Here is a 57,671-nt window from a genome sequence, read left to right as displayed (position 1 = left end):
GTGGCACTCCAGCCAGAAGAGGGAGTCCGTAGTGAACAGACGATGGACGTGGGTCAGCGAGGCGGGCCCACCGAACAGAGCAGTCTCGGGCTCATAGCACGGCTCGGTCACAGTGCCCACGAGGTTGTCCCGCTGCCAGCGCTCACAGGCGGCACGCACCTGGCCGCGCAGTTCGTCCCGCTCGCCCGGCGCGGGCTCGAAGCGAATCCGGAGACCTGGCGGCTTGTGCACGAAAGCGAACTGGGTGGCCTGGCCACCGTGCAACACAGTGGTCGCGAGGTCGCCCAACGCGGCGTACAGCGAAGGAGCGGGGCGGCACCCGGCCAAGGACAGTCCATACTGGACCCATCCTGATCCGGTGAGCAGCGCCTGCCGCCCGGCTCGCAGGAACACCCTTTGCTCGTCCGTCAGCGTCCCACCGGCCGAGTCCGCGCAGTCAAGGAGAAATCGCCGCACGGGCACGAGGCCGGCACCCACGGGCAGGGGCGCGGCGAGCGCGACATCTTCGATGTCCGCGCGCTCTGCGTGTGTCCCCATCACAACTCCCGCCGTGTGCCTCGGTCCTCGTGGTGCCGACGGCAACGATTCCGGACGGAATGCCTGGCGCACAGAGTGTTTCACGCAGCGATGAGGGCGGCCGGCCGTGCCGTGGGTTCCCTTGTGCTCACCCGGGGAACGTTCGGCTCAGCGCACCGGCTTGTCTATTCAGGACACCAGCGGAATGCCGATCGGACAGTTCGACGGAATGTCACGACGGGACGACGGTGGCGGCGAGCTCGCCGAGAGCCTTGCGGTTGGGCAGGCCGGTTTTGGTGAGGAGGCTGGAGATGTGCCGCTCGACCGTGCGCGGCGACAGGTGCAACTGGTCGGCGATCTCGCGGTTGCCGAGCCTGTGCACGAGCAGTCGCAGAACCTCGTACTCGCGAACCGTCACGCCGTCTGCCCGTAAGACGGCAGGTATCTCGCCGGCACCGTTGCGACGCTGGGCGACCCGCGCGCCCGCGCTCCGCAGCAGCGCCCGGCACGCACCGGCCACTGCCGGAATATCCGCGCTGTGGAAGTACTCTTCGGCCGTACGAAGCCATTCCACGGGTGTGCCCCAGCCGTCGGCCAGCGCGGCCTCACCGACGAGCCGCAGGCCGAGGTGCTTTCCCATGGCGTACGGCGCTCCTACGGACATGGCCTCGTCGACGGCCGCGGCCGCCTCCGCGTGCTGCCCCGATCGACCGGCCAGCACCGCTCGCCCGAACGTCGCGAACTGCCGGTCCCACCGGAAGCGACTGCCCGGATCAGCGGTGATCTCCTCGTACGCCTCCCAGTCCATGTCTCCGGACAGGATCCGCAGCAACAGTTGCACGCCGTACCGCCCGGCATAGGCGTAGATCGTCGGGTTCGCCGCCTCGTATCGCATCGCCATGGCCAACTCGGCCATCGCGCGGGAGCGGTCTTCCTCCAGCAGAGCGCAGGTAGCCTTCGCGAGACCGTGTATCCGCGGCGCGTGCTGGATCAGATCACCCTCCCGCTCACGGAAATCGGCGAGTGCGTGCGTCATCTCCTGGCTTTGGCCGCGATGCCCGGCGAGCACGACCCGCAGCAGGCGAACGTACCGCGCGGGTTCTCTCAGTCCCAGCCGGGTCGTGGCGGTGAGCACGTCGTCGATCAGCGCCTCGGCGGCGTCGAAGTCGCCACGCAGGATGATCTGGAGTGCCGTGCTGGAGTCCGCGTGGTACCGGGCGGTCACGGCGCCGATCCGGGATGCCTGCCGCCTGGCCTCGGTCAACCGGTCGAGACTGCCGTCGTGCATCGCGTCGTCGTTGCCCAGCCGGGCGAGGGCGTGGATCTCCCAGATCGGCAGGTCGTACTGGACCGCGACGGCCCTGCTGCGTTCCAGGCAGCTGGACGCCTGGACCGGGTCACGCGGCCGGACGAGGGCACCCAGCAGCTGCCAGGCCTGGCAGGCGACAACGGGCAGGTCCGCCGTCTGCGCCACGGTCGCCGCACGACGCGCCAGCGATTCGGCCTTCCGCAGTTGTTCCGGCCCGGGTTGATCCACCGCGAGGTAGGCGTCGACGACATCTATCGGTGCGGAGTCGGCCGGACTGGCGTCCGGGCCGAGCAAAGCCCGGGCAGCGTCGACCTGGGCCACGCCGTCGGCGTATCTCCCGGCGACGTGGGCAGCCCACGCGAGCCGGGTGCGCAGCCGGGCCCGCCGCTGCCGGTCGAGGCCACTGCCGGCCTGGTCGAGCGAGGTGACCGAATTGAACGCCCGGTCGATCTGCCCCGCTTCGGCGAGCGCGTAGAGCAGGGTCTCCAGCACGTCGGCGCGGGTGGCGCCGTCCTCGTGCGCGAGCAACTCCCAGGCCCGGTCGAGCAAGGCGACAGCCGAATCGGCGGCGCCCTGGTTGAGCGCACGCCGGCCGGATTCGAGGAACAGCCGCCCGGCTGCCACGATGTCACCGGCGTCCAGGCGCAGGGCGGCGCACGCCTGGCACCATTCACCGGGAAGTCCCGGGTAGACCGCCTCCACCGCGTCCGCGACCTGGGCCGACAGCCGTGCCCGGTCGGCCGGGGTGAGCAGGCTCAGCACGGCTTCCACGATCAGCTGGTGCTGGAAGCCGTACCAGCCAGGCGCCTGGTCGTCGGAGACGATCAACTGCGCCGCGCGGTCGGTATGCAGGTGACTGAGCAGGTCCCGGTACGACAGGCCGGTGACCTCCCGCATCAACGCGAGCGGGAACCGCGGGCCCAGCACGGCGGCCGCCGAAACCAGCTCACGCGTCCGAGGATCCAACTGCTCGACGCGCCGGGCGACGCTCCGCACGAATGTCGGCGGCGCGGTGGCCGGCGTGGTGTCGCACAACTGCCAGCGTCCGTCCTGGGCCACCAGCAGGCCACCGTCCACCATCCCGCCGAGTACTTCCTCGACCAGAAAGGGGTTTCCGGCGCTGCCGGCCCACAACAGGTCGGTGGCGTCCGGTGACACGTCCTGCTGTCCGACGCCGAGGCACGAGGCGGCCAGCCTGCACACCTCGGGTTTGCCGAGCCGGTCCAGCTCCATCAGCACAGCGGCGCCGCGCCGGGCCGCCGACTGGGCAAGGGTCAGTGCCGGACCCGGATCGGCCCTGACGGTGCCGAGCAGGACGGTCGGCTGCCTGCCGATGTTGTCGGTCAGGTAGTCGACCACGGCGAGGGTTTCCGGATCGGCGTCGTGCATGTCCTCGAGCGTCACCAGACAGCCGTTGCGCCGGCCGGCCAGGCCGATCAGCCGCAGCACCGCCTCGGCCAGGATGACCAGCGAACCGTCGTCGTGGTCGGTGACCGGCGGTCCCCAGTCCGGGATCAGGCGGCCGAGGACCGGCCGGTACGGGCCGAGCGCGTCCACGTCGACCGGACTGTCCAGCCGGGTCAACGACAGCAACGCCTCGGTCAACGACCGGAACGGCGCGGGCGGGCCGATCGCGCTCCCCCGGCCACGCAACAGTCTCATGTCGGCGGCGAAGCCGAGATCGGCGGCCGTCGCGGCGAGCCGCGACTTTCCGATGCCACCCTCACCGACGAGGAAGACCGCGGCCCCACGCCCACCGCGTGCCGAGTCCAGCAGCTTCCTCATGGTGCGCAGTTCGCCATCCCGCCCGACTATGACAGACGACCGTTGCCCCACTTTTCCGACATTAGCTTAGTTTCCGACAACCGGTCCATTGGCCGGTTGCCGGAAACGGTGTCAGCGCTTGATTTCTCAGTGGTGACTGACGCTGCATATCGGCGTTGTGGCCACCGCGGCGGCCGGGTCCTCGAAGACCCCGGCCCCTCCGGAAGCGGCGACACCCGCCGAGATGACCAGTCCCGCGAGAACCGCCGCCCGTAATCCGAACGGCGTTGTCATCGGCAGGAGCTTCAGGCGGTCCATCGGACCGACCGCCTGTGGCTGGTCCTCAGGGTCACCGGACTCGGCCAGTTCCTCGGGGGTGGTCGACATTCGTCTCTCCCTGTTCTCTGGTGGTGTGATTGCGTTGTTCACTTCTTCGCGGGCGTGGGTTCCAGCAACAGCACCGACGGAACCCGGTCGGGAAAGCCGAGCCTCAGCAGCCCGTACCCGATTCCGGCCAGCCCGGTGAGCAGTCCAGGGGTGATCACACCGTTGGGTGTCCCGCAGAACACGCCGTAGCGGTTCACCGCGTCGAGCACCAGCCCGGCCCGGCCGCGCAGGGCAGGCACCGCCGCGGGCTGGCGCTCGGCCATCACCGTCAGCGCCTCGGTGATGCCCAGTTCGCCGTGGCACAGGCTGAGGTCGCGCAGCACTCGACGCTCGGCGAAGTGCCGCACGGCACGCTCCAGTTCGATTTCGTCCATCAAGGGCGATCGCGCGGCCAGGAGTCCGGCCCGGCCGGAACACCAGCCGTCGTGGTCGTGGTGCGCGGACGCGGCCAGGATCTCCCGGCCGGCCCGGGCGTGGGCCGCGTCGGTGTCACCGAATCTCGTCAGCGCCAAGCCGATCCCGGCACTGCCGTCGGTGAAGCCGCGAGCACCGGCCACATCCCGCCCCACATCCCGCAGCAGCCGGTCCGCACAGATCTCCGCCAGTCGCGCCGCCGACGGCATGCCCAGTTCGGCGTGCACCGCGATCATCGCCGCCAGACACCCCGCGACACCGTGCGCCCATCCGGTGGCGCCACCGGCCGCCACCTCGGCAAGGTCCACGGCGGACTCCGCCAGGTGCCCCAGCTCGCTGCTCGACAACGAAGTCGCCATCCGCGCGAGCGCGTACGCGATGCCTCCGAACCCGTGGTACCCGCCGGGACCGACCGCCGCCACGAGTGCGGGCTGAGTGGCCAGAACGTCGAACAGCGGCGCCATCCCCGTGACGGCCCGGGCCGCCACATCGCCGTAGTGGGCGACATGGGTCAGGTCGGCCAGTTGCGCCAGGAACAACGCGACGCCGGTGTACCCGTTGGCCAGCCCCGCCCCCATGGGCAGCAGCAACCACTGCCGGTCGTCGACGGGTTCCAGGCCGAGCCAGTTGACGCGGTCGCCCACGGCCGCGCTCCTCGCGACGATCTGGTCGGCGATGCCGCAGGCCACGGCGAGCAGCCTTTCCGGCTGCGCCGCGGTGAGCTTGATCGGGCCAGGCACCGGCACGGTGCTGACGTGCCCCTCGATCGGCCGCCTGGTGGCCAGCGTGGCCGAAATGATCCACTCCTGGTCGTGCCGGTCCGCCGCGCTGTAGCCGTTGATCTTGGCGCGAACCTGGTCCAGCACCGTCTCGCCGAGCACGTCCGGCTCGGGCACGCCGTCCGACGTCCACAGGTCCCGCCGATCCGGCCGCGCGGTGAACAGCGGCACGTCACCCGCCCACAGATCCACCAGTTCATGCCGGGACAGCCTGCGGCGCAGCGGAAACCCGGCCGACTCCGTCCACAGCAGGTCGAACACGCGGTCACGGGCGAGTGCGTCGGTGAGCAGGTCCGGCCGGGTGGACTCCTCCAGCAGGGCCACGTAGCCGTGGGTGGGACGCACGAGGACGCGAACGTCCATGCCCGCGGTCTCCGCGACGAGGTCGGTGAGTTCCGCGCCGTGGGCCATGATCGCGTCGTAGCCGAGCCGGAATCCGTGGATGAGCGCCTGTTCGTAGTCGCACGGTTCGAGGTCCCGGTCGCCGAACCGGGGACGGTTCGACGCACCGGTGAACCGCACCGGCTCGCGGACCGGGCGCATGCGGTCGGTCGCCGGGAACTGCCAGCCCACTTTGCTGCCCGGCGAGTCTGTTCCCCGGTCCCCGCCCAGGCCTGACATGTCGACCGCGCCGTGCTCACCCACCACGATCATCGGCAGCAACGCGGTGCGGTACACCGAGGTGGCCAGGACCTGCGCCGCGGGATCCGCCGCCTGGCCCGCAGGCCCCGGCAGGACGGGCTGCAACAGCGTTTCGACGTCCACCAGCATCGGCTGGTCACCGCACGCGATCAGGTTCTGGTAGTGGATGTCCGACGCGGACGTCGCGTGCAGGAGCGCGAGCAGGGCGCCTTGGCGGCGGTAGAAGAAGTCGGCTTCGGCGAGATCCGCCAGCGGGCGTGCGGTCACGAACTCGACCCAGCCGTAGCCCGGTTTGGCCACGACCGCCGCAGTCCGCAGGCCGAGCTGGGCCACCATCCGGTTCAGCGAGGCGACAGCGGCGTTGAACCAGACGTGTGCCCGTAGGTCACGGGGTTTGTAGACGACCCGCTCACCGCCGGCGAACGACAGGAACGCCACCGAACGGCCGCGCTGATGGATGTCCCCCCGGCCGGTCTCGATCATCGCGAGCGGACCGGGATCGCTGCCGTGCAGCAGCAGCTCGACGATCTCGGGGCGATCGCCCGAGAACCGGCCGAGCAACTCGATCCGGGCATCGGCGGCGAACCGGCTCGTCTGGCCGAGCAACCTGCTGAGCACGGGGTACTTGCCGAGCAACGCCGCGAGACCGGCCGGATCGGCCGTCCGCCGGACGAAGTCGGCGAAGCGCGCACGGCTGTCTCCGCCGATCAGCCGTCCGCGGGATTCGTGCATCTCCGCCACCAGCGTCCGGGCCGCGAGCTCGGCCAGTCCGCGGCCCAGTTCGACGGCGAACTGCTCGGCGACGGAGTCGAGATCCGCCAGTCCCGGACTCACCCCGGCGGTCACCCGATCGGTGGCCACGGCGACGAATGGGCGGAGTATGGCGGCGAACGCCTCCTGCCAGTCGCGGTACACCGGGGTCACCGGCGGCAGCGGCTCGGCTCTGCGCAGTGCCTGCTCGGCGAAGTCCGCCCAGTCCGGCCGGGTGATCCTGGCGGCGACACTGTCCGGAGACTCGGTGGCCAGGGCCAGAGCACTCGCCTCGTCGAGCCCCAGATCGGCCAGCCGCGCGCCGAACCAGGTGTGCTCGCTGCCGTCCGCCTGGTGCACCGTGCCGGCCGCAAGCGGTTCCGCCACGGCACGTTCGTGCAGCGCCACGCCTCGAACCCACCAGGTCGCATCCAACCTGTCGGCAGCCGTCCGGTTCGTGGTCACGCCCCACAACATGCCAGCCGCGGGACCCGGCAGTCATGAGTGGAATCCACTCACATTCGTGCCTGCTCCACCCACGGCCGCCGGTGCCCGTCGCCACCGCGGCCACTCGCCGGAGCCGTGAGCAGCGGTGAACCACCGGGTGATGCGGGAATCGGGAATTTGAGTGGAGCACACGCATGCGCCGCGGCTGATGCCGGACTTCGATGAGGACAGCCGATCAAGGAGGTCTGGAGATGGGTGAGCCGGTCTCTGTCAACGTCATGGCGCTGGACCCGGTCCTGGAGGCCGGGACGACCAGCGCCCTGAACAGCTGCCCGGACGTCGCCGTGGCCATGCCACGCGACGCCGCCGCCGTCACTGTCGTGATCGTCGACGATGTCGGCGGTGAAGTCCTCGACCTCGTCCGGGCCACCCGGGCCGCCGCCCACCGGCCGGAGGTGGTCCTCGTGGCCACCGACGTGGCTCCGGCGGAGGCGCTGCACGCGATCGCAGCCGGGGCGCGTGGACTGCTTCGCCGTCGTGAAGCGGGCGCGGCCCGTCTCACGCGTGCCGTGCTCGCCGCCGCGAGCGGCGACTGCACCGTGTCACCGGACATGCTCGACGGTTTGCTGGAGCACGGCACGAGCGCTCGTTCCTCGGCGCGGACGACCAATCTGAGCGAACGGGAACGCGCGGTCCTGACCATGGTCGCCGATGGCCACGAGACCGACGAAATCGCCAAAGCGCTGTGTTATTCGGCGCGAACGGTGACGAGCGTCGTGCACGACATCACCCACCGCTACCGGCTTCGCAACCGGGCCCACGCGGTGGCATACGCATTACGCGCCGGACTGTTGTGAGAGGTGGAGATCATGCTGCCAGTGCACCTCACCGCGTCTGACGTGACCATGCGAGAACGGATGGCCACGGCCCTCCGTCGGGCAGGGATCCCGTTGACACCTGAACCCGGTCCGGACACGGTGCTCGTCGCGACGGGCAGGACAGTCGACGACGCACTCGACGCGTGCCGTCCCGGACATCTGCTGCTCATCATCGCCGACACGTTCACGCCTGCCGGAGTGTTGCGCGCGATGCGGGCCGGTGCCCGGGTGATGCTCCAGTCCGGCCGGACAACCCCGGCGCAGCTCACCGCCGCGGTGCACGCAGCCCGCCACGGCGACGGCAGGCTGCCGCACGACGTGCTGGTCCGCCTGGTGGGCACCGCCCAGCCGCAGATCAGTCTTTCGCCGCTCACCGCCCGGCAGACCGCGGTGCTCGCGCTCACCGCCGACGGCCACAGCAACGCCGCGATCGCGCGGTCGCTGTCGTGTTCCGAACACACGATCAAGAACGTCATCTACGACCTGATGACCCGCCTGCAAGTGCGCAACCGCGCACACGCGGTCGCCCATGCCGTCCGGGCCGGCCTGATCTGAACCGGCAGGCGAACAGTTCGCGGACACGTGCCGGTCCTTCCCTGGCGAGCGGGTACGGCCCGGCGCGACTCTTGGTGCAACCCCAGTGCGTGGAGGTCTACAGTGGACAGCTGTGCGATGGACGGCGCCGGACGCGCCGGCGTGCCGAGGAAGACGTCGTTCGCGCAGCAGCGGCTGTGGTTCCTCGACCAGCTCAGGCCGGGCTCGGCGGACTACCTGCTGCCGCTGGCGCTGCGCCTCCGCGGCGAACTCGACACCGAGGCGCTCGCCAAGGCCCTGAGCGTGATCATCGACCGGCACGAGGTGTTGCGCACCAGGTTCGGCACGGTCGACGGGGAACCCAGGCAGCTGGTCGACGAATCCGCCGGTGTCCGGCTCGAGACGGTCGTGGTGCGGGATCCCGCCGAGTTCATCCGGCAGGAGATCCGGCGGCCGGTCGACCTCGCTGTCGCGCCACCACTGCGGGCGAAGCTCGCGTGCCTCCGCCCTGACGATCACCTGCTGCTGCTGGTGTTCCACCACATCGCGGTCGACGGCCGGTCGTGGGATGTGCTCATGCGCGAGCTGGCGGCCGCCTATCGCGGCGAGCCGCTCCCGCCGCTTCCGGTGCAGTACGCGGACTTCGCCGAGTGGCAGCACGAACGCCTGGCCGGACCGCGGCTGAGCCGGGAGCTCGGCTACTGGCGTGACCGGCTGGCCGGGCTCGCCCCGCTCGACCTGCCCGCCGACCGGCCCAGACCGGCGTTCTGGGACGGCAAGGGCGACGCCGTGCGGTTCACCTTGGCCGCGGACGTCGTCATCGAGGTCGACCGGTTCGCCCGGCAGCACCGGGCGACCAGGTTCATGGTGCTGCTCGCGGTGTTCAAGGCGGTGCTGGCCCGGTACACCGGGCAGACGGATCTCGCGGTCGGCGCGCCGGTCGCGGGGCGTGGCCTGGCCGGCGCGGAGAAACTGATCGGCCTGTTCGTCAACACCGTCGTGCTGCGCACCGACTTGTCCGGCCGGCCGTCGTTCACGACGGTACTGCGCCGGGTCCGGGACGGCGCGCTCGCCGCCTTCTCGCACGCAGAGGCACCGTTCGAGCGCATCGTCACCGAGCTGACCACCGAACGGGACCTGTCCCGCAATCCGCTCTGCCAGGCGTCCTTCTCCTTGCTCAACGCCGCCCACGAACCCGTGGCGCTGCCCGGCCTGGACACCGAACTGGTCCAGACCCCGCTTCCCGGATCGCCGATGGACCTCTTCCTCGATCTCACCCTGCGTCCCGGCGGGGACATCGTCGCTTGCCTTCAGTACGCCACCGCCCTGTTCGACCACGAGACGATGGAGCAGTTCGCGCACGGCTATGCCGAACTCCTGCACTCCGTTCTCGCCGAGCCCGACGTCCCGGTCGCGGACCTCGCGCGGCGGCTGAAGCCGTTGCCCGGCAAGCAACGCCGGCGGTTGCTGGAGGAATGGAACGACACCGGCCGCGCGGTGCCGGATTTGACCGTGTCCCAGTTGTTCGAACGGGAAGCACTGTTCTCACCGGACGCGATCGCCGTCAGGTCTGGGGACGTGGAGCTGACCTACGGGCAACTCGACGGCAGAACCAATCAGCTGGCGCACCACCTGCGTACCCTCGGCGTCGGACCGGGCACGCTCGTCGGCGTCCACCTCGAGCGCGGCGCGGACCTTGTCGTCGCGTTCCTCGCCGTGCTCAAGGCGGGCGGTGCCTACCTGCCCATCGACCCCGGCTATCCGAGCCATCGCATCGGTTTTGTCCTCGAAGACGCCGGTGCGCGACTGGTGATCACGCAGGATTCCCTCGCGGCACGGTTGCCCGCAGCCGACACCGTCCTGCTCGATCGCGACAGCGCGGCGATCGCCAGGCATCCCACGCACGGACTGACCGGCGCGCCCGGGGATCTCGCCTACGTGATCTACACGTCCGGGTCGACCGGCAGGCCCAAGGGCGTGCTGATCGGTCACCGGGCGCTGACCAACTTCCTGATGTCCATGGTGGACAGACCCGGCCTGCGCCGGTGCGCCGCCGTGATCGCGCTGACCACGGTGTCGTTCGACATCTCGGCACTGGAGCTCTACCTGCCGCTGCTCGTCGGCGGGCAGGTGGTGGTGGCGGGCACCGAGGAGGCCAGGGATCCGCTCCGGATGGCCGGCCTGATCGACACTGTCCGGCCGGCGGCGTTGCAGGCCACTCCGGCCTACTTGCGGATGCTGCTCGACTCCGGCTGGTCGGCACCGCCATGGTTGACCGTGCTGTCCGGTGGCGAGAAACTGCCCCGGGAACTCGCCCGGCGGCTCGCGGCCGACGGCGCGACGGTGTGGGACCTCTACGGCCCGACCGAGGCCACGGTCTGGGCGACCACGGCCCGGCTCGACGGTGACGGCCACGTCGTGGCATGGACACCGGTGGCCAACTACGCCGTGCACGTGCTCGACTCACGGCTGGAGCCGGTGCCTGTCGGTGCGGTCGGCGAACTGCACATCGGCGGTACCGGTTTGGCTTGGGGCTACCACAACCGGCCCGGTACGACCGCGGCGGCGTTCGTGCCCGACCCGCATGCCACGCGGCCGGGAGCACGGCTCTACCGCACCGGAGACCTGGCCCGCAGGCACGAGAACGGGGCGGTCGAGATCCTCGGCAGGCGTGACCACCAGGTGAAGATCAGAGGACACCGGATCGAACCGGGTGAGATCGAGGCCGCCCTGCTTGCCCACCCAGGGATCAACGCGTCCGTGGTGCACCCGGCGGGCGACCGGCTGATCGCCTACCTGACCGGCGACGTCCCGGCGCCCGAGCGGCTGCGAGCCTTCCTGCTCGAGACACTGCCGGACTACATGGTCCCGGCGGTGTTCGTCACGCTCGACGAACTGCCGCTGACACCGAACGGCAAAATCGACCGCAACGCGCTGCCGGTCCCCGACGCTCCGGCAAGCTCCACAGTGGACCACGTCGCGCCGCGTACACCCGCCGAGCGCGCCGTGGCCGACGTGTGGCGTGAAGTCCTGGGCAGCCCCCGGATCGGCGTGCACGAGAACTTCTTCGAAATCGGCGGGCACTCCCTGCTGGCCACCAGGGTCGCGGTCCGGCTGCGCGCCGCACTCGGCATCGACGTACCGGTCCGCGGCTTGTTCGACCACGGCACGGTGGCGGAGCTCGCGAGTGCGCTCCCGGATTACCCGCGGATGCCCCAGCAGCGCACCGTGCCTGCGCTCACGGCCCGCCGGCGGGTCAAGAACTGAGTTGTCGCCAGAAGGCTGATCGGCTCCCCGCGTCGAGGAGCCGATCAGCCGCCGATCTCGACCAGCACCATGCTCCAGGCGGCCACCGGGCTGGAGTTGACCAGCAGCACGCGCTGACCGTCGCACAACTCGCCGTTCTCCATGGCGACCTGCAGGTTCAGCAGGACGTCGTTCGGGCCGAGATGCCCGTACTGGCGCAGGTTGTCAAAGCAGGTTCCTGCGATCCTGACGCCGAGAGCGTCCTCGACGAACCGCAGCGATCCCACTGAGAGGTTGTGGCCGATGTGGCCGTCGATGTCCTCGGCACGAAGGTCGTTGCGCTCCAGGAGTTTCGTGTACAACGCCCTGAGCCGGTTGCCGGATTCCACAGCGAGGGCGAACGAGTAGTCATGAAGATCCCGGCACCGCTCACGCCAACGGGCTGACGGGCGGTCGCGATAGTCCACAGCGAACAGATCCCAGTAGTCGCCGTTGGTCTCCTGCAGGATATCCACGATCCGAACGCGGCCCTGCCGGGAAATCACGGCGGCCATACCGCCGTCGCCGTTGACCGTGACCGGGTGCCGGTACCGAAGTGGTGTCACCGGCTTGCTGCCGTGCACCACCAGGACGTTGTCCATGTCCGCGTCGGCGGCGACCAGCCCGCGGGCGGCCAGCAGCGCCGGGGTGACCGACACGCACCCGAGGCCGCCCACGCTGAACACCACCGCCCGGCCGGCACCGAGGGCCGCCTGCAGACGGGTCGCTTCGGAGCTCATCAACGTCTCCGGCGAGCGCGGCTCGATCACCACGAGCGCACCGACGTCGGCCGGGGCCACACCGGCCCGGCTGAGTGCCTGGCGCGCGGCGCCTGCCGCGAGCTCGAACCCGCTCACGGCGTCGTCCGCACGTATCCGTTCGATACCGAGACCGGCCAACGTCTCCCGCTCTGTCGCGCCCAGCACCGCACGACCAGGCAGCCCCGCGACCGCGACGGCACGATCCGGCCACGAGAAGGCCACCGCCTTCAACGCCACTGTTGTCATGTCTTCGAGCGTCCGGCCGGTCAGCGGACCGCAGGAGGGAAGAACGCGCGGTGAAGCCGGCGCGTCGGCAGACACCCATCGCTGCGATTTCTCCTCTTTGGCCCGCGAGCGACGAACCCGCAGGCTGGGGTCGGACACGTGGACCCGGACGAGATGAGACAGCGATGACGGAGATTCTCGACTCAGTGGCCCTCCGGGAACAACTACTCCGGCAGCGCCTCGCCGGTCACACGGCGCAGCGGGCCGACGACGGTATCCGCCGCGTGTCCCGGGCCGGGCCGCTGGCGCTGTCCTGGGAACAACGCCGCATGTGGATTCTCGATCAGCTACGGCCCGGCGGCGGCGAGTACGTCAGCTCGATCGGGCTGCGCCTGACCGGACCACTCGATCGAACCGCGCTGCACACGGCGCTGAACGGAATCGCGGCCAACCATGAGGTCCTGCGCACCCGGTACGCCGTCGCCGACAACGAGCCGGTCGCACTGATCGACCCACCTGGCGCGGTGCCCCTTCGCTACACCGACCTGCGCCACATCGCCGCGACCGACCACGACCGGACCGTGGCCGATCAAGTGGCGACCGACCGTCGGGCAGTCGACCTGGCGACAGGTCCGGTGTTCCTGGCAAGGCTTGTGGCACAGCCCCAGGGCACACATCTGCTCGTACTCACCACACACCACATCGCGAGCGACGAATGGTCCGACGGCGTCGTGGTACGCGAGCTATGGAAGCGCTACGCCGCCGCCGTGGCTGGTGTCGAACCGGCGATCGCCGGCCCGGTGCAGTACGCCGATTTCGCGGCGTGGCAACGCGAACAGACCTCCGGCAAGCTGGACCGTCAGCTCGGCTACTGGCGCGAGCGGCTGGCAGGCGTGACACCGGTCGCGCTGCCCACCGACCGTGCCCGACCGCCGATACGCGACAGCTCGGGTGACGCGCTGCCGTTCACCGTCCCCGCACCTCTTGCCGACACTCTGCGTGCCCTGGCACGGCAGCACCGGGCGTCGCCCTTCATGGTGTTACTCGCCGCGTTCCAGGTGCTGCTCGCCCGTTACGCCGGTCAGGCCGACGTCACCGTCGGCGTTCCAGTCGCCTGCCGTGACCATTCCCGGCTGCAGGACGCGGTCGGCCTGTTCCTCAACACGCTCGTGCTGCGCACGGACCTCTCCGGCGATCCGACGTTCGCTGAGGCGGTCGATCGGGTCCGCGGCGGCGCGCTGGAGGCGTTCGCCCATCAGGACCTGCCGTTCGAGCGGCTGGTCAAGGCGCTGGACCCGGCGCGCGACCCGTCCGCCAACCCGTTGTTCGCCACGATGTTCGTCTGGCAGGACGGCACCGAGGCGCCGGTCACCGCCGGTGGGCTCACCTTCGAGAACGTCCCGGTCGGCGACACCTCCGCCAAGGTCGACCTGTCCGTGTCGATCACCGAACAGCCGGACGGCTCACTGCGCGGCGCCGTGGTCTTCGCGACCGCCCTGTTCGACCGCGCGACCGCACAGCGCGTCGCCGATCACTACGTCCGCCTGCTGACGGCCGCGGCCGCCGCCCCGCACACCCGGATCGGCGCACTGGACATGCTCGGTGACATCGAGCGGCACCGTGTCCTGGTGGAGTGCAACGACACTGCCGTGGCATGGCCCGAGACGACCCTTCCCGGCATGCTGGCCGCCACCGCACTGTCCACTCCGGACGCCCTCGCGGTCGTCACGGACGACTCCTCCTTGACCTACGCCGAGCTGCACACCCGGGCGAACCGGTTGGCACACCGGTTGCGCGGGCTCGGTGTCGGACCGGAGACCGTGGTCGGCGTGCACCTCGACCGGAGCTCCGACCACGTGGCCGCCGTACTCGCGGTGTGGCAGGCGGGCGGCGTGTACCTGCCGCTTGACCCGGAACTGCCCACGCGACGGATCGAGGCGCTTGCCGCATCCTGCGGCACCCGGCTGGTGATCACCGAGCAGCACCTGGCAGACCTGGAGGACGAGCCCAGCTTCGCCCCGGCGATTCCAGGGCCACATCCGGACAACGCGGCATATCTCATCTTCACGTCGGGTTCGTCGGGCGAGCCCAAAGGGGTCGTGGTCACCCATCGCGGCATCGTCAACCGGATCCGGTGGATGCAGGACGCCTACCGGCTCGGCGCCGACGACCGGGTGCTGCACAAGACCCCACCCGGTTTCGACGTGTCGCTGTGGGAACTGCTGTGGCCGCTGACCACCGGAGCGATGGTGGTGGTGGCGCGGCCGGGAGGGCACCGCGACCCCCGCTACCTCGCGGAGACCATCACGGCACAGTCGGTGACCGTCACGCACTTCGTCCCGTCGATGCTCCGCGCGTTCCTGACCGAGCCGTTCGACCGGCTGCCGTCGTTGCGGCTGTTGGTGTGCAGTGGCGAAGCCCTGGCCCCCGACCTGGTGGCCGAGACGCACGCGCGGATCGGCTGCGAAGTGCACAACCTCTACGGACCGACAGAAGCATCGATCGACGTCACCGCGGCACGGTGTGCGCCGGGCGAGCCCGTCCGAATCGGACGGCCGGTCGCCAACACTCGTGCGTATATTGTGGACAGTCGCTTGCGGCCCGTCCCGGCCAGCGTGCCCGGCGAACTCGTGCTGGCCGGCGTCCAGCTCGCCCGCGGCTACCACGCGAAGCCCGGCAGCACCGCCGAGCGGTTCGTGCCCGACCCGATGAGCGGCTCCGGCGAACGGCTTTACCGCACCGGCGATCTGGCCCGCCGGCACGCCGACGGAACCATCGAGTACCTCGGCAGACTGGACCGCCAGGTCAAGATCAACGGACATCGGGTGGAGCCCGGTGAGGTCGAGGCCGCGCTGACCGCGCACCCGGACGTGACGACCGCGGCCGTGACGGTCCACAACGGACGGCTTGCCGCCTGCGTCACGCCCGCGCAAGCCGACACCACCGCGCTACGGGAACATCTGCGCGGCATCCTGCCCGAACCGATGGTCCCGGTCCACTGGGCGGCGGTCGACTCGCTCCCGCTCACCGCCACGGGCAAGATCGACTATGATGCGCTGCCGGCTCCGAAGCTGACCGTCCACAGTGAACGCGTTCAGCCACGGGACGCTCTCGAACGACTCATCGCCGAGGCCGTGGCCACAGCGATCGACGTCGATCCGGGCTCGGTCGGCGTACACGACAGCTTTTTCGCACTGGGCGGCGACTCGATCCGCGCCATCCGGGTGATCGGTGCGCTGCGTGCCGCGGATGTCGAACTGGCCGTGCACGACATGTTCACCCACCAGACCGTGGCCGAACTGGCCGTGCTCGCCACCTGCGGCGGCACCCCGGCCGCCACGACGGCTGCCACATCGCCTGTCGCGCCGTTCGCGCAGCTCGCCGAGCACGACCGCGCACTGGTTCCGGCAGAGGTGGTCGACGCCTATCCGATGGCCGAGACCCAGGCCGGCATGGTCTACGAGATGCTCGTGGCCGACCGGGCGATCTACCAGAACGTCTCCTGCTACCGCGTTCGTGACGAGAAGCCGTTCTCCCTCGAAGTGTTGCGCATGGCCGTGCGGATCATGGTGGAGCGGCACGAGATCCTGCGCACCTGCTTCGATCTGTCCACCTACTCCGAGGCGATGCAACTCGTGTACGCCACCGCGGAACTACCGGTCGGCTACGACGATCTCCGCGGCCACACGATCGAACGGCAGGAGGCCGCGGTCCGCGCGTACCTGGTCGCACAGCGCACCGAGTTGTTCGACGTCACCGTGCCCTCGCTGGTGCGCTATGACGTGCACCAGATGGACGAGGGCGAGTGGTGGCTGACCCACACCGAGTGCCACGCCGTTCTCGACGGCTGGAGCCACACCTCTGTCGTCGCCGGACTCATCGCGCTGTACCGCGACTTGCGTGACGGCAGGCCACCTGCCCCGGTCCCGCCGCCCGCGGTGCGCTTCGCCGACTTCGTCGCCGCCGAACGCGAGTCCCTGCTGTCCGAAGTGGACCGCGAGTACTGGGCGGGTGTCGTCGAAGGGCACGACAAGCTGCGAATCCCCCAGGCATGGGCCGGGCAGCCGGATGACGAGCCGATCGTGGTGCGGGTCGCGTACCCGGACCTCGAACCGCGGCTGCGGGCGCTCGCCTCGTCGGCGGGCGCCTCGATGAAGAGCGTGCTGCACGCAGCCCATCTCAAGGCGCTGTCCGCGGTCACCGGCAAGCAGCGGTTCCGCACCGGCCTGGTCGCCAACGGGCGGCCGGAGGTGGCCGGCGCCGACCGAGTGCCGGGGATGTACCTCAACACCGTGCCGTTCCCCGCGGACACCGATGTGCCGACTTGGCGTGACCTGGTGGCACGGGTGTTCGCCACCGAGACCGAGTTGCTGCCGCACCGCCGCTACCCGATGCCCGCGATGCTGCGGGAGCTGGGCACCGACGGGCCGCTTGCCGACGTCGCGTTCACCTACCTCGACTTCCACGTGCTGGCCGGGGACTCCACTGTGGACCTTGTCGACGACTTCAGTCCCAGCGAAATGCCGATCATCACCGTCGCGTTCCCCGGTCACCTGACCCTGGACGCCCGCCCGGACCGGATCGACCGGGCCCGGGTCGAGTTGCTGGGCCGCACCTACCGGCACGTCCTCGAGGCGATGGCCGCCGACCCGGCCGGCAATCCCCGGTCTATCGGCCTGCCTCCGGCCGACCGCGAGGCCACGCTGCGGCATCACACCGTCCGCGCCCACCCGACCGGCTCTCTCGTCCACCAGCTCGTCGAGTCGCACGCCGCGGCCACGCCGGACGCGGCGGCCGTCATACAGGACGACCGAGTGGTGAGTTACGGGGAGCTTGACCGCGAGGCCAACCAGCTGGCGCATCACCTCATCGCGCTGGGCGTCGGCCCTGAGTCCTCGGTCGGCCTGTACCTGCCGAAGACGCCTGAGCTCGTCGTGGCTCAACTGGCGACGCTCAAGGCGGGTGGGGCCTTCCTGCCACTGGACCCGGACCTGCCGGGCGCCCGGGTACGGCACATGATCGCCGACGCGGCGCCCAAGGTCGTGCTGACCACCAGAGAGCTGCGCGCGAGCACTCCCGCCGGAGAGACAGCCGTGCTGACCATCGACTCCCTCGGCACCGCGGAGGGCATGCCCGACGTGCCCGATGTGACAGTCACGACGGACACCCTCGCCTATGTCATCTACACCTCCGGGTCGACCGGCCGGCCGAAGGGTGTCGCGGTGCCACACGGACCGCTGCTGGACCTGCGGCACGTGTCGCGTGAGCACGTCGACGTGGGGCCCGGCGACCACGTGTCGCAGTTCGCGTCCATGAGCTTCGACGTGTCCGTCTGGGAAACCGTGCTCGCCCTGACCAACGGCGCCACACTTGTGCTGCCGTCGCCGAGCGCCGGCCCCGGCGATCTGGGCGCACAGTCCGGCCTGATCACTCACATGTCGCTGCCTCCGGCGATGCTCGGAATGCTGCGCCCGGAAAGCTTTCCGCGACTGCGTCACCTGTTCTCAGCCGGTGAGGCGCTGCCCGGCGACGAGGCCGCACGCTGGTCGCGGCACGTACGCGTGACCAACGCTTACGGCCCCACCGAGGCCACTGTGTACGCCACCCTCAACCACATCGACGCCATCACGGACGACCCGTGGCCGCCGATTGGGTCACCGCTGGACAACGTCCGCGCCTACGTGCTCGACGCCAACGGCCACCCGGTGCCCGACGGAGTCCGCGGCGAGTTGTACCTCGGTGGCACCGGGCTCGCCCGGGGTTATCTCAACCAGCCCGGCCTCACCGCCGACCGGTTCGTGCCGGATCCGTTCGGTGCCGTGCCCGGTGCCAGGATGTACCGCACCGGTGATGTCGTGTCCCGCATGGCCGACGGGGCCTTGCGGTACCACGGCCGGGGCGACCACCAGGTGAAGGTGCGTGGCTTCCGAATCGAACTGGGCGAGGTCGAGCAGGTGCTCACCGCCCACCCACGAGTGGAGGCAGCGGCCGTGACCGTGCACCGGCCCGGTACGCGGGACGCCACCCTGGTGGCGTACACGCGCCCGGCCGACGGGCCATCGCCTGCGGAGCTGCGGGAGCACCTCCGGGCCCGGCTGCCGGAACACATGGTGCCCACGTACTACGTGGCGCTGGACCGCTTCCCGTTGACCACGGCCGGCAAGACCGACCGGGCCGCGCTGCCGTCCCCACAGGGCTCACGGTCCGCCGCCGCGACTCACGTCGACCCGCGCAACCCACTGGAACAGGCACTCGCCGAGGCGTGGGCGGACGCGCTGCACGTGGAGCGGATCGGCATCCACGACGACTTCTTCGACCTCGGCGGGCATTCCCTGGCGATGATGCGCGTCATCACCCGGTTGCGCGAGACCCAAGGCCTGCGGCTGACATTCCGGTCGTTCCTGGAAAAGCCCACGATCGCCGGGCTGGCCGGGCGGCTGGCCGCCGAGCCACCGGCCGCTGACGGCTCCGCACCCTCCCGTGCGCTGATGTGGCTGCGGCGCACCGGTTCCCGTGCCCCGTTGTTCTGCGTACACCCGGGCGGCGGCAGCGCGCACTGGTACCAGCGGCTGCTGCCCCACCTGGACGCCGAAATCCCGTTGGCCGCGTTCGAATGGCCGGACCTGGGCTCCCGCACCGACCTGCCGTCGGTGCGGGAGCTGGCCGGGCGGCACTACGCCGAGTTGCGCGAGGCCCGGCCACACGGCCCGTACCGGCTGTTCGCCTGGTGCGGCGGCAGTGCCATCGCAGCCGAAATGGCCGGACGGCTGGTCGCTGAGGGCGAACAGGTCACGTTCTTCCTGCTCGACCCGGTGCTCGACGCGAGCACACGCCCGCAGATGCACGACCATTCCGCCAAAGTGCGCAGGCTCGAACACCTGGTGAACCTGATCGCCCGCGTCGGCGACGCCGCCGACACCCCTGAGCACCGCGCCGAGATCCGTGAGCTGTACCGAGACGTGTCCACCGACATCGACGAGCACGTCGGCATGGATCTGCCCGAGCGTGGTGTCGGCGCGGCCTGGCCCCGCACGGTACGGATCTGGCGGGAGACCATGGACGCGATCCTGCGGTACCCGCACCGGCACTTCCCCGGCAAGCTCCACCTCCTCGCCGGTGACGCGCTCGCCGACAGCACCCACATCGTCTCCTCCGGACAGTGCTTCGCCGGCTACGTCGCCCGCTGGGAAGCACTCTCCGGCGAGGGCGTCGACGTCCACCGCGTCCCGGGCGACCACGGCGGCGTGATGAAGCCGTCGAACGTGCCCAGCCTCTGCGAGGTGCTCAACACCGTGATCGCACAGGCTGAGGCGGCCGAAGCCGTTACATGAGAGGACGGACACATGACCATCGCTCCCTTCGTCCCGCACGTCGCCAAGGCCGTCGACTTCACGGTCTTCGACGACCTGGAGTCCGAGGTCCGCGTCTACTGCCGGAAGTTCCCGGTGGTGTTCCACCGGGCCAAAGGCGCCGAGCTGTACGCCGCCGACGGCCGGATGTTCATCGACTTCTTCTGCGGCGCGGCCGCACTGAACTACGGGCACAACAACGACTTCATCAAGCGCCGGATCACCGAGTACCTCGCCGCCGACGGCCTCGTGCAAGGCCTCGACATGTACACCGTCGCCAAACGCGACTTCCTGACGACGTTCGCCGAGACAGTCCTGCGGCCCCACGACCTGGACTACAAAGTGCAGTGCTGCGGCCCGACCGGCACCGACGCCGTGGAAGCCGCGCTCAAGCTGGCGTGCAAGGTTACCGGCCGCCGCGGCGTCATCGCCTTCAGCGGCGCCTACCACGGCTTGTCCCGTGGTTCCCTTGCCGTGACCGGCGAACGTCAACTGCGGCGCGGGGGCACCGGCGGATACGACGTGACCTTCGTGCCCTATGAAGACGGTCCCGGCGGGCCGTTCGACTCGGTCGCCTACATCGACCGCCTGCTGACCGACCCTTCGTCCGGCGTCGACCTGCCTGCCGCGGTGATCGTCGAGCCGATGCAGATGCGGGGCGGCGTGTACCCGGCGTCAGGCGACTGGCTGCGCCGGCTGCGGGAGCTCACCGAGCGGTACGGCGTGCTGTTGATCTGCGACGAGATCCAGGTCGGCTGCGGCCGGACCGGAACGTACTTCTGCTTCGAGCACGCGAGAATCACACCGGACATCGTCACCGTCGCGAAGTCCGTCGGCGGTTACGGCCTGCCGATGTCGCTCGTGCTGCTGCGTCGTGAGCTCGACATCTGGGAGCCAGGCGAGCATTCCGGCACGTTCCAGGGCAACCAGCTGGCGTTCGTCGCGGCGACGGCGGCGTGCGAGCTCTGGCGGCAACCGAAGTTCCGCACGGATCTCGCCGTCGCCGTCCGCCGTCTCGGCCGCTTCGGCCGCGAACTGTCCACAGCGGACTTCACCGTCCGCGGCGCCGGCATGGCCCTGGGCATCGACCTCAGCGATGCCGGCGGGCCCGGCCGTGCCGCGCGCGTCCAGCGGCTCGCCTTCGACAACGGCCTGATCGTGGAACTGTGCGGCCGCCACGAGGACGTCATCAAGGTGTTGCCGCCGTTGAACATCGACATCCCCCGCCTCGACCGCGGGCTCGACGTCCTGCGCGACGCACTGCGCACGACCTGATCGTCCACCGCTTCGCGGTGTGGCCCCGAACGTCCGGACGGCCGCTTCCCTTCCGGGAGGCGGCCGTCCGGCGGCTGCGGGTCAGTAGCCCTCGCGGGCGACCGTGTCACCGCTGGCGCCGACCAGGAAGTCCAGATCGGCGCCCACGTCGGCGCCGGTGACGGTGTCGACGTAGAGCTGTTCCCAGCCGCGGCGTGGCCTGGCGAGCGACGCCGTCAGTGCGGACGGAATCTCGCGGGCGGCCAGTTCGGCGTCGGGGACCTCGACATCCAGGCGGCGGTTGGCGACGTCGAGGGTGATCCAGTCACCGGTACGGACCTTCGCCAGCGGCCCGCCCGCGGCGGCTTCGGGAGCGACGTGCAACACGACGGTCCCGTAAGCCGTTCCGCTCATCCGGCCGTCGCAGACCCGGACCATGTCGCGCACGCCGGCGCGGAGCAGTTTCGACGGCAGCGGCAGGTTCGCCACCTCGGGCATCCCGGGGTAGCCGCGTGGCCCGCAGCCTCGCAGCACCAGCACCGAGTCCGCGTCGACATCGAGGTCCGGGTCGTCGATGTGCGCCGTCAGGTCCTCGACCGAGTCGAAGACCACGGCCCGGCCGCGGTGTGTCAGCAGGTGTTCCGAGGCCGCGGCCGGTTTGATGATCGCGCCGTCCGTGGCGAGGTTGCCTCGCAGCACGGCGATCCCGGCGTGCGGTCGCAGTGGCGCCTCCCGGGTCCGGATCACCTCCGGATCCCAGATCGCCGCGCCGGCCAGGTAGTCCACGAACGGCCGGCCGGTGACGGTGACCGCGTCCTTGTCGAGCAGGTCGGCGACTTGGTTCAGCACGGCCGCCAGCCCACCGGCCCGGTGCAGGTCCTCCATCAGGAACCGGCCTGCCGGTTGCAGGTCGGCCAGCAGTGGCACGTCCGCGCCGATCCGGTCGAAGTCCTCGAGTGAGAGGGGCACGCCGAGCCTGCCGGCGATCGCGAGCAGGTGGACGACCGCGTTGGTCGACCCGCCGATCGCGGCCAGTGCCACGATCGCGTTGTGGAACGCTCCGGCGGTGAGTATGTCCGCCGGACGACGTGCCTGCCTGACCATCTCCACGGCCAGCCGGCCTGTCTCGTGCGCCCGCGCCAGCAGCCGGCTGTCCGATGCCGGAATGCCCGCGGTGCCCGGCAGGACCATGCCGAGCGCCTCGGCCAGCAGGCCCATGGTGGAGGCGGTGCCCATCGTGTTGCAGTGCCCGCGGCTGCGGATCATCGACGACTCGGACTCCAGGAACGCCTCAGCGGGCAACGTGCCTGCCCGGACCTCTTCGCTCAGTCGCCACACGTCCGTTCCGCAGCCGAGCGGTCTCCCGCGGAAGGTGCCGGTGAGCATCGGGCCGCCGGGCATCACGACGGCGGGCAGGCCGACCGAGGAGGCGGCCATCAGCAGCGAGGGGATCGTCTTGTCGCAGCCACCGAGCAGCACGACACCGTCGATCGGGTTGGCCCGCAACATCTCCTCGATGGCCATGGCGGCCATGTTGCGCCACAGCATCGCCGTCGGCCGCATGTTCGTCTCGCCGAGCGAGACCACAGGCAGGTTCAACGGCACGCCACCGGCGGCCCAGACGCCCTGCCGGACGCTCTCGGCGACCTCGTTCAGGTGACTGTTGCAAGGGGTGAAATCGGAGGCGGTGTTGGCGATGGCGATCTGCGGCCGCCCGGTGAACGCGTCGGCGGGTGCGCCGCGGCGCATCCAGGCGCGGTGGATGTACGCGTTACGGTCCTGGCCGCCGTACCAAGCCGAACTACGCAGCGACATGCCTTGTCCTTTCGTTCGGCACAGCAACCGTTGTCACCGCGACCGTTGTCACCGGGCCGCGAAGAGCGTGTCGAAATCCGGCAGCGCCTCAGCGAGCCTGCTGCCGGTGAAGTCGCCCACCCAGCCGTCTTCCTGGTGGAAGAAGCGGATGGCCACGTAGTCGGGGCGGCTGCCCATGTCGAACCAGTGTGGAGTGTCGGCAGGAACGCTCAGCATGTCGCCCGCCTCGCACAGGACGGCGTACACCTTGCCGCCGATGTGCAGGTAGAACGCTCCGGCGCCGCGGGCGAAAAAGCGGTCCTCATCATCGTCGTGGGTGTGCTCGGCGAGAAACTTCCGCCTCGCCTCCGCGGCGCGTTCCGGATCGCCGGACGGACTCATCGACATCGCGTCGACGAGCACGTACCCCTCGGTGTCGATCACGCGCCGCACGTGCGGCGCGTACGCGGCCAGGACCTCCTGCGGGGTCGGCTCGGCGGGCAGGTCGCCGGCCAGTGGCCAGCGTTCGAAGCGGACGCCGAGCGGCTTGAGCTCGCGGGCGATCTGCTCGCCGTCCGTGGTCCGTGACAACACCGAGGACGGATCGTCATCGGCCCATACGGTCAGCAACGTCATCACATTCCCCTTTCCGGGTGTTCGGCGCTCGTCGCGAGGGCGAACCTGAGCAGCCATTCCAGGCACTCCAGCCGGTGCCTGGCCTGGCGCAGGTCCGTGCCCCACACGTAGATGCCGTGCCGGGACACGATCAGCGCCGGTGTGTCCGCGCGGAACCCGGTCTCGAAGGCGTCGCCGAGCACTCGCATGTCCTGGTCGTTGGGGATCACCGGAACGACGACCTTGTCGCCGTGTGCGGCCCGGCCGAACCCCTTGAGCATTTCCACGTCCGTCAACGGCACACCGCCCGGCCACCGCTCCGCGGCCAGCACCGGCGCGAGCGCGTGGACGTGGACGACCGCGCCGGCTCCGGCGACGGCGGCGATCCGCGCGTGCAACTCGGCCTCCGCCGACGGCGCAGGGCCGGACAGTGCCGTACCGGCTCCGTCGACGAGCACCACATCAGCCGCGGTCAACTCGCCCTTGTCCACACCGCTCGCGGTGACTGCCAGCCGCAACGGGTCCCGGGCCAGTACGAGGGACAGGTTGCCCGAGGTACCGCGCATCCAGCCCATTTCGGCGTACCGGATGGACTCCTTGAGCAACGCCCGGCAGGCGAACGCCACGTTCGTCTCATCGGAGCGCGTCACGGCTCCTCCTGGTAGTAGCCGGCCAGCGCCTGCGGGGCGAACGGGCCGCGGTCGGTGACCACCGTGGTGACGAACCGCGGCGGCGTGACGTCGAAAGCCGGGTAATGGCCCCGGATTCCCGGATGCGTGACACCGGCGGCGGCCAGCACCTCGGCGCCCGCCCGGTACTCGATCGGCACGTCGGCCGCGGTCGCGGCAAGCCGATCCGGGGCCTGCACCATGGCCAGGAACGGCACGCCATAGGTGTGCGCGGCGACCGCGAGGCCGAGCGTGCCGACCTTGTTCACCACGTGACCGTCCATGGTGACCCGGTCGGCGGCGGTGACCAGCGCGTCGAGCTGTCCTGAGGCCAGCACCGCGCCGCCCGTCCCGTCGGTGATCAGCGTGGTCGCCACGCCCATCTCGGCCAGGGTCTGCGCGGTCAGCCGGGCGCCCTGCTGGTACGGGCGCGTTTCGGTGCAGTGGAAGGTGAAAGTCTTGCCCGCCGCCCGCGCGGCGGTGACCAGCTCGACCAGGTACAGGTCGGCCCAGCAATGGGTCAGCACGGACGCGCCGTCCGCCAACAGGTCCGCGGTATGGGCACCGAGCGCGCGGCTGCGGGCGCGGTACTGTTCGTCCGCGGCCCGCGCGCCTGCCAGCGCCGAGCCGACGACGTCGGTTTCGTCCACAACGGACAGTACGGCGTGCACGGCGGTGCGCTGGTGGTTGTTCGTCGGCCGGGTCGCGATGAGCCGCTCCCCCGCCCATCGCAAGTGGTCCAATGGTTCGCGTCTGCCGACGGACTCCCGCGCCGCCAGCACCATCGCCCACGCCGTGGCGAAGTACGGACCGGACGACTGGGTCACCATGTCCTCGATGGCCTTCGCCACGTCCTCGACCGTGGCGCAACGCACCCACTCCTGCCGCGCCGGGAACACCCGCCGGTCGAGGATGTGCACGCCGTCGTCGGCCAGCCGCACGCTGTCGGCCAGGATCGGTTGTCGCATCAGCCACGCCCCAGACCCGCACCGGCCACACCACGGACGGCCAGATAGTGCGGGATCGGCGGGATGTCCTCGGGGCCTTCGAGGACCACTTCGTCGCCGTCGCGGGACACCTCCCGGAAGCCACCCATCCGGTAGGTCACGTACATCATCCGGTTGCGGTCGTTGACGACGAAGTCGGCCCGCAGCCGGACACCGGCGGCGGCGGCGAGCCGCTGGATCTCGTTCAGCAGCACTGTGCCGACCCCGCGCGACATCACCCGGCAGGACATCAGCAGCAGTTTGAGCCGCCAGGCCTCCTGGCCCAGTTCCACCAGGGCCAGGCCGATCTTGCCGTACGAACCGAACCGGTCGGTCAGTTCGGCCATCAGCAGCAGGTGGTCGCCGGAGCGCCGCAGCTGGTCGAGCTCGGCGTGGGAGTACGTCCGCCCGGTGGTGTTGAGCTGGTGGGTCCGGACGGTCAGCTCCTCCGCCCGGCCGAGGTCCTCGGTGGTGGCCGGCGCGACCGTGAACACCATGTCCAAAGTGGACAGGAACTCCGCCGAGGTGCCGGTGAACTCCTCGGCCGCCTCGTCCCGGTCGATGGCCGCCCGGTACATGTGCCTGCGTTGCCGCGACTCCTCGGTCACGAAGGCGGGCCGGAACGCGGGCAGCCCGGGGAGTCCGGCGACCTGTGCGGCGTCGAAGCACCGCACGGCCGGAAACCGCGAGTTGACCTCTTCACGCTCGAAGGCCTGGTCGTCCACGAAGGCGAACGAGTCCGGGTCGAGGTTGAGCCGTCGCGCGATCCGCGCGACGGACTCCGCCTTGGAGCCCCAGTTGATCTGCGGGTACAGGAACAGTTCGCCGATGCCCAGCTCGTCGAGCTTGGCGCGGGCGGCCGCCGGGTCGTTGCGGCTGGCGATCGAGTGCAGGATTCCCCGGCTGTCCAGTGCGCGGAGCACCTCCAGCACCTCGGGCCGCGGACGCACTCGCGAGTCCTCGAGCAGCACACCTTCCCAGACCGTGTCGTCGAGGTCCCAGATCACGCATTTCACAGGCCGGGCCTCGGAATTGGCGGCCACGGCTCACCTCCCTACGGACATGAGGGCTTCGGCCAGGTCCGGCAGCCGGTGACGCTCCTGCCGGACCAGGTCCGCGATGACGACCTGCTGGATCTGCGTGCTGCCCTCGATGATCTCCATGACCTTCGCGTCCCGCAGGTACCGGGCGGCCGGGTGACCGTCGAAGCAGCCCGCGGCGCCGTGGATCTGCACCGTCTCCCGGGCGGCACGGTTGGCCGCCGCGGCGGCGAAGTACTTGGCCATCCACGTGGCCATCGGGGCTGCCAGGTCGTTGCCGGCACGCAACGCACCGGCCTGACGGCAGAGCAGCCGCGCTGCCGCGACCTCGGTCGCCATATCGGTCAACAGCCGGCGAATCAGCTGGTGGTCCTTGATGAACGCGCCACCCTGCCACCGGTGTGCGGTGTGGTTCATGGACGCGTCCAGACATGCTTGTGCGATGCCCACGCACCCACAGGCGACGCTGTAGCGGCCCAGCTCAAGCGCGACCGCCGCGACCGTCATGAAGCCACGGTCGACCGGCCCGAGCACCGCTCCGGCCGGCACCCGGCAGCCTTCCAGCTGTACCTCGCCCATCAGGCCGCCACGGGTGCCGAGCACGCCGTCGATCGGCGCCACACGCAAGCCTGGCGTGTCACGCGGCACCAGGAAAGCCGTGATTCCCCCTGGCGTGCGGGCGAAGACCAGCAACACGTCGGCGATCAGCGCCATGCTGATCCACCGCTTGGTGCCGGTCAGCACGTAGCCGTCCGGCACCGGCTCGGCCGTGGTCCGCACGGTGGTCGGGTCGCTGCCTGCGGCTTCCTCGCTCAGGGCGAACACCCCGATGACCTCGCCACGGGCCAGCCGGGGCAACAGGTCCGCACGCTGGACGCCGGTGCCCCAGCGTTCGACCGCGCTCGCGACCATCCCGTGCACGGTCAGCAAGGTGCGTACCGATGAGCAGCCACGGCCGACCTCCTCGTACAGGATGCCGAGCCGGACGGCGTCGAAGCCGCCGCCGCCGTGTTCCACCGCCACACCCGCGCCCAGATAGCCCTCGGCGGCCAGGGATCGCACGACCTCGCTGGGCACCGCCCCGTCCTGGTCGATCCCGGCCGCTCGTGGCGTGACGACCCGGTCGACGAACTCACGGAACCGGGCCGCCTCGGCGCACCGGTCCGCCCGCGGGTCAGCCGACGCCGGCATGGCGCTCGACCAGCCCCGTGATCGCGTCGACGGAGCGGAAGTTGTCGCGCTCCAGGTCCTCGTTGCCGATCCGGATCGTGAACTCCTGTTCCACGAACAGCACCAGCTGCATGGCGAACAGCGAGTTCACCAGGCCTGCCTCGAAGATGTCCTCGTCGTCGCGCACCTCGTCAGGCAGGCGGGTGTTGAGGAACGTGCGGATGCGGGTCTTGGTGTCCATCTCAGGCTCCTTGACGGGCGGGTCGCCGGTCGCCGGTGATCCCGTAGTGGTGGAAGCCCGCACCGCTCTTGCGGCCGAGCAGGCCGGCGGCGACCATCGTCCGCAGCAGGGGGCAGGGCCGGTATTTCGAGTCGCCGAAGCGTTCGTGCAGGACCTCGAGGCTGTGCAGGATCGTGTCGACGCCGATCAGGTCGGCGGTCTCCAGCGGGCCCATCTGGTGGCCGAAACAGTGCTTGAAGAGCTCGTCGATCGCCTCGGCCGACGCGATGCCCTCGGCACGGCAGAACGCGGCCTCGTTGATCGTCAGCATCAGGACCCGGTTGGACACGAAGCCCGGCGAATCCTTCACGCTGATGGCCGTCTTGCCCATCGACGCGAGCAGCGACCGCGCCGCTTCGACCGTGGCGGCTGCCGTGTGCCAGCCGGGAATGAGCTCCACCACGGGCTTGAGCGGCACCGGGTTCATGAAGTGCAGGCCGACGACCTGCGCGGGCCGGGACGTCAGCGCGGCGACGTCGGTGATCGGGAAGCAGGAGGTGTTGACCACGAAGACGCACGCGGGTTCGCAGACGCGGTCCAGCGCCCGGTACACGGCCTGCTTGGCGGACCACTGCTCCGACACGTTCTCGATCACCACGCTCGCCGTGGCGAGGTCCGCCACGTCCTGGGTGAAGGTGATCCGGTCGAGCACCTCGCCGGGTTCGTACGCGGGCAGGGCGGGATCGACCAGCCGCTGCAACCGCACGGCCCGGCCGATCTCCGCACGCGCGCGGTCCAGCGCGTCAAGGGAGGTGTCGACCAGGACGACCTTGTGCTCGGCCTGGGAGAGGCTCTGCGCCACTCCCGTCCCGATGGTGCCCGCACCGACCACGCCGATCATGAGTCACTCCTTGGACAGTCGTTGGTGAAGCGGGTCCAGTCGATCTCCAGGCCGGCCACCCAGAGCCGGCCGAGCGAGGTGAGCAGCCCGGTCGCCGGGGCCAGGCCCGGCTGAACCCGCGGCAGCCGGATCCGGTCGCATGCCGGGTGGTGGCGTGCGTAGGAGGACAGGCCGTCGCCCGGCCCGAGCTCGATCGCCACGGGATCCACGTCGCGCCACAGGGCGCCTAGCCCGGACATCAGTTCGACCGTGCGGGTCAGGTGCTGTGCCCAGTACGCCGGGTCGGTCGCCTCGGCGTCGGTGATCCAGGTGCCGGTGACGTTGGAGACATACGGGATACGCGGTCCGGCCAGGCGGACGTTCGCGCGCACCCACTCGGTGAGTTCCGTGCCGAGCGGCTCCATCGAGCGCGTGTGGAACCCGTGGTGCGCACCCACGCGCTGACAGGCGACGCCCGCGTCGGCCAGCCGTCGTTCCAGGCCGGTCACCGCGGCGACGGGGCCGCCGACGACTGTCTGAAAAGGACTGGTCACGGCCGCCACGTCCACATCGGCGCCGAGCCACGGGCCGATCTCGTCCCTGGGCAGCGCCACGGCCAGCATGCCGCCGGGCGGCAGTCGCTCGATCCGCTGCGCGCGCCACCACACCAGGCGCAGCGCGTCCGGCAGGGACATCACGCCGGCCAGGCACGCCGCGACGTATTCGCCCAGGCTGTAGCCGATCATGGCGGCCGGTTCGACGCCCCAGCCGCGGACCAGCTGAGCCAGTGCGTACTCCACGACGAAGACGCCCGGCTGGCCGAGCCGCGTCGTGGCGAGGGGCCCCTGTGGCACCTGCCTGGCCCGCACCATCGAGCGCAGGTCGTTCCCCGGCGATCCGGGCTGCTGCACAGGCCGGACCAACAGTTCGCGCAGGTCGCATCCCTCGGTCTCGAGCACGGCGCAGCAACTGTCGACGGCGTCGCGGAACACCGGCTCGGACTCGTACAGGTCCGCGGCCATGCCCGGAAACTGGTCGCCGACGCCGCTGAGCAGGAACGCCACCGGCCGCCTGGCCGCCGGGTGCTTGCCTTCCAGGTTCCGGCCTCGCCGCAGCGCGGCGACACCGGACTCCACGTCCGCACACGCCAACGCTCCGCGATATGCGCCGTGCGGGCCTTGCCGCAGCTCGCGTGCCAGTTCCGGCAGCGAGTCCGGCGAAGCCTCCAGCCGGGCGAGGACAGCCTGGCGGGCCATGGGTAACGCGTCCGCGGTCGCCGCGGACCACACCAGCAGCTCGGCCGCATGCGTGGCCGTCCTGATCAACGACTCAGTCATGGCGAGCTCCTTCCGTCGCCGGGACGAGCCCGAGCCGCTCACGGACGAACCGGTGCACGGCAGCCCGGTCGGACACGAGGTTGAAGTGGCCCTGGCCGATCACACGGGTCGTGCACTGCCCGGAGGTGAGGTCTGCCCAGCCGGCCAGTGCGCTCGGCGGCACGTAGTGGTCCCCGGCGCCGCTCAGTGCCGAGATGTCGCACCGCAACGGCGGGTGCCCGGGCCACCGGTACCGCTCGCATGCGGCGAAGTCAGCCCGCAGCACCGGCAGCAGCAGGCGGATCAGGTCCTGGTCGGCCCAGAGCGAGTTTGGGATACCGCCATAACCGTGCCGTACCTCTGCCAGAAACTCGGCGTCCGGCAGATGCGCGATGCTCCGCTCGCCGCTTGGCAGGTGCGCAGGCGGCGACCCGGAGACGAACAGGTGCTCCGGGTCGTACGGGAGCCGGTGAGCCACCTCGTACGCGACGAGCGCACCCATGCTGTGGCCGAACAGCGCGAATGGCCGGTCGAGCAGCGGCTGCGCGGCCGAGGCCACCCGCGAGGCGACGAAGCCGAGATCCTCGGTCGGTGGCTCGTCGAACCGCGTCTCGCGGCCGGGCAGGCTCACCAGGCACACCTCGACCGCGGGGGAGAGTTCGGTCAGCCAGCGGGCGTAGAACGAAGGACCGGCACCTGCGTGCGGTACGCAGAACAGCCTGATGCGGGCGTCGGGCACCTTGCGGGGCCGCCTGATCCAGGGTGACTCGGTCATGACACGGCCCGCATCGCCGTGCCGACGGTCAGCGACTCGAGGACGTCGCACACCCGGGTCAGTTCCTCGACCGAGTTGTAGTAGTGCACGGAGACCCGCAGCAGGCTGCTGATCCCCCGGCGCTGCATGTCGACGCACGCGGCGTTGGAGAGGCACACCCACGTGTTGATCCCGGCACGCTGCAACTGCGCCCGGACGAGCTCCGCGGCATGACCGTGCACGGTCAGCGCGACCGTTCCGTACCGTTCGCGGCCCCGGTCCTCCACGGTGATGCCGGGGATGGCCGCGAGATCACGGCGTAAGCCCGCCGCCAGCACCTGGATCCGGCGCCAGGTGTTCTCAACCCCCCATGACAGTGCGTAGTCGACGGCCACGCCCAGCCCGATACGGCTCGCGCAGTTGGTCTCCCACGTGTCGAACCGGCGGGCGCCGGGTGCCAGCCGGTACCCGACGCCGTCCCACGCCACGCCGTCGAGCCCGACCGAGCCGGGCAGCAACTGCTCGGCGAACTCCCGCCGGGCGTAGAGGAAGCCCGTGCCCCGGGGACCGCGCAGGAACTTCCGGCCGCAGCCGACCAGCACGTCGCAGTCGATCTCCCGCACGTCGACGGGCAGCTGCCCGACCGACTGGCTGGCGTCGACCAGGTAAGGGATGCCCGATTCGCGGACCGTCCGGCCGATCGCGGCCACCGGGTAGATCAGGCCGTCGTGCATCGGCACGTGGGTCATCGCGACCAGCTTGACGCGTTCGTCGATCCGGTCGCGCAGATCGTCGGCGTCCACCAGGCCGTCGGCGTCCGTGGGCAGTACCTCCACCCGGCAGCCGGTGCGCCGGGCGAGGTGGAGGAATCCCAGGTAGCTGCTGCCGTACTCCATCGGGGAGATGAGCACGCGGTCGCCGGGCCCCAGCGGAATGCTGGCCAGCGCGGCTCCCCATGCCCTCGTGGCGCTCTCGAACATCGCGATTTCGTCGGTGTGGCAGTTGATCAGCTCGGCGACCGCGGAACGCCCTCGTTCCAGGGCCACCCTGGCCAGCTCGGCGGCCTCGTACGGGCCCACCTCCGATTCCAGCCGCAGGTGGCTCATGACCGCCTGGACCACCGGCTTCGGGGCGAGACTGGCGCCCGCGTTGTTGAGGTGGGCGACGTGGTTCACTCCGGGCGTGTCGGCCCGTGCCCGCATGACGTTGATGCTCATCTTCAGCTCATCTCCAGCGGTTAACCGCCCAGGTGACGGAGCGACTGACGGCCGGCGTCGCGCTCGATGGCTCGTTGTTCGCCGACCACCCGCGAGCCGGCCTCGGCGAGTTCGGCGAACGTCCGGCAACCCCAGAGCCGGGTGATCGGCACCTTCACCCGGATCCGGCTCTCCCAGCGCTTGAGCGCCTCGAGAAAGGTCAGCGAGTCGCAGCCGATGGCCAGCAGTTCGTCGTCGTCGTCCAGGTCGGCCACGCCGACGAGGTCGCCGACGATCTGCTTGAGGTGGCCGCACAGGTCGTCCTGGGACGTCCCAGCCTGCTGCGCACCGCTTTCCTCGACGCTCTCCCGGCCGCCCAGCAACCGCCGGACGCGTTCGGCGCGTTCGGCGAGCGGCACCGTCGACACCACGAGCCGGGAGTGCCCGCCTGCCATGATCGAGCCCAGCAGGCCGGTCGCCTGCCCCAGGCTCATCGCCGTCCGGCTGGAGCTGACGCCCAGACCCGCACCGGAGTCCGCCGGGGAGTCGCCGAACCGCCACACGTCCCAGTCGACGCTCACCCACGGTGCGCCGTTCGCCCTGCGCCAGTCCGCGTACGCGTCCAGATAACGGTTGGCGGCGGTGTAGACGCCGAAGGTGATGCCACCGAGGACAGCGCTCAGGCTCGAACAGACCAGGCAGAAGTCCAGCGGCTGGGTACGGGTGACGCGGTCGAGAACGGCGATGCCGGTGGTCTTGGGGCGCAGCATGTCCCGCGCGTGGTCGGCGGTGGTGTCGGCGATGAACGTGAACCCGCTGCCGCCTGCCTCGATCCCGGCCGCGTGCACCACCCCGTTGACCGGGCCCCAGTGCCGGTTGACCTCCTCGATCACCTGGGCCATCCGCGGTTCGTCGGCGACGTCGGCGCGCAGGGTCAACACCTCGGCGCCCCGTTCGCCGAGCCGGCGCAGCGTCTCGTTGCCGGGTGCCGGGCCACGGCGGGACACCAGCGCGATCCGGGTGGCGCCGGACGCGGCGAGGTGCTCGGCGATCGCGAGGCCCATCCGGCCGGAGCCGCCCGCGATCAGGTAGACCCCGTCCGGGCGGACCGGCATGACGGCACCGCCCACGGTGTCCAGCTGTTCGAACGCCGGTTCATACCGGTCGGCGCCGCGGTAGGCGATTTCCGGTGCCTGCGGCGGGGTCGCCATCTCGGCCAGCAGCCGGGCCGCGACCCCGGCGGGGGTGGCGCCTGCCGCGAAGTCGATGCCCTGGCAGGGCACGCCGGGGTACTCCTGCGCGACGACCTGGCCCAGGCCCAGCAGCGCTGCCGCCTCGGGACACACCGTCGTCACGTCACCGACAGGCTGGGCGTTCTGGGTCAGGACCCACAGCCGCGGCGACTGCCCGGCCGCCGTCAGCGCCTGCACGAGGGCCAGCGTGCCCAGCACGCCGACGGACATCGCCTGGTCACCGGTCACGCCGTATGCCCAGAGGTGCACCACCCGTGTGATCGGGCCGGCTTCGGTGACCGCGTGCTCCACCAAACGGGCCAGGTCGGCGGCGTCGCCCTGCCGGACGCGGACCACGCCGCCGGGCACGACGTCGAATTCGTCGGACAGCTCGACCGGGACGACGGTCAGCCCTGCCGCGGTGAGCTGGGCTCGCACTGCCGCCGTCAACCGGCTGTCGCCGCCGAGCACCAGGCACGCACCGTCGGTACGCTCCAGATCGCCGTAGTGGTGGGGTCGAGGCAGCGCCGTCCTCGTCCACGTCTGCCGGTACAGCCACCGCTCGATTGGTTGCTGCTCCTGCGTTCCGGGCTCGGTGACGGTGCCGGGCCCGGTGTCGTGCCCGGTGTCGTGCCCGGTGACCGGCACCCACAGTTCTTCGCCCTGCCACGGGTAGGTGGGCAGGGACAGCCGACGGTGCCGCCGACCGGCGTAGCGCCGCGCCCAGTCCACAGTGGTCCCATCGAGCCACGCGCGGGCCAGCTCGTCCTCACGCGGATCGGCCTCGCGGGTCAACGCGTTCGCCAGCTCCACTGTGGACGAGACAACGGCGGCCCACCGGCACGGCAGCGGCGTGCGACCGGTCGCCAGGGTGAACGCGACGTCGGCCAGATCGGCGTCCGGCTGTCCGGTCAGCCAGGCCAGCAGCCGCTTTCGCATGGCGCGCAAGGCGCCCTCGGTCCGGGCCGACAGCAGCACCGCGTGCTCGGCGGGTTCGTGCCGCGCCGCCTGAGGCTCGGGTGGCTGCTCCACGATGAGGTGGACGTTCGTGCCGCCCATGCCGAAGTTGCTGACGCCGGCCCGGCGCGGGCCCGGCGGCCACGGCAACGGCGTGCGGTTGACGTGGAACGGCGAGTCCACGAAGTCGATCTCCGGGTTGGGCTCGTCGAAGTCGGGCGCGGGCGGGATCTCGCCGTGCTTGACCGCCAGGATGGCCTTGAGCAGCCCGGCCATGCCCGACGCGTAGCCGAGGTGCCCGATGTTCGCCTTCACGGAGCCCAGCGCGCAGAACCCGCTTTCGCCGGTGTACCGGCGGTAGGCCTTGGTGAGCGCGCGGACCTCGATCGGGTCGCCGACCGCGGTGCCCGTGCCGTGTCCCTCGAGCATGTGGATCGACTCCGCTGGAACGCCCGACGCGGCGAGCGCGGCGCTGATCGCCGCCGACTGCCCCTCGACGCCGGGTGCGGAGAACCCGATCTTGGCCTTGCCGTCGTTGTTGATGGCACCGGAGAGGATCACGGCGTGGATGTGGTCGCCGTCGGCGATGGCGTCCGAGAGCCTGCGAAGGACGACGACACCGACGCCGTCGCCTTCCACGTACCCGGTCCCGCGGTGGTCGTAGGCCCGGGTGTGCCCGTCGGCCGACAGGATGAACCCGTCCTGCTGCTCGTAGGCCAGGGTGTCGTGGCAGCGGACGTTGGCCGCCCCGGCGAGCGCGATGCCGGCGCGGCCGGTGCGGACAGCCTCGGCAGCCAGGTACACGGCGACCATGGAGGACGAGCAGGCCGTACGCACGCTGAGGCTCTCACCGGTGAGGCCGAGCTTGTAGGAAATGCGCGTGGACAGGGTGTCCGGGGCGTTCGACAGGTCCACCAGCAGTCGTTCGGCGGCCGAATGGGCACCGAACTCACGGCCTTCGCGGTAGGTGTTGGGACCGACCGCCGTGTAGACCGCGACCGTCTCGGTCAGCCGGTGCGGGTCGTAACCGGCTTCCTCCATCGCGCTCCACGCGTGTTCGAGCAGCAGCCGGTGCTGGGGATCGAGAATCTCGGCCTCCCGCCGGGGGATGCCGAAGAACTCGTAGTCGAAGCGCCGAATATCGGCCAGCACGCCGCGGGCGTGGATCCAGCGCCTGCCGGTCCGTTCGTCGTCGACGACCGGGGTGGGTCCGAACGTGATCGACTCACGGCCGGCGCGCAGGTTGGCCCAGAACTCGTCGAGGTCGTTCGCCCCGGGCATGGTCGCCGCCATCCCGACCACGGCGATCGGTTCCTGGTACGTCACCGCCTTGTTGGTCACCGCTGTACCCCCGAACTCGCGATCGACTCGGCCAGGCTGCGGACCGTCGGGTACTCGTAGAGCGCTGTCGCCGGCAGGCGCGTGCCCAGTTCCTGTTGCAGCCGGCGGTGCAGCACCTGGACCGACACCGACGTGCCGCCCAGGTCGAAGTAGTTGTCGTCCACGCCCACCGCGGGAACCTCAAGCAGGTCGGTCCACACGGCGGCGATCACGCCCTCCAGCTCCGACGCCGCGGCCACATAACGCACGCCCAGCTCCAGCCGGGTGGCGCCGGTGCCGGTGCGCAGTGCGGCCCGGTCGAGTTTGCCGTGCTGGGTGAGCGGGAGCGCGTCGATGCGGTGGTACTCGGAGGGGACCATGTAGTCGGGCAGGCTCGCGGACAGCTGACGACGCAACTGCGAAACAGTCGGCGCGGCGCCCGCGGGGACGATGTACGCGGCCAGGATTCGCTCGCCGCCCGGCGTCACCGTGTCCAGCACGGCGGCCTGCCGGACTTCCGGCAGCCGGGCCACTGCCGACTCGACCTCGCCCAGTTCGATCCGGTTGCCCCGGATCTTGACCTGGTCGTCGGTCCGCCCCAGTACCTGGACCACGCCGCCGGGCAGCACGCGGGCGAGGTCTCCGGAGCGGTACAACCGGCCGCCGAGGGTGGCGCCGGACGGATCGGGCACGAACGCCGCGGCCGTCAGGTCAGGCCGGTGGTGGTAGCCGCGGGCCAACGCGTCTCCGCCGAGGTAGAGCTCCCCGGGTTGCCCGTCGGGTACCGGGCGCATGTGGTCGTCGAGGACCTGAATCCCGGTACCGGGCAACGGTTTGCCGACCGGCGGCGGGGAGTGTGCCAAGTCGGTTCGGGCCAACGGGTGGCAGCAGACGAAGACCCCGGCCTCGGTCGGCCCGTACGCGTTGGCGAACAAGGCGCCGGCCGAGCTCATCGCACGGGCGACGTGCGGGCTCGACAGGGTCTCGCCGCCGAGCACGAACTGCCGCACGCCGATCCCGTCGAGCATGTCGTCCTCGACCATCCGGTTGAACATGGTGGGCGTCAGCCAGAGCGTGGTGACGGCGAAGCGGCGCACCGTGTCCACGATCAGGTCCGGCGAGACCCGCTGGCCGGGCAGCAACACGAGCCGGCCGCCGTTGGCCAGGCAGCTGAAGATCTCGAAGACCGACGCGTCGAACGACAGGGGGCACGCCTGCAGGAAGGTCTCCCCCGCGTCGAACGTGCCGTAGATCCCGGACCGCACGATGCGCGCGGCGGCACGGTGTGGCACGGCGACGCCCTTGGGCACGCCGGTCGTCCCGGACGTGTAGATCACGTACGCGAGGTGGTCCGGCGTCGCGCGTCGCCCGGGCCCGGACGGGGTCGTGGGCTGGGCGTCGACGGGGAGGCGGGTTCCGCGGAATCCCGGCAGCCCTCCGCTCGTCGCGTCCGACGTCACCAGGACGGTCGCGCCGGAGTGGGTGAGCATGTACTCCAGCCGGTCCGCCGGATGACCGGTCCACAGCGGGAGGTAGGCCCCGCCCGCCTCGAGGATGCCCAGGATCCCGGCGACCATGTCGATCGATCGCGGGACGTGCAGGCCGACCACGACGTCGGGCCCGACGTCGTGGTCGCGCAGGGCCGCGGCCAGGTGCGCCGCCCGCGCCCGCAGATCGCCGTAGGTGATCGACAGATCCCCGTGCACGACGGCGACCGCATCCGGTGCGGCGTCCGCGTGGCGCGCGAACTGCTCGTGCAGGCACCGGGTGGACTTGTCGTTCATGCGACGCTCACTTTCGCCCAGTTGACCGGGAAATCGAGGTCCACTCAGGACATGTCGAGGCCGGGCACGGCCCGGCGGGCCGTGCCCGGTGGGCGGTTCAGCCGCCGGAGGGCCAGCAGGAGGTTGACCGCCGCGAGGCTGGACAGCGCCGCGAGGATCAGCAGGGTGGCGGCGATGCCGAAGCGGTCCATCACCACTCCCCCGGTGAGAAAGCCGAGCGGGCCGGCGATGTTGCTGATGGTGATCACCGACTGCACCACCTTGGCGCGGATCTCGCCGGGAAACCGGGTGACCAGGATGCTGAAGAACGGGGCGTTGGACAGCGGCAGCGAGGCGCCGGACAGCGCCAAGGCCACGACGAGCACGCCGACCGGGACGGGCGCCAGCAGCACCCACATCGGAAGCACCAGCTGGATGGTCGCCAGGCTCATCTGGCGCGCGGTCGACAGCCGGTTCGCGATCAGGTAACTGATCAGCGATCCGATCAGCGCCCCGGCGCCGAAGCCGCCGACCAGCAGGCCGCCGATCGCGGCGTCACCACCGAACCGGTCGAACGCGAGCAGCGGCAGGGCGATGCCCAGGATCCGGACGAGGAAGCCGAACGTGACGGTGGACGCCATCACCGGCCGCAGGAAGTCGTCGGCCAGCAGGACACGCACTCCGGCCAGCATCCCCTTGCGCGCCGTGCCGGCGGGCTGCGCCGATCCCGCGTCGCGCGGCACGAACCGCCACAGCAGCAAGCAGGACAGGCCGAAGGACGCCGCGTCGAACCACAGCACCTGCTCCGCGCCCAGCAGCGCGATCAGCACACCGGCCACCGCCGGACCGGCGAACGCGGCGGTGTTGAAGCCGCCCTCCAGCACGCTGTTGGCCCGGGTGAGGGCCTTCTGGTCCGAGCCAGCCAGCTCGGTCGCCAGCACCCGCTGCGCGGCGAAGTACGGAACGCCGAGGACCCCGAGCACGGCGACGATCACCAGCAGCACACCGAAGCCGAGCATGTCCATCGCGGACAGCGCGGGGACGAGTGCGATGATCGGGCCGCGGGCCGCGTCGGCGAGCAGCATGGTGCGGCGGGCGCCGAGCCGCTGGATCACCTCGCCGCCGAGGAATCCCAGCAACGCCATGGGAAGCACCTGCACGGCGAAGACCAGTCCCGTCATGGTGGCCGACCCGGTGCTCTGCAGGATCAGCCACGGCAGCGCCAACAGGGTCATCTGGGTGCCCATCGCCGACACCGCGCCCGCGACGTACACGGCGCCGAGCGACCGTCGGGAACCGGTTCCCACCGGTGATCCTGCGATGTCGGTGCTGTCCACTTCGGTCTCCCACGGCTCGGTGCGGGCGTCGTACACCAGACTGCTGACCGGGCGGCCCGGACGACAGGGAAGCAACGGCAGGGGTGGATCGCGGGCACCGCTGCGTGTTCGTCTCTGCCAGGGCGGGCACGAAAGGGCATGGCGGTGCGCCCGGTCCCGGGTGAGACCGGGCGCACCGCCGGTGGATCAGCCGTCGTGGCCGACCAGTCCGGTCACGATCCCGGCTAGCTGGGCGACGTTCTCCTTCATCACCGAGAAGTGGTCGCCGGTCATCCGGTGCACGTCCACGCCGGACGCCAGGTCCCGCCACCGCGCCAGATACGCGTCGAAGCTCTGCCCGGCGTCGACGACCTCGTGCTCGCCCTGTGCCAGCTCGTCGCTGACGATCAGGTGCAGCCGGCCCGCGTAGCGGCGGTGCCGGTAGGACAGCATCATCTCCATGACCTCCTCCCACATTCGCACGGCGGGCAGCCACATCTCGCCCGCGCCGTGTTCGGGAAGGGTGATGCCGTCGTCACCGACGATGTCGTCGACGAGGTGTTCCAGCAGCGCGAGGGTTTCCCGCCGGAGCTGGGCGGTGTCGTCGTCCGGCCCGGCCGCGGCGAGCGCCTCGAGGTTCACGGCACACGTCTTGATCAGGCCGAACTCGTCCCACAGGTGGGCCTTGTCCCAGCTGTCCTGTGCCGGGTCGAGCAGGATGAACGTGACATCCTCGCCGTCGGCGACCAGGTGGTGCGCCATCTCGCTGGCCACACCACTGCCGCCGCACCAGCTGAAGATCCGGTACGGCCCGTGCGGTACGGCTTCACGCAGTTCCGTGACATAACGGGCGGCCATGTCCTCAGTGGACGGTATGCCGCCGTTGTCCCGTTGCAGTCCAGGCCATTCGATCGCGGCCACCGGGAGGTCGGGATCGAGGTGGGCGGCCAGCCGCCGGTACCAGTGCGCGCTGCCCCCGCCGGGGTGGACGCAGACCAGCGGCGCCTTGCTCCCCGTGCGGTTGAGCCAGAGCAACGCTTTGGCCGGCAGATCTCCGGTGTCGATCGCCTCGGCCAACGCCTCGACTGTGCGGTGTTCGAGGAACGACCGGACCGTCACCTCCATGCCATGCCGCTCCCGCAGCACCGCGATGATCCGCAGGATCATCAGCGAGTGCCCGCCGAGGTCGAAGAAGTCGTCGTGGCGGCCCACTCCGGGCAGATCGAACACCTCGGCCCAGATGTCCGCCACGGCCCGTTCCGCCGGTGTGCGCGGCGGGCTGAACTCCCGGTCCGCGGTCGCCGCCCCGGGCGGCGGCAGCGCGGCCCGATCGACCTTCGCGTTGCTGTTCATCGGAAGTTCGTCGAGCCGCACCCACGCTGTCGGCACCAGGAAGCCGGGCACCCGGGTGCGCAGGAGGTCACCGAGCCTGGCGAGGTCGTCCGGGCCGTTCTCGTCCAGCACGACGTACCCGACAAGCTGCTTGGTCCCGTCGTGGCCCTGGTGCGCCACGGCCGCGGCGGTGCGGACCGGGGGCAGTTCGCGGATCGCGGCCTCCACCTCACCGAGTTCGACGCGGTGACCACGGATCTTCACCTGGTGGTCCTGCCTGCCGATGTAGTGGATGGTCCCGTCGGGATCCTGGCGCACGACGTCCCCCGTGCGGTAGACCCGCTCGCCTGGCCGGGTCCCGGACGGGTCCGGGACGAACCGTTCGGCGGTCAGATCCGGACGCCCGTGGTAGCCGCGCACCACACCGGGACCGCCCAGCAGCAGCTCCCCCGGCACGCCGAAGGGAACCGGTCTGAGGTCGTCGTCGACGACCTGGACGTAGGTGTGGGAGATCGGGGTACCGATGGGGATGGAACGCTTGGCCTCCTCCAGCGAGATCCGCCGGTGCGCGGTGGCGAAGGTGGTGCCCTCGGTCGGGCCGTATCCGTTGCCCACCGGCACTCCGTGCTCGATCGCCTTGCGCACGTGCGGCGGCGACAACGCTTCGCCGCCGACCAACAGCTGGCGGACGCCGGCCAGCGACTCGGGCCGGACGTCGACCATGGTGTTGAACAGGCCGGAAGTCAGCCAGAGCACGGTCACGCCGTGCCGGCGCAGGACCTGCTCCAGCTCGGTCGCGGTCGGCGTGCCCGGCGGGCAGACGACGAGCCTGCCGCCGTTGCACAACGCGCCCCAGATCTCGAACGTCGACACATCGAAGGCCAGAGCGCTGAGCAGGAGCAGGACCTGGTCGGAGTCCAGGTCGGTGTAGTCCGGGTCGTGCACGAGCCGCACGACCCCGCGGTGGGGCACCAGCACACCCTTGGGGCGGCCAGTCGACCCCGAGGTGTAGGTGATGTACGCCAGGTTGTCCGGCGACAGCGGTACTTCCGGGGCGATGGCCGGCTGGTCCGCGACGGACGACCAGTCCGGGTCCAGCGATATCGTCGTCAGCCCGGCGCGTGCCTCGAAGCGATCGGCGAACTCGGGCTGGGTCAGCATGACCCGCACAGCGGCATCGTCCACAATGTACTCGATGCGGGTGTCCGGGTAGCCGGGGTCGAGCGGCACGTAGCAGCCACCGGCCTTCATCACGCCCAGCAGGGCGGCCACCACGTCGATACCGCGCTCCATGCACGCCGCGACCGGTGTGTCCGGGCCTACCCCGTGCCGGCGCAGTGCCCACGCCAGCCGGTTGGCCCTGGCGTCAAGGTCGCGGTAGGTCAGGCTCGAGTCCGCGCACTCCACCGCGACGGCATCCGGCCGTGCCGACGCCTGTGCCGCGACCATGTCCGTCACGCACGCTTCGGGCAGCTCGGGCCACGTTCGCGGTGGCGTGGTGAGCCGGTCGGCCGGGGTGGAGGTCAGGTCCACGGGGTTCGCGCCGCCATCGGCGATCATCGCGGCGAGCAGTTCGAGATAGGTCGCCGCGAGGGCTTCCAGCCGTTCCCGGGTCGCCCAGCCCGCCCGGCACTCCAGCCGCAGCTCGCCGGGGAAGGTCACCACGTTCAGGGTGAACTCGTTCGGGCTGTCGTCGGTGATCGTGCCGAAGACGTCCTGCTGCCCGTCGAGCACGTGGAAGTCGAGGTAGGAGAAGATGGCGCTGATCAGCGGGGAACCGTCGCCCCACGCCCGCTGCATCGCGGGCAGCGGGTAACGCCGGTGCGGCCACAGGGCCAGCTCCTCGGCGAACACCGTCCGCAGCAGGTCGTGCCAGCTCGGCGCGTTCAGGTCGACCGCGAACGGCAAGGTGTTGAGGTGCATGCCGAGCACCTCGTCGCCACGCAGCAGCTCCGGCCTGCCGTTGCACACGAGCCCGCTGAAGAACCGGCGCTGGCCGGTGATGACACCGAGCATCGCGAGGTGCGCGGTGTGCAGGACGGTCTTGAGCGAGGTCCGCGTCCGCGTGACGAGGTCGCGCAGCCCTGGCTCGAGATGCCGCCACGACACCCGTAGCTCCTCGACCTTGCCGTAGGCCGCCGGTGCGGTGTCCGCGGGCAAGGCGATCCGGCCGAAGCCGCGAACGCGCTCCCGCCAGAACCGCTCGTCCGCTTCGGACTCCAGGGACCGCTTCTCCAGCGCGACGAAGTCGGCGTAGCGCGCCGAGGGCGCGGCCGGGAGCCGGCCGGTGTCGCCGTCCCTGATCGCCCGGTAGGTGGAGCGCAGCTCGTTGATCAGCGAATGGTGGCTCCAGCCGTCCAGAATCGCGTGGCACTCGGTGTGGGTCAGGACCCACTCACGCTCGCCGGTCTGGTGCACGTGCCACCGCAGCTGCGGGGCCTGCCCCACGTCCAACGGCGTGGACCGCATCGCCTGCCGGTACTCGGCAATCACCGCTTGCTGCCCGGCCTCGGGCAGCCCGCGCAGGTCGTCGTAGCCGATCTGCGCGTGCGCGGCCTCCTGCACGAGTTGCATCGGTTCGGAGTAGGTGGACATGTCGAACGTGGTGCGCAGGATTTCGTGCCGGTCGACCAGCAGCTGCCCGGCTTCGCGCAACGCGGGCAACGAGAACGGGCCGTCGTCGGCGATCTGGAAGCTGGTGACGTTCTGGTAGGCCGGGTGCTCGCCGTCCGCGAGCATCTCGTAGACCATTCCTGCCTGCACCTGGCCCATCGGGTAGGCGTCGGCCAGCCCGTCCGGAAGGCGGTCCCGGTCGGCCGGCCCGAGCAGCGCGAACCTGTCCACCAGGATGTCCCGCGCCGCGGTGGCCGCGCGGCCCGCCAGCTCCGCGAGCCCGGCGGCGGTCTGGTGGGTGAAGACGTCCTGGACGGACAGGTCCAGCCCGGCGGCGCGCAGTGCGCCGACCACCCGGATGGCCCGGATCGAGTCGCCGCCCAGGTCGAAGAACCGGTCGTGCACACCGACCTGGTCCACACCCAGCGCCGAGGTCAGCGCGTCGGCGACGGTCCGTTCGGTCTCGGTGCGGGGTGCGACGTACTCGGTGGCCGTCGACGTGCGGCTCCGCTCGGGGGCGGGCAGTGCCGCGCGGTCGGTCTTGCCGCTTGTGGTCAGCGGCAACGCGTCGAGGACGACCCAGTGGCTCGGGATCATCGCCTCGGGCAGCCGGCCGCGCAGGAACTCGCCGGTGGCCGTCACGTCGAGTTCGGCACCGGACCGCCCGACGAGATAGCCGACGAGCTGACCGTCGTGCACCGCCACGGCGGCCGAGGCCACATCCCGCCACTCGCCCAGCACCGCCTCGATCTCCCCCAGTTCGATCCGGTGGCCGCGGATCTTCACCTGGTGGTCGAGCCTGCCGAGGTAGTCGATGCTGCCGTCCGGCAGGTACCTGGCGAGGTCACCGGTGCGGTACAGCCGTTGCCCGCCCGGCTCACCGAACGGGTCGGGCACGAACCGCTCCGCGGTCAGCCCGGGCCGGTTGAGGTAGCCGCGGGCCAACTGCACACCACCGAGCAGCAGTTCCCCCGGCACGCCTGTCGGGACCGGCCGCAGAGCGGTATCGACGACATAGGTCCGCGTGTTGGCGATCGGACGACCGATCGTGACCGGAACGCCGGGCTCGCACCGCGTGGCGGTGACGTCCACCGCGGCCTCGGTCGGGCCGTAGAGGTTGTGCACCTCGCAGCCGATTCGCTCGTGCACGCCCGTGACCAGATCCGCGGGCAGCGCCTCGCCACTGCAGATCATCCGGCGCACCGACGGCAACGCGGCGAAGGGCTCGGCCAGGAACGCCCGCAGCATCGACGGGACGAAGTGCACCGTGGTGACCCGCTCGGCGCTGATCAACTCGGCGAGGTGGCTGGGGTCGCGGTGACCGCCGGGCCGGGCGACCACCACCGTGGCGCCGGTGATCAGCGGCCAGAAGAACTCCCACACCGAGACGTCGAAGCTGTACGGGGTCTTCTGCAGCACCCGGTCGGTCTCGTCCAGTCCGTACGCGTCCTGCATCCAGTGCAGCCGGTTGACGATCGCGCGATGGGAGACCACGACGCCCTTCGGCCTGCCGGTCGACCCGGACGTGTAGATCACGTATGCCGGGTGGTCCGGATCGGGCTCGACGGCCGGATTCCACGTCGGCAATCCCTCCGAAGAGGACAGTTCCGCGCCGGTGAGGACGATCTCCGCGCCCGCGTCGGCGCACATGTAGTCCAGGCGGTCGGCCGGGTAGTCCGGATCGAGCGGCAGGTAGGCGCCGCCTGCCTTGACGATCGCGAGCAGCGCCACCACGAGCTCGGCACTGCGCTCCCGGCGTACACCCACGATCGACTCCGGCCCGACGCCCGCGGCGATCAGGTGGTGCGCGAGACGGTTGGCCCGCGTGTTCAGTTCGGCGTACGACACGCTCTCGCCGTCGAAGCGGACGGCGACGGCGTCCGGCGTGCGTTCCACCTGCCGCTCGAACAGCGCCGGCAGCGTCCCCGCCGGATACGGCACCGCAGTGTCGTTCCACTCCAGCAACACCTGGCGTCGCTCGGCGGGCGGTAGCGCGGACAACCGGCTGACCGGAACGTCCGGCGTCGCGGTGATCGCGGTAAGCAGCTCCACGAACTGCGCCGCGAACCGCGCCGCGGTGGCACGGTCGAACAGCGCGGTCGCATAGTTCACCGCACCCCCCAACGCCCCGTCGGACCGTTGGGCGAGCGCCAGCGTCAAGTCGGCCTTCGCGTCACTCTCGCTGACCGGCATCGGCTCGGCACGCAGCCCGCCGAAGCCCCGTCGGCTCGTGCCCGCGTCCTCCAACAGGAACATGGTGGAGAACAACGGGGTCCGGGACAGGTCACGGTCCGGTGCCAGGTCGTCCACCAGCAACTCGAACGGCAGCTCCTGGTGGGCGTAGGCGTCCAGCGCCGTGCCGCGAACCCGTCCGAGCAGCTCGGTGAAGGTCGGGTCGCCGGACAGGTCTACGCGCAGCACCAGCGTGTTGAGGAAAACCCCGATCAGGTCGTCGACCTCGGTCCGGTCCCGGCCGCCGACCGGGACACCGACCGTCACGTCGGTCTGCCTGCCGTAGCGGGCGAGCAGGATCGTGTACACAGCCAGCAACGCCATGAACGGCGTCGCACCTGTCTGACGGGTGAGCTGGTTCAGGGTGCGGGCAGCCGGGGCAGGCACCACGAACTGGACCTGGTCGCCCGCGCTGTCGCGCACAGGCGGGCGCGGCCGGTCGGTCGGCAGCTCGAGCGGGGCCGCACCGGCGAGTTTGTCCCGCCAATACTCGAAATGCCGGTCCAGCGTGGCGCCGGACATGGTTGTCCGCTGCCATGCGGCGAAGTCCGCGTACTGCACGGCCAGTGGTTCGAGGGGCGCGGGCTCCTCGGCCAGCGCTGCCGCGTACAGCTGGTCGAGCTCACGCCACAGCACCTGTTCCGACCGCTCGTCGAAGGCTATGTGGTGCACGGTCAACAGCAACGCGTGTTCCTCGTCCGCCAGCCGCGCGAGCGTGGCCACCAGGACCCGGCCCGCGGCCAGGTCGACGGGCCGCCGATCGCCCGCCATCCAGCCGGCGAGCCGCTCGTCCTGGCTCGCCGGGCCGAGATCGCGCAGGTCCACCTCGGTCATCGCGACCGGGCCCGGTTCATCGATCACCTGGACCGGTTCGCCGTCGATCACGGCGTACCGGGTCCGCAGCACTTCGTGCCGGGCCACCAGCCCGTCCAGCGCGGTCCGCACCGCGGCGGGGTCGAGCCGGCCGAACAGCCGTGCCCCGGTGGTGATCAGGTATTCGGTACCGCGGGTGCTCAGCTGTTCCATGATCCACAGGCGGCGCTGCGCGAAGGACAGCGCGAGCGGTTCGGCACGGGACGTCCGGCTGATCCGGTTGTCCTGGGCTGCCGACGTGTCCCCGCGTAGCCGTCGGCGCAGCAACTCCGCGCGAAGCGCGGTGCGGTCTAGGGTTCCCGTCATCCGGACTCCAATCGTGGCTCGCCGGCGGTCACGCCGGGGAGAAGCCGAGCAGCTCGCGCACCTGGTCGTCGGTCATCCGGTCGATCTGGGCCACGACGAAGTCGGTGGTCACCGCGGCCAGGCCGGCCACGGTCGTCGCCTCGAACAGGCAGCGCAGCGGGAGCTCGACCGCGAAGGCCTGCCGCAGCCGCGCCAGGACCCTGGTCGCCAGCAGCGAGTGCCCGCCGATGCCGAAGAAGTCGTCGTGCACGCCGACCCGGTCGACGCCGAGGACGTCGGCCCAGATCCCGGCGATGATCTCCTCGGCCGGGTCGCGTGGGGCCACGTACTCGGCCGCACCGTCCAACTGGGACGGTGTCAGGTCGGGCAACGCCGTGCGGTCGACCTTCTTGCTCGCCGACAACGGCAACGCCTCGACAGCCGCCCAGGCCGAGGGGATCATGTACTCCGGGAGCAGCTCCCGCAGGTGCGCGCGCAGCTCCCCGATGTCGGGCTCGGTGTCGTGCCGCCACTCGAGGTACGCGACGAGCCGCTTGTTCCCCGGCGTGATCTCCTTGGCCACGACGGCCGCGGCCGCGACGGCGGGGTGTTTGGTCAGCGCGGCCTCGATCTCCGGCAGCTCGATCCGGAACCCGCGGATCTTCACCTGGTGGTCGAGCCTGCCGAGAAAGTCGACCGTGCCGTCCGGCCGGTAGCGGACGAGGTCGCCGGTGCGGTACAGCCGCGCCCCCGGCTCGCCGCCGAACGGATCCGGCACGAACCGATCCGCGGTGAGCTCGGGACGTTCGTAGTAGCCACGGGCCAGGCGTGCGCCACCGATGCACAGCTCACCCGGCACACCGACCGGAACCGGGCGCAGCCGGGCGTCCAGCACGTGCACGCGCGTGCCCGCGACCGGACGGCCGATGTGCAGCGTGGCCGTCCCGCGCTCGCCGGCGAGGTCGCCTGCCACCGGATTGAGCATGCAGGTCATGCTCGCCTCGGTCGGCCCGTAGTTGCACAGGAACCGGGCGGGCAACCCGGTCGCTGCCCACCGCTGGGCGTCGGCGACGGTGACCACGTCGGCGCCCACGTTCATCAGCTTCATGCCGGCCAGCTTGTCCACATCGGACTCAAGCATTTCGCGGTAGTACGCCGGGGTGATCTCCATGATCGTGACCCGGTGGCAGGCGAGCTTCGCGGGCAGCTCGGCGGGCGTCCAGAACACCGGGTCGCTGACCACGAGCGTGGCGCCGGCGGTCAGCGTGACCACGATCTGGTCCATCGCGAGGTCGAACGTGAGCGCGGAGAGCAGGATCACCCGTTCGCCGGGGTGGATGCCGTAGTAGTCCGCGATCACCCGGCAGTGGTGCGCGTACGACCGGTGCGAGATCATCACGCCCTTCGGGCGACCGGTCGACCCCGAGGTGTAGATGATGTAGGCGAGGTTGGCCGGATGCACAACGTGCCCGGGATCGGCCACCGGGGCGTTGCCCGCCCACTGGGTTTCGTCGTCCACGACCAGAACCCGCCGATCGTCATGGCACAGCCGGTCCGCGAACTTCCTGGTGGTCAGGACCAGATGTGCCCCGGCGTCGCCGAGCATGAACCCCAGCCGCTCCGCCGGGTGTTCCGGGTCGAACGGCACGTACACCCCGCCCGCCTTGAGCACCGCCAGCAGCACCACGACCGGCTCGACGCCCCGCTCAAGGCACGAGCCGACAACGGTCTCCGGGCCCACACCCATCGAGCGCAGGTGGTGCGCGAGCCGGTTCACCCGTTCGTTGAGCTCCGCGAAGCTGATCTCCTGGGTCCGGAACACCACCGCGGTCGCGTCCGGTGTACGCGCCACCTGCCGCTCGAACAGCTCCGGCACGGACAGATGCCGCTCGTCGGGCGGGTCCAGCAGTTCCAGCCTGCCCGCGTCCGGGTCCGGCCACTGCCTCAGGATCGCTCGGCGCTCAGCGTCCGAGAGCAGGTCGAACTCGCCGAGACGGCCGCCGGGGTTCGCCGCGACGCTTTCCAGCAGCCGGAGGTAGTGGCCGGCGAGGCGCTCGATCGTCGCCCGGTCGAACAGCGCGGTCGCGTACTCGAACGTACAGCGCATCAGGCCGTCCGCCCGTTCCTTCACCGACAGGGTGAGGTCGAACTTCGCCACCGGCGCGCCACTGCTCAGCCCGCCCGCCGTGCACCCGGCGAGCCGCTGGGGCAGCAGCCCGGCCATGTGCTGAACCTCGAACATGATCTGGAACAGCGGGTTGCGGGACGGATCCCGGCCCGGTTGCAGGACGTCGACCAGGTGCTCGAACGGAACGTCCTGGTTGGCCAGCGCTTCGAGCGTCGTGCCGCGTACCCGGTCGAGCAGCTCGGCGAAGGACGGGTCCCCGCTCAGGTCGGTCCGCATGACCAGGTTGTTGATGAAGAACCCGATCAGGTCCTCGGTCTCCTGCCGGGTCCGCCCGGCGACCGGGGTGCCGACCGCGATGTCGGTCCGGCCGGTGTACCTGCCGAGCAGGACGGTGAACGCGGCCAGCAGCACCATGAACGGCGTCGTCCCGGTCCGGTTGCCGAGGCCGCGCAGCCCTTGGGCGACGGTGTCCGGCACCTCGACGACCACGGTGTCGCCGTGCGGGGCACGCTCCGCCGGGCGGGGCCGGTCGGCGGTCAGCTCGACCGGTACCAGGCCGGCGAGCCGGGTTCGCCAGTAGTCGAGCTGACCGGGGATCGCGCCCTCGGCCTGCTGATCCCGTTGCCACGCGGCGAAGTCGGCGTACTGGACGGCCATCGGCTGCTTGGCGGGCTCGGCCGCGTAGGCGTCGTTCAGCTCGCGCAAGAAGATCCCCATGGACCAGGCGTCGAAGGCGATGTGGTGCAGGGTGATCGCGACCAGGTGCTCCTCGGCGGCCGTGTGCACGACGGTGACCCGCAGTGGGTGTTCCCGGGCCAGGTCGAACGGCCTGGCGTTCGCCGCGGCGACGATCGTCGCCGCACGTGTCCCGGCGTCCGGGGCATCGGTCAGGTCCACGATTTCGAACCCGACAGGGCCAGGAGGGTCCACGACCTGCATCGGTGTCCCGCTGTCACCGACGTAGCGGGTGCGCAGCACCTCGTGCCGCGCGGCGACCTGCTCGACCGCGGCGCGCAACACCTTGGTGTCCAGCGGCCCGCTCAGCCGGAACGCCAGCGGAATCAGGTACTCGGCGCTGCCGGGCTCGAGTTGGTCGAGGAACCACAGCCGCTGCTGGCCGAACGAGGTGGCCAGCGCACCGTCCCGCGGAATGGGTCTGATCCGCGGTTCGTCGCCCGGTGCGGTGCCCTCGTCGATGAGCGCGGCGATGCGTTCCACGGTCCGTCCGTCGAACAGTGCGCCTGCCGTCAGCTCCAGACCGAACCTGCGGCGCAACCGGTGGGCGAGCCGGATGGCGAGCAGCGAGTGCCCGCCGAGCGCGAAGAAGTCGTCCTCGGCACCGACCTGGGCGGTCCCCGTCAGCTCGCCCATGATCTCGGCGACTGCCTGCTCCGTCCCGGTCCGCGGCCGGATGTGGGCCCGGTTGGGTTCCCGGTCACGTTCACGGCCGGGGGACGGCAGCGCCGACCGGTCGACCTTTCCGTTGGCCAGCAACGGCAACACGCCGACCTCGACGACGGTCGAGGGGATCATCGCGGCAGGCAACCGGGTGCCGAGGTGGTCCCGCAGTTCGTCGGGCGCAACCGCGGCCCCGTCGGCAGGCACCACGTACGCCGCAAGCTCCAGGTCTCCGCTGACCGACCGATGGCTGGTGACCACGGCCGTCTCGACCGACGGGTGACTGCGCAGGGCGGCCTCGACCTCACCCGGCTCGACACGCACTCCACGGACCTTGATCTGAGCGTCCTGGCGACCGATGAACTCCAGCGTCCCGTCCGCGTGCCAGCGTGCCAAGTCGCCTGTGCGGTACCACCGTCTGCCTGGCTCGGCGGCGAAGGGATGCGGGGTGAACCGCTCGGCGGTGAGATCGCCGCGGCCGACGTACCCCCGCGCGAGAGCCACGCCGCTGATGCACAGTTCACCCGGCACGCCGATGGGCACCAGTTGGTCGTCGGCGTCCACAACGAACACCTCGACGCCAGGCAGCGGGGTGCCGATCGAGACGATGCCGCCGGGGGCACCCCGGTCGTAGCACCAAGCCGTCGAGTCGATGGAGCACTCAGTCGGGCCGTAGGTGTTGTAGAGCTCCACGTCGACCACGTTCAGCAACTGTTCGCAGAGCGCGGTTGGCAACGGCTCGCCTGCGGAGCAGAGCAGTCGCAACGTGGTGCACGCCGCGAGTTCCGGCTCGTTGACGACCATCTGCAGCATGGACGGGACGAGCTGAAGCACGGTGATCCCGTGCTCCGCCACGGTGCGGACCATCACGGCCGGGTCGCGGTGCGCGCCTTCCGGCGCCATGACCACGCAGCCACCGGAGACCAGTGGCGCCAGGAACTCCCACATCGACGCGTCGAACCCGATGGTCGTCTTCTGCAGCACGCGGTCGTCCGCGGTCAGTCGATGCTGTCCGACCGACCACAACACCCGGTTGCGGATGCCGCCGTGCGTGACCACGACCCCCTTCGGCCGCCCGGTGGAACCGGACGTGTACATCACGTAGGCGGCGTTGTCCGCGCCGATCTCGGCGCCATCCATCGGCGTGCTGCGGGCGATCTCGTCCCACTGCTCATCGACCGCGACGGACTCCCCCGGCAGCGAGCCGCGCAGGGCCGCCTGGGTGAGGACCAGTTCGACGCCGGCGTCGGCGAGCATGAACTCCAGCCGCTCGGCCGGCAGGTCAGCGGAAAGCGGAACGTACACCCCGCCGGCGGCGAGCGTCCCGAGCAGGGCCACCACCAGGTCGGTGCCCCGGTTCATGGCCACGCCGACCGGTGTCTCCGCGGTGATTCCCCGTGCGCGCAGGAAAGCCGCCATCGAGTCCACTTTGGCGGCCAGTTCGGCGTAGCACAGGCGTTCACCGCCTGAGATCACGGCGATCGCGTCCGGAGTGGACAGTGACTGGTCACGGAAGAGAGCGGGCAGCAACGCCTCCGGGGCATCCGCGTCCGTGCGATTCCAGCCGAGCAGCATGCCCCGCTCCGCCGGGGCCACGGTCGGCACCCGGCTCAGCCGGACCTCCTGGTCAGTCGTGACGCTCGCGAGCAGTTCCTGGAAGTTGGCACTCATCCGCTCGATCCGGGCCCGGCTGAACAGGGCTGCCGGGAACAGCAGGCGGCCCTTCCACGAGCCGTCCGCGTGTTCCGACATGTGCAGCGTCAGGTCGACCGTGGCGCTCATCGGGCCGACCGCGAACCGCTCGACCGTGAGGCCCGGCAGGCTGAGCGGTTCGCCTTGGGCGTTATGCACCACGAAAGCGGCCTGGAACAACGGGTTGCGAGACGTGTCGTGGTCCGGCGCGAGTTCGGCCACCAAATGCTGGAAGGGCACGTCCTGGCGCTCGAACGCGTCCAGGGCCGCCTCGCGAGTCCGGGTGAGCAGTTCGGCGAACGTGGGGTCGCCGGACAAGTCCGTGCGCAGCACCACCGTGTTGAGCAGCGGCCCGGCCAGTTGCTCCAGCTCCACCTGGTCGCGTCCGTCCGTCGACGTCCCGACAGCGATGTCCCGCCTGCCCGAGTAACGGCCGAGCAGGAGTTGGAACGCCGCCAGGAATGCCATGAACGGGGTCGCCCCCACCGCACGTCCCGCTGCGATGACGGCGCCCGCCACCGCGGCGGGCACGACGAACTCCACCGTCTCACCGGTCGGGTCCCACTGAGCCGGACGCGACCGATCCGTTGGCAACTCAAGCGGTTCCAGCCCGGCGAGCCGGTCACGCCAGTAGCCGGACTGCCGGATGAGCGCATCGTCAGGCGTGTTCCAGCGTTCGCGCTGCCAGACGGCGAAGTCGGCGTACTGGACCGGCAACGGTTCCAGCGATTCGGGTTCGCCGTTGGCGTACGCGGTGTACAGCAGCCGCAGCTCCCTGGCCACGACGCCCAGCGACGAGTTGTCGAAGGCGATGTGGTGCACGACGATCATCAGGATCGCGTCGTCCGCGGCGAGCTGGACGAGGGTCAGCCGCCACGGCCGGACCCGCAGGTCGATCGGTGTGTTCGCCTCGGCCTGCCCGATCTCGCGCACCCGCTGGTCGGCCTCATCGGAGGCGCATCCGGTGAGATCGACGACCGTGAGGCCGACCGGCGCCGGTTCGTCGATGACCTGAATCGGCCTGCCGTCGACCGTCTCGTAGTGCGTCCGCAGCACCTCGTGCCGGACGGCGATCTGATCGAGCGCCGCCGTCAGCGCGTCCCGGTCCAGCGGCCCGCGCAGGCGGAATCCCCAGTGCAGCAGGTATTCCGTGGCACCGGACCGAATCTGGTCGAGCAGCCAGAACTGTTCCTGTTCGAAGGACAGCGGGTAACGGCCGTCACTGGTGTCCATCACTTGCCCCCTGCCGGCAGGAAGTGCTCGAGTACGGTGCCCAGGCCACGGGCCGACGCCTCGCGCCGGACCAGATCAGCCACGGCTAGGTCGAGGCAGCCAAGGCCGAAGGGGGAGAACACCGTCAGGTTGTCGTCGTCCCGCACGTACGGCTTCCCGGACAGGAGGATCTCCCCCAGCGACGAGGTGATGAAGTCCCGGTTGCCGGTCTTCTGTTCCGCCAGGTGCAGTGAGGTCGCCGCACGGCACACGTGGTCCGCGTCGTCGACGATGTTCACACTCGACAGCACCGATTCGGCGGTGAGGTCGCGCAGCGACACGTGCAGCAACAACGTCCCGGGGCGGCAGTACTCCGATCCGAGATGCGGGACGGTCGCCGTCGTCGCCAGGCACACGAGTTTGTTCGCGGCCAGTGCGTCCTCCGCGCGAGCCGCAACGTCGATCTTCAGTGACGGCCACGCCGACTGCGCCTTCGCCCCGAAGGATTCCGCGCGGCCTTGGTCCAGGTCGTACAGCGTCACCGTGTGCAGTTCCGGAAGCACGGCACGCAGGTACGTCAGCACCTCGAAGTTGATCAAGCCGCAGCCCAGCATGGACACGCCCGTCTCCGGGCTGGACGACGACAACGCCGACGCCGCGAGGGCCGCGCTCGCCGCCGTGCGACGGGCGGAGATCGCCGACCCTTCCAGGAAGACCTCGGGCACGCCGGTCCGCATCGAGTTCAGCACGATCACCGCCGACGCCCGGTCCATGCCCATCGCCACGTTGCCGGGGAACGACGACACCCACTTCACTCCGGACACCGGGGTCTCAGTGCCCAGATACGCCGGCAGCGCGATGATCCGGTCGCGGTCGTCGGCCGGGAAACGCAGGAACACCGAGTGCGGAACGGAAGTCCGGCCGAGCGCGTGCAGTTCGTAGGCCTGCCGTACCGCGGACACCACGCTCCGTTCCGCGCCGTCGAGGACGGAGCGGACCTCACTTGCGCCCAGTATCAACATGATGCCGTCTCCATCTCCGGTTTCCTCCACAGGTGCGACACGTCGCCGAAGTGCGACGTGACCCAGTCGTCGTCATACACCGTGTTCAGGTACCGCTCGCCGCGGTCCGGGAAGACCAGCGCACACGTCGCTCCCGGTGGGATGTGGTGACGCATGCTGTCCAGTGCCGACACCACCGCGCCGGAGGAGCCGCCCGCGATGATCGCCTCCCGGGTTGCCAGGCGCCGGCAACCGACGACGGCATCGAGGTCGTCGACCCGGACGACGACGTCGGCGAGGTCGTCGCGGTAGAGGCCCGGGCGGACCGACGCGCCATGGCCGGGAATCAGCCTGCCACCGATCGGCGGGCCGAAGATCGCACTGCCCAAGGCGTCCACGGCGACGATCGTCACGGACAGGTTGTGAGAGCGGATGTATTCGGCGCAGCCCCGCAGGGTGCCGCACGAGCTCGCGGCGCAGAACAGGTAGTCGACGCCCGGCAAGGCGTCGAGGATCTCGCGCACGGTCGTGCGGTGTGCCCGCGGGTTGAGCGGGTTCGAGTACTGGTCAGGGCAGTACGCGTGGTCGACGGTCGCGACGAGCTCACGGACGCGGCGCTTGCGCGTCGGCAGGTACTCGCCCGTGACCGCGTCGACATCGGTGACCACCTCGACCTCCGCGCCCAACGCGCGCATGATCGCGATGTTCTGCCGGTTGGTTCTCGGATCGACCACGCAGATGAAGCGAATCCCGTGATAGGCACACACTTGCGCGAGGCCGATGCCGAGATTGCCCGAGCTGGACTCGATCACCACCGAACGCCCGGGCACGAGCCCGCCGTCCCGGATCCGGGCCAGCAGCATCTCCAGCGCGGACCGGTCCTTGATGCTGCCACCGGGGTTGTGGGACTCCAGTTTCGCGTACGTCTTGAATGGACTGCACGGGTCCAGCTTGGCCAGCTCGACGATCGGTGTCGCCCCGATGGTCGCGAGCACTCCGGGCACGGGGAGTTCCTCCTTGGTCATAGAGCCGCTCCTCGTGTGGCGTCCGCTCGGGAATGTGCGCCACCCGAGCGTTTCGCACACCGCCCCGCGGGCGAAGGGAAGAACACGCAGTATCAGGGGTGGACGCGGATCTGCCGGATGTTCTCTCGCACGAGTGATCCAGACCGGCCACTCTGGACGGTATGAGGGTCGATACGTCTGCTCGAATTTCACTGGCGCCGGACAATGAGCCGGCGCTCCCCCCAGTGTTCTCCGCGGCTGCCGCCGGCACAACGGCGACGGCGTTCCTCCAGTCCGCCCGCGACGCGGTCCGCAAGCGGTTGCACGAACACGGCGCAGTCCTGCTGCGTGGCTTCGATGTCGGCGGTGTCGACGGGTTCGACCGGATCGTACGTGCGGTGTCCGGGACACCGCTGACCTACGCGGAGCGGTCGTCACCCCGCAGTGTCATCAAAGGACAGATCTACACGTCGACGGACTACCCACCGGCGGAGGAAATCTTCCTGCACAACGAGAACTCCTACCAGGCCACCTGGCCGCTGACGCTGTTCTTCCACTGCATCACCCCACCGGACACCCAAGGCGCGACTCCACTCGCCGACACCCGCCGGATCCTGCGGTCGATCGAGCCGGCGGTGCGCGAGGAGTTCACCCGGCGCGGCTGGATGGTCGTACGGAACTTCACCGAAGGTTTCGGCGTGCCATGGCAACAGGCGTTCAACACCGACGACCGCGCCGCGGTAGAGGCCTACTGCGCGCGCAACCGCGTGGAAGTCGAGTGGGTCGGCCGCAACGGCCTGCGCACGACTGCCCGCCGCCAGGCCGTCCACCATCACCCGGTGACCGGAGAAGCGGTGTGGTTCAACCATCTCACCTTCTTCCACGTGACCACGCTGTCCGAAGAGGACTGCTCGGGGCTGCGCGAGCTGTTCGGCGAGAAGGACCTGCCGACCAACACCTACTTCGGCGACGGTGAACGAGTGCCCGACGAGACCATGGCCCACCTGCGCGACTGCTACCGGGCCGCCCAGCGCCGCTTCGACTGGCAGCGCGACGACGTCCTGCTCGTCGACAACATGCTCGCCGCGCACGGCCGTGAACCGTTCACCGGGCCACGCAAGATCGCCGTGGCGATGGCGGAACCGTCGTAGCACCTGGGTACTGACAGGCCCTGGACCGGCAACCGGTCCAGGGCCGTGGCGTTCGGATCACTCGTCCACGGCGACGAACCGGAGCTCCGAGGTGTACTGGTGGCCGTTGGCGTCGGTCAGCCATGCCTGGTCCGGCGTGGGCAGCATTTCGGTCACCGTCAACCGGCCTTCCGGGTCCTTGCGCGACAGCCGCCGGATGGACTTGGCCAGGATGTTGACGTACACCGGGCTGTCGAAGTCCACATAGAACGGCCGGGGTTCGGTCGGCGAGACCACGAAGACGAACCGCGGCAGGCCGGCTTCCCGCTGCCACCACCTGGCCTTGACGAACCGCCTGGCCTCGTTCTTCTCGTCGGCGAACGACAGGCTGTCCACCGCGAAACGCCAGGACTCCCGGGAGATGACCATCCGGTCCACTGTCACCCGTGGCGAGTGGCCGCCCTGATCCGGCAGCCGGAACATGTCCATCACGAGGGTGGTCAGCACGTGCGAGAACACGTCGACGACCGGGAACTCGGCACCGTCAGGCAACACGGCGACGAGGCGGCCGGCCCGGGACTCGACCGTCGCGTCCGCGCTCAGCACCGTCCTGGGCCTGGCCGGATCGGCCGTGTAGTCCACCAGTGCCACGTAGTAGTCCTCGGGCCGGACCAGGGCGTGCCGGATCCTCGCGGACAGGCGGGACCGGTGTTCCTTGGCCAGCAACGGCATCAGGCGTGGGCCTGGGTGATCACGAGAGGTCTCGGCCAGCAGGGACGCCGGTGATTCGTGCTGGTTGACGAACAACGACGCGCCCAGCGTGTTCGTCGCCACGTGCAACTCCCCCAGCACCAGGTCCCCGGAACCGGTCATGAGCACGTCCGGGCTGCTGTACCGGGCGGCGGTCCAGCCCGCCCCCGGTGCGGCGAACTCCGCCCGGACGCGCCCGGCGATGTCCAACATGGACACATGCACCTGTGAGCCGGTGAGCGGTGGCAGGATGGATTCCCAACGCCGCCAGAACTCCGCCTGGACGTCGGCCGCGATACCGGCCGCGTCGCCGTGGAGGATGGGTGCGCACGCGAACCAGAACGTCGCGAGATCGACGGGCCCCTGATAGACCTCTTCGACCCGTGCCATCACCCGCTGTGCCAGCGTCCATGTCAACCACCTCGCGGCGGTCAGCAGCAACTCCAGCGGCGCCAAGGACTCCAGCACGTCCTTGCCCAGCCGCACCTCGGCGGAACGGCGGCTGTCCGAGTAGACCAACGCGCGGCACGGCGCCGTGTTCGCGCCTTTCTCGCGTACCGCGGCCTCGTCGGTAAGCGCGACGAACGTGGACTCGATCTCGGTCAGCGCCGACACCAGTTCGTCCGGGTCTGTGGCGTCCGCGACCCTGCCGCGCCCACTTTCCAGCGCGTCCAGCAGTTCCAGCGCACGACCACCTGGCGCCCCGGCGGACTCCAACCACCGGCGCATCCACCGCTCCGGCCGCGCGTCCGCCGGAACCTCCAGCCGCCACACCACGATCCGCCTGCGCACCAACTCCTCCAGCGCCTCGGCCGGGCCGACGTCGCGCGCGGGCCGAACCCCGTCGCAGCGCGCGAGCACTTCCAGAAGCCCTGGGGAGATCCGCTGCGGCGGCCTGCCCGGAAGCGTCACCGCACCGTCGGCGACCCGGACGAACGGGATCCGCCGCGGCGCGATCCACGGCCGCAGCGCGGGATCGGCGTTCACCAGTTTGGCCACCGCGTCGATCGCCCAACTGGCGAAATACACCTCCGACGCCGCGACAAACCCCACCCCAGGATCAACCGACACACCACACGACGACAAATCCCAACGCCCCCACCCCACCGGACCAAAAAACCCAATCGTGTCATTCTTCACACAAAAACGCTGCCAATAATGCGCCACCAACTCCTCACGCTGCCGCGGCATACTCGACCGACCACCCACCGACGGCACCCACGCCAAAAACGGCCCCACACCCGACCCCAACACCGGCCGATTCTGCCACGCCACCGCCGCACGAAAACCCCCCAACCCCGCAACCCGCTGCAACTCCCGCGCCACCGACACCACCACCTCACCAAACAACTCCTCAAACCCCACCCACTCCACACCCGACAAACCACAACCCACACCAAACCCATCAGCCGCCGCCGCCAAACCAGCAGACGCCAACCCCAACACACCACCAACCGGAAAACCCGGCCCACGCAACGCGAACTGATTCCACAGCCGCCA

At 70.4% G+C, this 57,671-nt stretch carries 30 protein-coding genes (1 of these 30 running past the window's edge); 6 read left to right on the top strand and 24 right to left on the bottom strand.

The window, feature by feature from the left end; genetic code table 11:
- From GC106_RS40665 to GC106_RS40650, 4 genes are all read right to left on the bottom strand, one after another.
- Positions 1–537, bottom strand: partial view of a thiopeptide-type bacteriocin biosynthesis protein gene (locus tag GC106_RS40665; RefSeq protein ID WP_173141522.1) — the 5' portion only. The gene continues 426 nt to the left of window position 1, outside the view; the window shows 537 of its 963 coding nt (coding positions 1–537); it begins with the start codon at positions 535–537; the stop codon falls past the left edge of the window.
- 211 nt (positions 538–748) lie between these two features.
- On the bottom strand, positions 749–3,661 hold the full coding sequence (locus tag GC106_RS49570; protein ID WP_173141521.1) for a helix-turn-helix transcriptional regulator: 2,913 nt from the start codon (positions 3,659–3,661) through the stop codon (positions 749–751).
- A gap of 75 nt (positions 3,662–3,736) precedes the next feature.
- Positions 3,737–3,976: a hypothetical protein gene (locus tag GC106_RS40655; RefSeq protein ID WP_173141520.1), complete on the bottom strand. Its 240-nt coding sequence runs from the start codon at positions 3,974–3,976 to the stop codon at positions 3,737–3,739.
- Positions 3,977–4,014: 38 nt separating this feature from the next.
- Positions 4,015–7,026, bottom strand: a complete 3,012-nt coding sequence (locus tag GC106_RS40650) for a type 2 lanthipeptide synthetase LanM family protein (protein WP_217281573.1) — start codon at positions 7,024–7,026, stop codon at positions 4,015–4,017.
- A gap of 233 nt (positions 7,027–7,259) precedes the next feature.
- Here GC106_RS40650 and GC106_RS40645 point away from each other — a divergent pair, with 233 nt between their 5' ends.
- From GC106_RS40645 to GC106_RS40635, 3 genes are all read left to right on the top strand, one after another.
- Complete coding sequence (locus GC106_RS40645) at positions 7,260–7,865, top strand: helix-turn-helix transcriptional regulator (protein WP_173141518.1); 606 nt, start codon at positions 7,260–7,262, stop codon at positions 7,863–7,865.
- 12 nt (positions 7,866–7,877) lie between these two features.
- A complete protein-coding gene (locus tag GC106_RS40640) occupies positions 7,878–8,441 on the top strand; it encodes a response regulator transcription factor (protein WP_173141517.1) in 564 nt (187 codons plus the stop codon).
- Between the two features lie 102 nt (positions 8,442–8,543).
- Positions 8,544–11,687, top strand: a complete 3,144-nt coding sequence (locus GC106_RS40635) for a non-ribosomal peptide synthetase (protein ID WP_217281572.1) — start codon at positions 8,544–8,546, stop codon at positions 11,685–11,687.
- A 44-nt stretch (positions 11,688–11,731) separates the two neighbouring features.
- Here the strand turns inward: GC106_RS40635 and GC106_RS40630 are convergent, their stop codons facing one another.
- Positions 11,732–12,712, bottom strand: a complete 981-nt coding sequence (locus tag GC106_RS40630) for a ketoacyl-ACP synthase III family protein (RefSeq protein WP_173141516.1) — start codon at positions 12,710–12,712, stop codon at positions 11,732–11,734.
- A gap of 164 nt (positions 12,713–12,876) precedes the next feature.
- On the opposite strand from GC106_RS40630, the gene GC106_RS40625 reads away from it, so the two are divergent.
- Positions 12,877–20,022: a non-ribosomal peptide synthetase gene (locus GC106_RS40625; protein ID WP_173141515.1), complete on the top strand. Its 7,146-nt coding sequence runs from the start codon at positions 12,877–12,879 to the stop codon at positions 20,020–20,022.
- Between the two features lie 12 nt (positions 20,023–20,034).
- Positions 20,035–21,315 (top strand): diaminobutyrate--2-oxoglutarate transaminase, encoded by a 1,281-nt coding sequence (locus tag GC106_RS40620; protein WP_173141514.1) that lies wholly within the window; start codon positions 20,035–20,037, stop codon positions 21,313–21,315.
- Between the two features lie 81 nt (positions 21,316–21,396).
- Here the strand turns inward: GC106_RS40620 and GC106_RS40615 are convergent, their stop codons facing one another.
- The 18 genes from GC106_RS40615 to sbnA form a co-directional block, all read right to left on the bottom strand.
- The gene (locus tag GC106_RS40615) at positions 21,397–23,109 is read right to left on the bottom strand and encodes a dihydroxy-acid dehydratase (RefSeq protein ID WP_173141513.1); all 1,713 of its coding nucleotides are present in this window, start codon (positions 23,107–23,109) and stop codon (positions 21,397–21,399) included.
- A gap of 48 nt (positions 23,110–23,157) precedes the next feature.
- Positions 23,158–23,724, bottom strand: a complete 567-nt coding sequence (locus tag GC106_RS40610; RefSeq protein ID WP_173141512.1) for a 1,2-dihydroxy-3-keto-5-methylthiopentene dioxygenase — start codon at positions 23,722–23,724, stop codon at positions 23,158–23,160.
- On the bottom strand, positions 23,724–24,353 hold the full coding sequence (mtnB, locus tag GC106_RS40605; protein ID WP_312873270.1) for a methylthioribulose 1-phosphate dehydratase: 630 nt from the start codon (positions 24,351–24,353) through the stop codon (positions 23,724–23,726). Before mtnB ends, GC106_RS40610 begins: the two co-directional genes overlap by 1 nt.
- Positions 24,350–25,339 carry a translation initiation factor eIF-2B alpha/beta/delta subunit family protein gene (locus GC106_RS40600; protein ID WP_173141511.1) on the bottom strand — a complete coding sequence of 330 codons (990 nt, stop codon included), beginning with the start codon at positions 25,337–25,339 and terminating at the stop codon, positions 24,350–24,352. The genes mtnB and GC106_RS40600 overlap by 4 nt, the downstream gene beginning before the upstream one ends.
- A complete protein-coding gene (locus GC106_RS40595) occupies positions 25,339–26,400 on the bottom strand; it encodes an HAD-IIIC family phosphatase (RefSeq protein WP_173141510.1) in 1,062 nt (353 codons plus the stop codon). The genes GC106_RS40600 and GC106_RS40595 overlap by 1 nt, the downstream gene beginning before the upstream one ends.
- Positions 26,401–26,403: 3 nt before the next feature.
- The gene (locus GC106_RS40590) at positions 26,404–27,588 is read right to left on the bottom strand and encodes an acyl-CoA dehydrogenase family protein (RefSeq protein ID WP_173141509.1); all 1,185 of its coding nucleotides are present in this window, start codon (positions 27,586–27,588) and stop codon (positions 26,404–26,406) included.
- A complete protein-coding gene (locus GC106_RS40585; RefSeq protein ID WP_173141508.1) occupies positions 27,572–27,808 on the bottom strand; it encodes a phosphopantetheine-binding protein in 237 nt (78 codons plus the stop codon). The genes GC106_RS40590 and GC106_RS40585 overlap by 17 nt, the downstream gene beginning before the upstream one ends.
- A gap of 1 nt (position 27,809) precedes the next feature.
- Positions 27,810–28,688 (bottom strand): 3-hydroxyacyl-CoA dehydrogenase family protein, encoded by an 879-nt coding sequence (locus GC106_RS40580; protein ID WP_173141507.1) that lies wholly within the window; start codon positions 28,686–28,688, stop codon positions 27,810–27,812.
- The gene (locus GC106_RS40575; protein ID WP_173141506.1) at positions 28,685–30,004 is read right to left on the bottom strand and encodes an acyltransferase domain-containing protein; all 1,320 of its coding nucleotides are present in this window, start codon (positions 30,002–30,004) and stop codon (positions 28,685–28,687) included. Before GC106_RS40575 ends, GC106_RS40580 begins: the two co-directional genes overlap by 4 nt.
- The gene (locus GC106_RS40570; RefSeq protein ID WP_173141505.1) at positions 29,997–30,758 is read right to left on the bottom strand and encodes a thioesterase II family protein; all 762 of its coding nucleotides are present in this window, start codon (positions 30,756–30,758) and stop codon (positions 29,997–29,999) included. The genes GC106_RS40575 and GC106_RS40570 overlap by 8 nt, the downstream gene beginning before the upstream one ends.
- A complete protein-coding gene (locus GC106_RS40565; protein ID WP_173141504.1) occupies positions 30,755–31,954 on the bottom strand; it encodes an aminotransferase class V-fold PLP-dependent enzyme in 1,200 nt (399 codons plus the stop codon). The genes GC106_RS40570 and GC106_RS40565 overlap by 4 nt, the downstream gene beginning before the upstream one ends.
- Positions 31,955–31,974: 20 nt before the next feature.
- Positions 31,975–35,463: an SDR family NAD(P)-dependent oxidoreductase gene (locus GC106_RS40560; RefSeq protein WP_173141503.1), complete on the bottom strand. Its 3,489-nt coding sequence runs from the start codon at positions 35,461–35,463 to the stop codon at positions 31,975–31,977.
- A complete protein-coding gene (locus tag GC106_RS40555; protein ID WP_173141502.1) occupies positions 35,460–37,226 on the bottom strand; it encodes a non-ribosomal peptide synthetase in 1,767 nt (588 codons plus the stop codon). Before GC106_RS40555 ends, GC106_RS40560 begins: the two co-directional genes overlap by 4 nt.
- 44 nt (positions 37,227–37,270) lie before the next feature.
- Positions 37,271–38,578 carry an MFS transporter gene (locus GC106_RS40550; RefSeq protein ID WP_217281571.1) on the bottom strand — a complete coding sequence of 436 codons (1,308 nt, stop codon included), beginning with the start codon at positions 38,576–38,578 and terminating at the stop codon, positions 37,271–37,273.
- 150 nt (positions 38,579–38,728) lie between these two features.
- Positions 38,729–45,877, bottom strand: a complete 7,149-nt coding sequence (locus GC106_RS40545; RefSeq protein ID WP_173141501.1) for a non-ribosomal peptide synthetase — start codon at positions 45,875–45,877, stop codon at positions 38,729–38,731.
- A gap of 28 nt (positions 45,878–45,905) precedes the next feature.
- Positions 45,906–52,307: a non-ribosomal peptide synthetase gene (locus GC106_RS40540; protein WP_173141500.1), complete on the bottom strand. Its 6,402-nt coding sequence runs from the start codon at positions 52,305–52,307 to the stop codon at positions 45,906–45,908.
- The gene (sbnB, locus tag GC106_RS40535; protein ID WP_173141499.1) at positions 52,307–53,308 is read right to left on the bottom strand and encodes a 2,3-diaminopropionate biosynthesis protein SbnB; all 1,002 of its coding nucleotides are present in this window, start codon (positions 53,306–53,308) and stop codon (positions 52,307–52,309) included. The genes GC106_RS40540 and sbnB overlap by 1 nt, the downstream gene beginning before the upstream one ends.
- The gene (sbnA, locus tag GC106_RS40530; protein WP_173141498.1) at positions 53,302–54,312 is read right to left on the bottom strand and encodes a 2,3-diaminopropionate biosynthesis protein SbnA; all 1,011 of its coding nucleotides are present in this window, start codon (positions 54,310–54,312) and stop codon (positions 53,302–53,304) included. The genes sbnB and sbnA overlap by 7 nt, the downstream gene beginning before the upstream one ends.
- Positions 54,313–54,536: 224 nt before the next feature.
- Between sbnA and GC106_RS40525 the strand changes: the two genes are divergently transcribed.
- On the top strand, positions 54,537–55,442 hold the full coding sequence (locus GC106_RS40525) for a TauD/TfdA family dioxygenase (protein WP_312873268.1): 906 nt from the start codon (positions 54,537–54,539) through the stop codon (positions 55,440–55,442).
- Positions 55,443–55,499: 57 nt separating this feature from the next.
- On the opposite strand, the gene GC106_RS40520 is transcribed toward GC106_RS40525, so the two are convergent.
- A partial coding sequence (locus tag GC106_RS40520; protein ID WP_217281570.1) for a lantibiotic dehydratase occupies positions 55,500–57,671 on the bottom strand: 2,172 nt, incomplete at its 5' end.

Source organism: Kibdelosporangium persicum (genome assembly GCF_013280595.1).
Lineage (GTDB): Bacteria > Actinomycetota > Actinomycetes > Mycobacteriales > Pseudonocardiaceae > Kibdelosporangium > Kibdelosporangium persicum.
This window is presented reverse-complemented; position numbering and strand designations above follow the sequence as displayed.

Coding starts and splice junctions, on each gene's coding strand:
- GC106_RS40545 (WP_173141501.1), bottom strand. CDS start 45,877: ATGACGGGAACCCTAGACCGCACCGCGCTTCGCGCGGAGTTGCTGCGC.
- GC106_RS40615 (WP_173141513.1), bottom strand. CDS start 23,109: ATGTCGCTGCGTAGTTCGGCTTGGTACGGCGGCCAGGACCGTAACGCG.
- GC106_RS40625 (WP_173141515.1), top strand. CDS start 12,877: ATGACGGAGATTCTCGACTCAGTGGCCCTCCGGGAACAACTACTCCGG.
- GC106_RS40600 (WP_173141511.1), bottom strand. CDS start 25,339: ATGCGACAACCGATCCTGGCCGACAGCGTGCGGCTGGCCGACGACGGC.
- sbnA (WP_173141498.1), bottom strand. CDS start 54,312: ATGACCAAGGAGGAACTCCCCGTGCCCGGAGTGCTCGCGACCATCGGG.
- GC106_RS40645 (WP_173141518.1), top strand. CDS start 7,260: ATGGGTGAGCCGGTCTCTGTCAACGTCATGGCGCTGGACCCGGTCCTG.
- GC106_RS40640 (WP_173141517.1), top strand. CDS start 7,878: ATGCTGCCAGTGCACCTCACCGCGTCTGACGTGACCATGCGAGAACGG.
- GC106_RS40575 (WP_173141506.1), bottom strand. CDS start 30,004: ATGACTGAGTCGTTGATCAGGACGGCCACGCATGCGGCCGAGCTGCTG.
- GC106_RS40565 (WP_173141504.1), bottom strand. CDS start 31,954: ATGAGCATCAACGTCATGCGGGCACGGGCCGACACGCCCGGAGTGAAC.
- GC106_RS40590 (WP_173141509.1), bottom strand. CDS start 27,588: ATGCCGGCGTCGGCTGACCCGCGGGCGGACCGGTGCGCCGAGGCGGCC.
- GC106_RS40555 (WP_173141502.1), bottom strand. CDS start 37,226: ATGAACGACAAGTCCACCCGGTGCCTGCACGAGCAGTTCGCGCGCCAC.
- GC106_RS40580 (WP_173141507.1), bottom strand. CDS start 28,688: ATGATCGGCGTGGTCGGTGCGGGCACCATCGGGACGGGAGTGGCGCAG.
- GC106_RS40610 (WP_173141512.1), bottom strand. CDS start 23,724: ATGACGTTGCTGACCGTATGGGCCGATGACGATCCGTCCTCGGTGTTG.
- GC106_RS40630 (WP_173141516.1), bottom strand. CDS start 12,712: ATGACAACAGTGGCGTTGAAGGCGGTGGCCTTCTCGTGGCCGGATCGT.
- GC106_RS40540 (WP_173141500.1), bottom strand. CDS start 52,307: ATGGACACCAGTGACGGCCGTTACCCGCTGTCCTTCGAACAGGAACAG.
- GC106_RS40655 (WP_173141520.1), bottom strand. CDS start 3,976: ATGTCGACCACCCCCGAGGAACTGGCCGAGTCCGGTGACCCTGAGGAC.
- sbnB (WP_173141499.1), bottom strand. CDS start 53,308: ATGTTGATACTGGGCGCAAGTGAGGTCCGCTCCGTCCTCGACGGCGCG.
- GC106_RS40620 (WP_173141514.1), top strand. CDS start 20,035: ATGACCATCGCTCCCTTCGTCCCGCACGTCGCCAAGGCCGTCGACTTC.
- GC106_RS40585 (WP_173141508.1), bottom strand. CDS start 27,808: ATGGACACCAAGACCCGCATCCGCACGTTCCTCAACACCCGCCTGCCT.
- GC106_RS40570 (WP_173141505.1), bottom strand. CDS start 30,758: ATGACCGAGTCACCCTGGATCAGGCGGCCCCGCAAGGTGCCCGACGCC.